General features: G+C 44.9%; 41 protein-coding genes. 11 read left to right on the top strand and 30 right to left on the bottom strand.

Annotated features, from left to right (window positions below; all coding sequences use genetic code 11):
* Positions 1–65: 65 nt before the first annotated feature.
* Entirely contained in the window at positions 66–692 is a 627-nt protein-coding gene (gene upp, locus R7P72_RS22305; RefSeq protein WP_005380401.1) for a uracil phosphoribosyltransferase, read from the bottom strand.
* 179 nt (positions 693–871) lie between these two features.
* Here upp and purM point away from each other — a divergent pair, with 179 nt between their 5' ends.
* Both purM and purN read left to right on the top strand, forming a co-directional pair.
* Positions 872–1,912, top strand: a complete 1,041-nt coding sequence (gene purM / locus R7P72_RS22300; protein ID WP_005380399.1) for a phosphoribosylformylglycinamidine cyclo-ligase — start codon at positions 872–874, stop codon at positions 1,910–1,912.
* A gap of 151 nt (positions 1,913–2,063) precedes the next feature.
* Positions 2,064–2,720 (top strand): phosphoribosylglycinamide formyltransferase, encoded by a 657-nt coding sequence (gene purN / locus R7P72_RS22295; RefSeq protein ID WP_005380397.1) that lies wholly within the window; start codon positions 2,064–2,066, stop codon positions 2,718–2,720.
* A gap of 389 nt (positions 2,721–3,109) precedes the next feature.
* Here purN and R7P72_RS22290 read toward each other — a convergent pair whose 3' ends face one another.
* The gene (locus R7P72_RS22290; RefSeq protein ID WP_005380394.1) at positions 3,110–3,955 is read right to left on the bottom strand and encodes a class II glutamine amidotransferase; all 846 of its coding nucleotides are present in this window, start codon (positions 3,953–3,955) and stop codon (positions 3,110–3,112) included.
* Positions 3,956–4,005: 50 nt separating this feature from the next.
* Positions 4,006–4,581, bottom strand: coding sequence for a D-sedoheptulose 7-phosphate isomerase (lpcA, locus tag R7P72_RS22285; RefSeq protein WP_005380392.1), 576 nt, complete (start codon positions 4,579–4,581; stop codon positions 4,006–4,008).
* A gap of 376 nt (positions 4,582–4,957) precedes the next feature.
* On the opposite strand from lpcA, the gene fadE reads away from it, so the two are divergent.
* Positions 4,958–7,402 (top strand): acyl-CoA dehydrogenase FadE, encoded by a 2,445-nt coding sequence (fadE, locus tag R7P72_RS22280; protein ID WP_005380391.1) that lies wholly within the window; start codon positions 4,958–4,960, stop codon positions 7,400–7,402.
* Between the two features lie 202 nt (positions 7,403–7,604).
* Positions 7,605–9,380, top strand: coding sequence for a SulP family inorganic anion transporter (locus R7P72_RS22275; protein WP_005380390.1), 1,776 nt, complete (start codon positions 7,605–7,607; stop codon positions 9,378–9,380).
* 73 nt (positions 9,381–9,453) lie between these two features.
* On the opposite strand, the gene R7P72_RS22270 is transcribed toward R7P72_RS22275, so the two are convergent.
* The 5 genes from R7P72_RS22270 to dnaQ all read right to left on the bottom strand — a co-directional run bounded on the left by R7P72_RS22270 (position 9,454) and on the right by dnaQ (position 13,265).
* Positions 9,454–9,864, bottom strand: coding sequence for a GNAT family N-acetyltransferase (locus R7P72_RS22270; protein ID WP_005380389.1), 411 nt, complete (start codon positions 9,862–9,864; stop codon positions 9,454–9,456).
* A 163-nt stretch (positions 9,865–10,027) separates the two neighbouring features.
* Positions 10,028–10,339 carry a hypothetical protein gene (locus tag R7P72_RS22265; protein ID WP_005380388.1) on the bottom strand — a complete coding sequence of 104 codons (312 nt, stop codon included), beginning with the start codon at positions 10,337–10,339 and terminating at the stop codon, positions 10,028–10,030.
* 191 nt (positions 10,340–10,530) lie between these two features.
* Positions 10,531–11,061 carry a hypothetical protein gene (locus tag R7P72_RS22260; protein ID WP_285437665.1) on the bottom strand — a complete coding sequence of 177 codons (531 nt, stop codon included), beginning with the start codon at positions 11,059–11,061 and terminating at the stop codon, positions 10,531–10,533.
* A 222-nt stretch (positions 11,062–11,283) separates the two neighbouring features.
* The gene (locus R7P72_RS22255) at positions 11,284–12,534 is read right to left on the bottom strand and encodes a TIGR03503 family protein (RefSeq protein WP_031779044.1); all 1,251 of its coding nucleotides are present in this window, start codon (positions 12,532–12,534) and stop codon (positions 11,284–11,286) included.
* Between the two features lie 8 nt (positions 12,535–12,542).
* A complete protein-coding gene (dnaQ, locus tag R7P72_RS22250; RefSeq protein WP_005380385.1) occupies positions 12,543–13,265 on the bottom strand; it encodes a DNA polymerase III subunit epsilon in 723 nt (240 codons plus the stop codon).
* A gap of 59 nt (positions 13,266–13,324) precedes the next feature.
* On the opposite strand from dnaQ, the gene rnhA reads away from it, so the two are divergent.
* A complete protein-coding gene (gene rnhA, locus R7P72_RS22245; RefSeq protein ID WP_005380384.1) occupies positions 13,325–13,789 on the top strand; it encodes a ribonuclease HI in 465 nt (154 codons plus the stop codon).
* Here the strand turns inward: rnhA and R7P72_RS22240 are convergent.
* Complete coding sequence (locus tag R7P72_RS22240) at positions 13,786–14,532, bottom strand: class I SAM-dependent methyltransferase (RefSeq protein ID WP_017636046.1); 747 nt, start codon at positions 14,530–14,532, stop codon at positions 13,786–13,788. The two genes, rnhA and R7P72_RS22240, sit on opposite strands and share 4 nt — an antisense overlap.
* 37 nt (positions 14,533–14,569) lie before the next feature.
* Between R7P72_RS22240 and gloB the strand changes: the two genes are divergently transcribed.
* From gloB to R7P72_RS22225, 3 genes are all read left to right on the top strand, one after another.
* Positions 14,570–15,328, top strand: a complete 759-nt coding sequence (gene gloB / locus R7P72_RS22235) for a hydroxyacylglutathione hydrolase (RefSeq protein WP_005380380.1) — start codon at positions 14,570–14,572, stop codon at positions 15,326–15,328.
* A 254-nt stretch (positions 15,329–15,582) separates the two neighbouring features.
* A complete protein-coding gene (locus R7P72_RS22230; RefSeq protein ID WP_054574850.1) occupies positions 15,583–17,166 on the top strand; it encodes a LysM peptidoglycan-binding domain-containing protein in 1,584 nt (527 codons plus the stop codon).
* Positions 17,163–17,849 (top strand): YIP1 family protein, encoded by a 687-nt coding sequence (locus R7P72_RS22225; RefSeq protein ID WP_005380375.1) that lies wholly within the window; start codon positions 17,163–17,165, stop codon positions 17,847–17,849. The genes R7P72_RS22230 and R7P72_RS22225 overlap by 4 nt, the downstream gene beginning before the upstream one ends.
* Before the next feature lies 1 nt (position 17,850).
* Here the strand turns inward: R7P72_RS22225 and R7P72_RS22220 are convergent, their stop codons facing one another.
* The 21 genes from R7P72_RS22220 to rpsB form a co-directional block, all read right to left on the bottom strand.
* On the bottom strand, positions 17,851–18,696 hold the full coding sequence (locus R7P72_RS22220) for an endonuclease/exonuclease/phosphatase family protein (RefSeq protein ID WP_025768251.1): 846 nt from the start codon (positions 18,694–18,696) through the stop codon (positions 17,851–17,853).
* Between the two features lie 140 nt (positions 18,697–18,836).
* Positions 18,837–19,175, bottom strand: a complete 339-nt coding sequence (glnB, locus tag R7P72_RS22215; protein WP_005380372.1) for a nitrogen regulatory protein P-II — start codon at positions 19,173–19,175, stop codon at positions 18,837–18,839.
* Between the two features lie 186 nt (positions 19,176–19,361).
* Positions 19,362–19,676 (bottom strand): c-type cytochrome, encoded by a 315-nt coding sequence (locus R7P72_RS22210; RefSeq protein ID WP_017636043.1) that lies wholly within the window; start codon positions 19,674–19,676, stop codon positions 19,362–19,364.
* 70 nt (positions 19,677–19,746) lie between these two features.
* A complete protein-coding gene (gene tilS / locus R7P72_RS22205) occupies positions 19,747–21,057 on the bottom strand; it encodes a tRNA lysidine(34) synthetase TilS (RefSeq protein WP_104975537.1) in 1,311 nt (436 codons plus the stop codon).
* Between the two features lie 107 nt (positions 21,058–21,164).
* Positions 21,165–22,124: an acetyl-CoA carboxylase carboxyl transferase subunit alpha gene (accA, locus tag R7P72_RS22200; RefSeq protein WP_104975538.1), complete on the bottom strand. Its 960-nt coding sequence runs from the start codon at positions 22,122–22,124 to the stop codon at positions 21,165–21,167.
* Positions 22,125–22,170: 46 nt separating this feature from the next.
* Entirely contained in the window at positions 22,171–25,650 is a 3,480-nt protein-coding gene (dnaE, locus tag R7P72_RS22195) for a DNA polymerase III subunit alpha (RefSeq protein WP_213907262.1), read from the bottom strand.
* Between the two features lie 81 nt (positions 25,651–25,731).
* Positions 25,732–26,367 (bottom strand): ribonuclease HII, encoded by a 636-nt coding sequence (gene rnhB, locus R7P72_RS22190; protein ID WP_005380361.1) that lies wholly within the window; start codon positions 26,365–26,367, stop codon positions 25,732–25,734.
* Between the two features lie 9 nt (positions 26,368–26,376).
* A complete protein-coding gene (gene lpxB, locus R7P72_RS22185) occupies positions 26,377–27,516 on the bottom strand; it encodes a lipid-A-disaccharide synthase (RefSeq protein WP_005380359.1) in 1,140 nt (379 codons plus the stop codon).
* Between the two features lie 119 nt (positions 27,517–27,635).
* On the bottom strand, positions 27,636–28,424 hold the full coding sequence (lpxA, locus tag R7P72_RS22180; protein ID WP_005380357.1) for an acyl-ACP--UDP-N-acetylglucosamine O-acyltransferase: 789 nt from the start codon (positions 28,422–28,424) through the stop codon (positions 27,636–27,638).
* A 1-nt stretch (position 28,425) separates the two neighbouring features.
* Entirely contained in the window at positions 28,426–28,878 is a 453-nt protein-coding gene (gene fabZ / locus R7P72_RS22175; RefSeq protein WP_005380349.1) for a 3-hydroxyacyl-ACP dehydratase FabZ, read from the bottom strand.
* A 232-nt stretch (positions 28,879–29,110) separates the two neighbouring features.
* Complete coding sequence (gene lpxD, locus R7P72_RS22170; protein ID WP_005380347.1) at positions 29,111–30,142, bottom strand: UDP-3-O-(3-hydroxymyristoyl)glucosamine N-acyltransferase; 1,032 nt, start codon at positions 30,140–30,142, stop codon at positions 29,111–29,113.
* Positions 30,143–30,148: 6 nt separating this feature from the next.
* Complete coding sequence (locus tag R7P72_RS22165; RefSeq protein ID WP_005391804.1) at positions 30,149–30,658, bottom strand: OmpH family outer membrane protein; 510 nt, start codon at positions 30,656–30,658, stop codon at positions 30,149–30,151.
* 13 nt (positions 30,659–30,671) lie between these two features.
* Complete coding sequence (bamA, locus tag R7P72_RS22160; protein WP_005380335.1) at positions 30,672–33,086, bottom strand: outer membrane protein assembly factor BamA; 2,415 nt, start codon at positions 33,084–33,086, stop codon at positions 30,672–30,674.
* A gap of 44 nt (positions 33,087–33,130) precedes the next feature.
* A complete protein-coding gene (gene rseP / locus R7P72_RS22155) occupies positions 33,131–34,489 on the bottom strand; it encodes a sigma E protease regulator RseP (RefSeq protein WP_005380334.1) in 1,359 nt (452 codons plus the stop codon).
* On the bottom strand, positions 34,489–35,694 hold the full coding sequence (gene ispC, locus R7P72_RS22150) for a 1-deoxy-D-xylulose-5-phosphate reductoisomerase (RefSeq protein WP_005380333.1): 1,206 nt from the start codon (positions 35,692–35,694) through the stop codon (positions 34,489–34,491). The genes rseP and ispC overlap by 1 nt, the downstream gene beginning before the upstream one ends.
* Before the next feature lie 50 nt (positions 35,695–35,744).
* Positions 35,745–36,587, bottom strand: coding sequence for a phosphatidate cytidylyltransferase (locus R7P72_RS22145; RefSeq protein ID WP_031779042.1), 843 nt, complete (start codon positions 36,585–36,587; stop codon positions 35,745–35,747).
* A gap of 12 nt (positions 36,588–36,599) precedes the next feature.
* Positions 36,600–37,355 (bottom strand): isoprenyl transferase, encoded by a 756-nt coding sequence (locus R7P72_RS22140; RefSeq protein ID WP_005380331.1) that lies wholly within the window; start codon positions 37,353–37,355, stop codon positions 36,600–36,602.
* Between the two features lie 96 nt (positions 37,356–37,451).
* Entirely contained in the window at positions 37,452–38,009 is a 558-nt protein-coding gene (gene frr, locus R7P72_RS22135; protein ID WP_005380330.1) for a ribosome recycling factor, read from the bottom strand.
* 100 nt (positions 38,010–38,109) lie between these two features.
* The gene (gene pyrH, locus R7P72_RS22130; RefSeq protein WP_005380329.1) at positions 38,110–38,835 is read right to left on the bottom strand and encodes a UMP kinase; all 726 of its coding nucleotides are present in this window, start codon (positions 38,833–38,835) and stop codon (positions 38,110–38,112) included.
* A 147-nt stretch (positions 38,836–38,982) separates the two neighbouring features.
* Positions 38,983–39,828 carry a translation elongation factor Ts gene (gene tsf, locus R7P72_RS22125; RefSeq protein ID WP_005380328.1) on the bottom strand — a complete coding sequence of 282 codons (846 nt, stop codon included), beginning with the start codon at positions 39,826–39,828 and terminating at the stop codon, positions 38,983–38,985.
* A 132-nt stretch (positions 39,829–39,960) separates the two neighbouring features.
* Positions 39,961–40,689, bottom strand: coding sequence for a 30S ribosomal protein S2 (gene rpsB / locus R7P72_RS22120; protein ID WP_005380327.1), 729 nt, complete (start codon positions 40,687–40,689; stop codon positions 39,961–39,963).
* 384 nt (positions 40,690–41,073) lie between these two features.
* Here rpsB and map point away from each other — a divergent pair, with 384 nt between their 5' ends.
* From map to R7P72_RS22105, 3 genes are all read left to right on the top strand, one after another.
* Positions 41,074–41,952, top strand: coding sequence for a type I methionyl aminopeptidase (gene map / locus R7P72_RS22115; RefSeq protein ID WP_005380326.1), 879 nt, complete (start codon positions 41,074–41,076; stop codon positions 41,950–41,952).
* A 108-nt stretch (positions 41,953–42,060) separates the two neighbouring features.
* A complete protein-coding gene (gene glnD / locus R7P72_RS22110; RefSeq protein WP_005380324.1) occupies positions 42,061–44,685 on the top strand; it encodes a bifunctional uridylyltransferase/uridylyl-removing protein GlnD in 2,625 nt (874 codons plus the stop codon).
* Between the two features lie 142 nt (positions 44,686–44,827).
* Positions 44,828–45,211, top strand: a complete 384-nt coding sequence (locus tag R7P72_RS22105; RefSeq protein WP_005380322.1) for a DUF3461 family protein — start codon at positions 44,828–44,830, stop codon at positions 45,209–45,211.
* Positions 45,212–45,268: the final 57 nt, after the last annotated feature.

The following is a 45,268-nucleotide window of genomic DNA, read 5'->3' as shown; positions in this document are numbered from 1 at the left end:
GATACAAAAAAGGCTTGGTTTTCACCAAGCCTTTTTCTGTTCAGTCATAGTAATACATCAAAGAATTACTTAGTACCGAAGATCTTATCACCTGCATCGCCTAGACCCGGAACGATGTAGCCTTTGTCATTAAGCTTCTCATCGATTGCCGCAGTGTATAGCTCAACATCTGGGTGTGCTTTTTCTAGCGCTTCAATACCTTCTGGTGCAGCAACAAGTACCAGCACTTTGATTTGGTTACAACCTTTCTCTTTTAGGAGATCGATAGTAGCAATCATAGAACCACCTGTTGCAAGCATTGGGTCAACAACAAGCGCAATACGCTCCTCGATGTTTGAAGCAAGCTTGTTGAAGTAAGGAACTGGCTCAAGCGTTTCTTCATCACGGTAAATACCCACAACACTGATACGTGCGCTTGGCATGTGCTCAAGAACTCCATCCATCATGCCTAGACCTGCACGTAGGATTGGCACTACGGTTACTTTTTTACCTTTAATCTGGTCTACTTCTACCGGACCGTTCCAACCATCAATGGTCACTTTTTCTGTTTCAAAGTCTGACGTTGCTTCGTAAGTAAGTAGGCTACCGACCTCAGTCGCTAACTCACGAAAACGTTTTGTGCTGATGTCACCTTCTCTCATTAGACCAATTTTATGTTTTACTAGAGGGTGCTTTACTTCAACAACTTTCATGTCCATCTCCGGCTATAGTTGGCAATATTTAAACAAACCTTCAGATTATACATGATTTTCACAGGGATATCAGGATAAATCACTAAAGAAAAAAACAGACGCAAACGTTTGCTATCTATGTTTAAGCACTGTTAGAATAGCGCCGTTTTCATATCCAACTTAATACCGAGGACTTCCCTGTGAGTGGTAACAACTCTTCTCTTAGCTATAAAGACGCTGGTGTAGATATTGATGCAGGCAACGCGCTTGTGGATCGTATTAAGGGTGCGGTAAAACGCACTCGTCGCCCTGAAGTTATGGGTGGTATCGGTGGTTTTGGCGCGCTATGCGAATTGCCAACTAAATACAAACAACCTGTACTGGTTTCTGGTACTGATGGCGTTGGCACAAAACTTCGCCTAGCACTGGATATGAACAAGCACGACACGATTGGCATCGACCTAGTGGCAATGTGTGTAAATGATCTTATCGTGCAAGGCGCAGAGCCACTGTTTTTCCTAGATTACTACGCAACAGGCAAACTAGACGTTGATACCGCAGCGGATGTTGTTTCAGGTATCGCAGAAGGGTGTGTTCAAGCAGGTTGTGCCCTAATTGGTGGCGAAACTGCGGAGATGCCGGGCATGTATGAAGGCGAAGACTACGACGTAGCTGGTTTCTGTGTTGGCGTAGTAGAAAAAGAAGACGTGATTGACGGCACGAAAGTCGCTGCTGGTGATGCACTTATCGCTGTTGGCTCAAGCGGCCCACACTCAAACGGTTACTCCCTTATCCGTAAGATCCTAGAAGTATCTGGTGCAGATAAGAGCGAAGAGCTAGCAGGCCGCACTATTGGTGAGCACCTACTAGAACCAACAAAAATTTACATCAAGTCAGCACTTAAGATGATTGAGAAACACGACATCCATGCGATTTCTCATATCACTGGTGGTGGTTTCTGGGAAAACATCCCACGCGTACTGCCTGAAGGCACGAAAGCAGTTATCGATGGTAACAGTTGGGAATGGCCAGTTATCTTCAAGTGGCTACAAGAGAAAGGCAACGTCGACACACACGAAATGTACCGCACATTCAACTGTGGTGTAGGTCTAATCGTCGCACTACCGAAAGACCAGGCAGATGCAGCAGTTGCTCTTCTTAAAGAAGAAGGCGAAAACGCGTGGGTAATTGGTCAAATCGAACAAGCAGACGCGAACGAAGAGCAAGTTGAAATCCAATAATTTGCAAATCGAGCTCAAAAGATAAGAAGAATGAGGACACTAGATGACTAGGTCCTCATTTTGCTATCTAGAACACTAAAAACCATTCTATTAGTAGGTAGTTTAGAAGCTACATAACTCCAACCTACAATACCAAGGCGCTCTCGACATCATGAAAAACCATACCCTAAAAAACATTGTGGTCCTCATCTCGGGTAACGGAAGTAACCTGCAAGCTATCTTGGAAGCTTGCGAAGACAACATGCCAAACGCACGAGTGGCAGCCGTGTTCTCTAACAAAGCAGATGCTTTTGGTTTAGAACGTGCAAAAAAGTTTGATGTAGACGGTCACTTTGTCGACCCTAAAGCATTCAGCTCGCGTGAAAGCTTTGATGCAGAGCTAATGAGTCAAATAGATGAATACCAACCAGACGTGATTATTCTTGCTGGTTACATGCGCATTCTGAGCAGCGCATTTGTTTCTCATTACATGGGTAAGATGATCAATATCCACCCTTCTCTTCTACCAAAATATCCTGGGCTACACACACACCAGAGAGCAATTGATGCTGGCGATAAAGAACATGGTACGAGTGTGCACTTTGTAACGGAAGAGCTTGATGGTGGCCCTGTCATACTGCAAGCAAAAGTTCCTGTGTTCGAAGACGATGATGCTAGTGTACTTGCGGCACGTGTTCAGGCGCAGGAGCACCGAATCTACCCTATGGTGGCTAAGTGGCTGGTAGACGAGCGGTTGATCATGAAGGATGGTAAAGCCTATTTAGATGGCGCAGAGCTTGGCGTACATGGGTACGCCTCAGATGAGTAGCCCTGAATAATAAACTCCAAGCACAAAAGAGCAGCCTGAGGGCTGCTCTTGGTTGTTTTAATACTTATAAACTTGATTCAAGAAAACCATGGTGAGACTAGAAACCTAAAACCCAACATTCTAAAAAATCCCATAACCACTTGAGTAACATAACACTCGGAAAGTAGATTCTGAATCTGGTTCGTTCTTCACCGTTCAGACTGACGAGGTGTTTTATGAGAAATTTCTATCAGTTACGTCTTTACAGCAAGCCTTAGCGAGACTAGGACTCTACTACCAGCACTCTAGAAAGTAAGAATGCTCATCCGTATCCGCCCTCGGTTTAAAACGCATAAAAATAAAGCTCGCGATTAAGCGAGCTTTATTTTTATATTCAGAGTAAGAGACCATCACTCTAACGGTTCGGTTGGCGCTTGATTGCCCGGCTTAGCCGCCGCAAACGGCACATTTACCAGTTCAGAGGCATTATTTTTGACTAGTTCACCTAGGTGAAACAAGCCGTATTCGCCAGGTTTCATACGCTGCCAAGCTTCGTTGCCCGTCAAAGGTTGAGTTGCGATCACAGAAACGATGTCATGTGGCGTGGTTTCTTCTTGGAAGTTAATTTCCACATCTTCATCAAGCAAAGCAGCTTTTCCAAACGGTGCGCGTCTTGTGATCCAATACAAATGATTGGTGCAATACGTCATTACATACTCACCATCACTCAGAAGCATGTTAAATACACCCTTCTCTCTTAGCTCATCACAACATTTAGCAACATATAAGAATACCGACTCCATATCCTTTGGTGGCTCAGGATATCGATCTTCCATTTGCTTCAATAACCAGCAAAATGCCAGTTCACTATCTGTTTCACCGACAGGTCGATGTCGACCTGTATGCAAGTCTTGATAGCCAGAGAGCTGACCGTTATGCGCAAACGTCCAATACCTACCCCACAGCTCACGTGTAAAGGGATGAGTATTTTCTAAATTAACACCACCACGATTCGCCTGTCGGATATGACTAACGACCGCACGACTTTTGATGGGATAATTTTGTACCAACTCTGCTATTTTAGACTCACAACTTGGCTTGGGATCTTTGAAGGTTCTAAAGCCCTTCCCTTCGTAGAAGGTGATCCCCCATCCGTCACGGTGTGGGCCGGTTCGACCTCCACGCTGCATGAGCCCAGTAAAACTGAAACAAATATCCGTTGGAACATTAGCGCTCATACCGAGCAATTCACACATGGTTTAAAAAACTCCCTAACAACACAGCTCGAAACGGTGGCCGTAAACGATTATTCCATCTCTTTTTCGATCAACTGAATGATGATATGAATAATCTTAATATGAATTTCCTGAATGCGGTCTGCATAACCAAAGTGTGGCACGCGGATTTCAATATCTGCAAGGCCTGCCATTTTGCCGCCATCTTTACCTGTTAGCGCAATCGTCTTCATGCCTTTCGCTTGTGCTGCTTCAATCGCTTTCAGGATGTTACCTGAGTTACCTGAAGTCGACAGACCAAACAGTACGTCACCTTTTCGACCAACCGCTTCTACATAACGTGAAAACACGAAGTCATAACCAAAGTCATTACTCACACAAGAAAGGTGGCTTGGATCTGAAATAGCAATACCAGCATAGCCAGGACGATTTTCTCGGTAACGGCCTGTTAGCTCTTCGGCAAAGTGCATTGAATCACAGTGAGAACCACCGTTACCACATGACAATACTTTACCATCTTGCTTGAATGAGTCAGCAATCATTTTCGCCGCTGCTTCGATTTGCGCAATGTTATGGTCATCGCTTAAAAATTTGTTGAGCACTTCAGCAGCTTCGTTTAATTCACTTCTAATCAGATCATGGTACATAAGACGTTCTCTTTATTATTTCGGCTTCAGTCAGCTCTTGACTCACTGAGCAAATTGTTCTGATACCAATTTGGTATCGGACATTTCATAAACCTGAACTCGGGTTTGATTACTCTGAGTTTACCCACAAACGAGAATTAGTGTCGATAGTGAACCAACAGATTTAGATTAGTGATGGTAATAAACTTGTCAACTTGCTCATGAAACCATCACTCAAATCTCAACTTTAGAATTTTAACTCTACTTAGATCACTTTTTATCCAATCTTATGTTTTACATTTCCTTAATATTTTGATTACACTTAAACCAACTGGTTAGACCTCTTACCTAACATACAGACGTACAAAACTTATAAAGTCTGAAAAGGAAAATACATATGGACATCTTGCTCTCAATCATCACGATGGCGATCGTGCTAGGCATTACGCTCTACCACCGCATGTCTCTCGTGAAATCTATTAGCTTACTCACCGCAGCCATGCTGGCTCTTACAGTAGCTGGTACTGTCGGCGTTATTGGTTGGGCTATTTACGTTCTCGCCGCAGCTGTGCTCGCGGTTCCTGGCGTACGTCAGTCTTTAATTAGCCGCAAAGCGTTAGTGCTTTTCAAGAAAGTGCTGCCAGCTATGTCTCAAACCGAAAAAGAAGCGTTAGACGCAGGTACCGTCTGGTGGGAAGCCGAACTATTTAAAGGCAAACCAGAGTGGCAAAAGCTACACGCAATTCAAGCACCTAAGTTAAGTGCGGAAGAACAAGCCTTTTTAGACGGCCCTGTGAATGAAGTGTGCGCCATGGTGAGTGATTTCCAAGTGACCCATGAACTCGCGGACTTACCGCCAGAAGTTTGGCAATACCTGAAAGATCATAAGTTCTTCGCCATGATCATTAAGAAAAAGTACGGTGGTCTGGAATTCTCAGCATACGCGCAATCTTTGGTGCTACAAAAATTAACGGGTGTTTCTGGCGTTCTATCGTCTACCGTTGGTGTTCCTAACTCTTTGGGCCCAGGTGAGCTACTGCAACACTACGGTACTGAAGATCAAAAAAATCATTACTTACCGCGTCTAGCTGAAGGTAAGGAAATCCCTTGTTTCGCCCTAACAAGTCCAGAAGCGGGTTCTGACGCTGGATCTATTCCAGATTACGGTGTGGTCTGTAAAGGCGAATGGGAAGGAAAAGAAGTACTGGGTATGCGCCTGACTTGGAACAAGCGCTACATCACCCTAGCGCCAGTCGCAACGGTACTAGGCTTAGCATTTAAACTTCGCGATCCTGAAGGTTTGCTAGGCGACAAAGAAGATCTTGGCATCACTTGTGCGCTTATCCCAACTGATGTCAAAGGTGTTGAGATTGGTAACCGACACTTCCCACTCAATGTACCATTCCAAAATGGTCCAACGCGCGGTAAAGACATCTTTGTTCCTATCGATTTCATTATCGGTGGCGAAAAAATGGCGGGCCAAGGTTGGCGTATGCTGGTTGAGTGTCTGTCGGTTGGACGTGGTATCACGCTACCTTCAAACTCAACAGGTGGCATCAAAACTGCGGCAATGGCAACCGGTGCTTACTCACGTATTCGTCGTCAGTTCAAACAGCCTATCGGCCATATGGAAGGGGTTGAAGAACCATTAGCACGCTTGGGTGGTAATGCTTACGTGATGGATGCAGCAAGCAACTTAACCGTTGCGGGTATCGACTTAGGTGAAAAGCCTTCAGTAATCTCAGCTATCGTGAAGTATCACTGTACGCACCGCGGCCAGCAAAGCATCATCGATGCAATGGACATCGTAGGCGGTAAAGGTATCTGTATGGGACCTTCTAACTTCCTAGCTCGTGGTTACCAAGGTGCGCCAATCGCAGTAACGGTTGAGGGTGCTAACATTCTAACACGCTCAATGATCATCTTTGGCCAAGGCGCAATCCGTTGCCATCCGTACGTTCTTGAAGAAATGAACGCGGCGTATTCTGAAGCAAGTAATGCTGTCGAGAAGTTTGATAAAGCGCTTGCTGGTCACGTGAGCTTTACAATGAGTAACCTAGTGCGCAGTATCTGGTTTGGTTTGAGCGACGGTCTGGGCTCTTCATCACCAACCAAAGATGCAACCAAGCGTTACTACCAACAATTGAACCGTTACAGTGCAAACCTTGCTCTGCTATCGGATATCTCAATGGCAGTGCTAGGTGGCTCTTTGAAGCGTAAAGAGCGTCTATCAGCGCGTCTTGGTGACATTCTAAGCCAGCTATATTTAAGCTCTGCGACGTTGAAACGTTTTGAGCAAGATGGCCGCCCAGTCGAAGATTTACCATTAGTACACTGGGGTTTACAAGACAGTTTGAAACAAGCGGAAGTGGCGGTAGACGAATTCTTAGCAAACTTCCCGAACAAAGTGATTGGTAGTGCACTGCGCGTGTTAATCATGCCATTCGGTCGTGTACGCAAAGCGCCAAGCGATAAACTAGACAGTAAAGTGGCGCGCATTCTACAAACGCCAAGTGCAACGCGCTCACGCATTGGTCGCGGTCAATACCTTGAACCAACCGAGCACAACGCAGCAGGTAAGATTGAGCTTGCGCTGTCAGTCATTCTTCAAGCTGAACCTGTGTTTGACAAAGTATGTAAAGCGCAAGGTAAGCGTCGCCCATTCTTACGTTTGGATATGATTGCTCAGGAAGGGCTAGAGCAAGGCTTTATCACGCAAGAAGAAGCCGATCTACTCAGAGAAGCGGAACAGCATCGTCTAGATACAATCAATGTTGACGACTTCGAGCCGGAACTGCTTGCCGCAAAGCCGCTATACCCTCAGATGGATAGTGTCGCGTAACTCTAGAATCTGAGACCACAAACGGGAGTATCAGCTCCCGTTTTTTATTGCTTCCAGAATCGGATTCATAACACCTCACACTACAAAGCCCCCCTGCGCAATAAAATCCTCGCACTCCAATCTTTCCCCCGATTTCCAGTGATAACTAACTCACAGACGTTCCAACTAAGCGGTGTATACTTTAAGTAACTCACTCACATATATGGTAAATCCGTTGGCTAAAATATTACTCGCACAGTGGTTCCCAGGGCTTGTTCAGCTTAAGCATTATCAAAAAGAATGGTTTGTTAACGACTTTAGAGCCGCCTTTTCTGTTGTCGCGGTTGCACTGCCAGTTGCCATAGCTTACGCACAATTAACTGGTGTATCCGCAATTGTCGGTCTGTATTCGTGTGTACTGCCAATGTTGGTTTACGCCATGATGGGCACATCTCGACAACTCATTGTCGGACCCGATGCAGCAACCTGTGCAGTGATTGCTGCTGTTGTGACACCACTTGCCGCAGGTGACCCCACAAAACATTGGCAGTTGGTTATGACCATGACAGCGATGACGGGGATTTGGTGTGTACTGGCAAGTCGTTTCAAGCTAGGGGTATTTGCAGATTTCCTTTCTCGTCCGATTCTTTTGGGTCTACTCAACGGTGTTGCTCTCACAATTATCGTTGGTCAGTTTGCGAAAGTAGTCGGTTTGAAATACGAGCAACGTTATTTACTGGAACGTTTATGGGAAGCTCCACAACGATTAACCGATCTTCATTGGCCTACTGTAACTCTGAGTATCGTGACAGTTGTCGTTTATTTGCTCACCAAACGCTACCGACCAACTTGGCCTGCTGCCATGCTGGCGATCCTCGTAACTACTGCGTCAGTTTGGTTTTTCCATTTACAAGAGATGGGCGTATCGGTTGTCGGACTCACTCAAGGTGGCTTCCCTCAGTTTCAAACACCGGAATTTGAGCTAGGTGAAGTTCGTGAACTAGTAGTCCCGGCGCTCAACCTTGCGATTGTCAGTTTTGTTAGCATGATGCTCACTGCCCGCAGTTTCGCTGCTAAAAACGGTTATGATATTGATGCTAATAAAGAGTTTCAGGCGTTGGGTTTTGCCAACATTGCCTCAGCGTTTTCGCAAGGTTTCGCGATAAGCGGCGCTGACTCACGCACAGCCGTCAATGATGCAAATGGCGGTAAATCTCAATTAGTTTCGATTGTCGCCGCAATCACCATTGCCATTATTGCGGTATTTATTTACGAGCCTTTGCAGTTCATCCCTATCGCTTCACTTGGTGTTGTATTGATCATTGCGTCCCTATCGCTGCTCGATCTTAAAGCAATTTGGAAATTAAAATCTCGTGACAAAGATGCATTTTATCTGGCCATCATTACTTTTATTTCTGTGTTGATCGTGGGTGTAATACCGGGGATCACTTTGGCGGTATTGCTAGGGCTGTTTCAATTTTTACGGATTGTCATGCGACCGAGTGATCAGCTACTTGGCTTGGATGAAAAAGGTACCATTCGGACCATCGACGACTCAGGTAAAGCTTCGCCTATTCCTGGAATGGTGATTTACCGCTTTAACTCACCGCTAACTTACTTCAATGCTCCTTACTTTAAACGTAGAGTGTTAGAGCAGGCAGAGCATCACAAAGACGCAAGTTGCGTTGTCATCGACGCCGTATCGAGCTTTACTCACTTGGATCTCAGTGTGATGGCAACACTGGCAGATATTCACAATACTTTGAAAAAGAGAGGTGTACGCTTAATCCTCGCAGGAAGGAAACGACGTCTTCGTCAATGGTGTGAGCTTACTGGTATCAGCACCAGTGAAGGAGGCATCTTACTGCGAGCTGATATGTACCTTGCCATTAAACTTAGTGGCTGTTACATCAGTGCTGTGGGTGAGGGACAAATTCCTACTGTTCAAAAAGAGCCTGATTTAGAGCAGCCACCCAAACCAATTCCAGAAGTGGCTTAAATACAAATTTAATATAGAAAACAGGAAATTAAACTCCTGTTTTCTAGTGCTTATCTTCACAGCTGAATACGTGTTACGCCTTTGGCTTAAACTTTTTTGTCATCCCTTGGCTTTTAGGAGCCACCAGCCTATAACCAAGCTTTTCGTAAAAGACCGGTTCATCAGCAATCATAGAAACGTAAGAGCCTTCAAGTGCAACAGAAGAAAGATAACCGTCGATGTATTCCATGACTTTTCTACCTAAACCGTTGCCTTGATAATCAGAATCAACGGCAACGTCGACAATTTCGAAGTTACACGCCCCGTCACCAACAACCCGACCCATTGCAATGAGCTTTCCTTCATCCCGAACAGATATGCCATATAACGAATTGGGTAGACCAATTTCAGCAGCTTTCAACGATTTGGGTGATAGCCCGGCTTTGATACGCATATCACAGTATTCTTTCGGGCTTGGCACATGCTCTTCATATCTTATTGTCATTATGTACTACTCCTTTGTATCACCTTGGAGCTTACATAACTAAACTGTATAAATAAACAGTTAAACGTTGGAAAGATGTTCCCATTAAGCACACAAAGTATCGGGTCTAGAAAAGAACCCGCCGACAACTCTGACGCCATAATAGATATAAGTTGCTCTGAAGCTAGACATTCCTTTTTCTAAACATGTTTCTCTCAACAACGTCCGCATGCTTTCGAGCACTTTGAGGCAACACCTCTTCCCTCATGAGTTGGTAAAGAGCATCATGTACTAAAGAAGCTTTCATAATGTTTTTTGTGTCTAACGCTGGCCCACTCGCTCCATCCCATGCATAGCCCTTTTTAATCGTTAACACGCCTTGTTTGGACAAACTAAGAAAAGGGCTGTCATACGCCTGACTCACTGAAATGTGAGTCTCAATCTTTTCTTCAGAATGGAGAGTGTATTTGTACTTCTGACGCTTTTTGTATTTCATCAGAGACCTCGCGTTTACTTATTCTTATTTATCACGCACAGCTGAATATTTATCCAGAAACCCTACAAGATCGGCTCTTGTTATTATGGCGTACTACCTATTACAAAGCCCAAATCAATATGAATAGAACTCCATGCAATCAATAAAGCCAGAACCCCTGACTTTATTGATCAAAATTCAACCAGAAACCCTTATTCTGAAGGAAGTCTACTCAATTTTTTATGGATATCTTCTACAAAATTGGCTTGTTCACTTGGAGAAACCTCTAGAACATAATGAAAAAACGGACTTGTATGCTCAGTAATTTTATACTCTTCACTTAACAGCTTAATTACTTGTTCATGATTAAATCGTGCGGAGACTAAGCCACTCTCGGCTTCTTGAGTTATAACTATATAGTGAGCGGTTGGAAAAACCGTAAACCTTCCTTCGACAGGAAACCAGGGAGCAAAAGAAATAATCTCGTCATCAATTATGTATGCTTGAGGTTTACTGACATAAGTGTAAGGGTACTTTTCATCTAAATAGGGTCTTGCTGTATCAAACAAGCCATCATAATAAGTTGGTATTTCTACTTTTTGGATTTTACTTAAGGGATCGAAAGTGAAGGTATCAAGTGATTTTAAATTATTACTTCCCGAATCTGGATTATTAACACCATTATCAATAGAAGAACAACCTACAATTATCACTGCACAAAAAAAAGCTAAAATTTTATTCATTATTTCTTTTATCTTTAATTGATTGTTTTGAAAGTTAGTCACATTAAAAATGCAACCAATTTAGAAAGTAAAAATGATATATTATTTATATAAAATCCCAAACATATATTTGAATACAGTAAACTTAAATATTCATAATTTATCCATTTTTCTTCTTCCAACTTGGTAACTTGATAAAAAAACGGAGCCGATTGGCTCCGTTTCTCGCTTTATGTGTTACTACTATTTCTTTGGTACTTCTAATTGCATCTCTGGCATGGCATCGCGCTTCGCTTTAATTTTGCGCCAGACTATCCATGCAATGATCACAATCAGCAGCATTATCAAATTACCCACCGCGATAATAATCATGCTGCGCTTACGCTCAGCCTCTCGCTCAGCGATAATTTGCTTTTCCATTTCAATACGGCGCTGTTCGGCTAATTCAGCTTCTTTTGCAATTCGAGCAGCTTCTAGATCAACTTCATCAACAACACTGAAGGTTTGCTCTGGGATAGGAAACACCAACGAGCGCTGGGTTGCAAAATCAGTGGCAAAGATCTCGCCGCGCCATGCGTACTTACCAAGCTCAGCATCGTTATTGAGGTTCAACGTAACTCTCATTCCATCTTTAGAGACCTGTCCTTGGCTGTAACTAATGAAACCATCGGGTGCGTCCTTTTTCACTGTGACTGCTATAGAGCCTGGTGCAATCATACCTTGCTCGCCACTCACCACTAATTGGTGTGGCTTATCGGAATTACGAGCCTGAATAAAAGTACGAGAGATTGGGTTCGGATAAACCAAGATGACTTGTTCTTGCGCTCGTAAGAATACGCCATTGCCAGACGTGATGCGCGCGCGGTACTTACCAGGCTCAACGTCTATCGGGAGCTGAACCGTAAACACACCATCCCCTGCTTTTTCATCCAAGCCGCGGCCGTCATCAGAAAACTCACCCACAACCATCGGCACTGGACGAGCTTCTTTGATCAGCTCATCTTCATTTTCGACAAACTTGGTAAATGTCACGCGCAGATTCACGCGATCAAGGAAGTCGCGCAATACAAGAGGTTTGCCGTCGGAGGTCAGGCGAGCTGTAAACTTAAGCGCTTCCCCATTATATAATCGGTTTGGGAACAGATCCGTACTGAGCTTTAGGTGAGAAATTAAGCGGATGTTATTTTTAGGCGTAACTTTCCCCACAGCCTGCCATGGACCTGGCATAGGGTTATCAACGGAAATAATATCGAGAGAGGCTTCTTGATACCAACGTACATTGTCGTAAGAGCCCCAAGCATAGTATTTTTTACCGTCAGGACGGACTAAAACAACTGGCTGAGAACTTTGCTCACGATAAACCAAAAACGTGATCTGCTCGATGGTTGGATCAACTCGAAAGCGATTGTCTAACAAAGACATTGTAGATTCACTCGCAGCACTCGAGAGACTACTCCATATCGCTAAAAACGCGACCAACAAAGCCCTCAACATAGCTTCTCCTATTGATGCCAAATACAGTCGTTCACCAACTCTAATCTTTTTTGGTGAGCTTCTAGTTCATCGGCACTTGCGCGCAAAACCTTTAGCGCTTTTCTTCCTTCAATACGACGAATGGTTTCTACTCCACCCTCTTGTTTATTCGCGTTAAATTCTAGACTCGTTTGACCACCCGTCATAAAGAGGTAAACGTCGGCTAGAATCTCCGCATCGAGCAAAGCTCCGTGGAGAGTACGGTGCGAGTTATCAATACCGTAACGTTCACATAAGATATCAAGGTTGTTTCGCTTACCAGGGAAGATTTTCTTCGCCATAGCAAGGGTGTCGGTCACCTTGCAGTAGTCGTCCGTTTTGCCGATGTTAGGATCGAGCATGCCAAACTCGTAATCCATAAAGCCGGTATCGAAGGGCGCGTTGTGGGCAACAAGTTCTGCGCCTTTAATAAACTCAAGAAACTCTTGGTGCACGCTCGCGTATTCCGGTTTATCAACCAAGAATTCATCCGTAATACCGTGAACTTCAACCGCTTCTGGTTGGATTTCACGATCGGGTTTTAAATAAACGTGGAAGTGACGACCAGTCAGCTTACGGTTGATGATCTCCACTGCACCGATTTCAATAATGCGGTGTCCCATGTAGTGAGGACCACCCTCGCGGTTCATACCTGTGGTTTCGGTATCGAGAACGACAATGCGGTTATATTCAGAATTGCTGCTGGTATTCATAAGGTTATGTATGTCAGACTATGCTTTATTAAATGTTTCGGCTAATAGTACCAAAAAATATGACCAAACACGTTGAGATTTTCACTGACGGTTCTTGTTTAGGTAACCCAGGACCAGGTGGTTACGGCATAGTATTGCGTTACAAAGACGTAGAAAAGACACTTTCCAAAGGCTATACGTTAACTACCAACAACCGCATGGAAATGTTGGCGGCTGTCGTCGCGCTGCAGACGTTAAAACAACCTTGCAAAGTCACTTTAACGACTGACAGCCAATATGTGCGCCAAGGTATTACTCAGTGGATCCATAACTGGAAGAAGCGTGGTTGGAAAACAGCGGATAAAAAACCCGTGAAGAATGCCGATTTATGGCAAGCTCTAGACAAAGAAACCGCACGCCATCAAGTTGAATGGCATTGGGTAAAAGGCCACGCAGGCCATCGTGAGAACGAAATGTGTGATGAGCTAGCCCGTACTGCTGCAGAAAACCCAACTGAGGAAGATACAGGTTACCAACCCTCTTAGCGAGATTCTTTCCTCATAGTGTTACCCTCTCGATTCATCACCCCAAGTGGTGTGAGCTTTTTCTTCAAGCGCCAATGCGGTTTGATAGGCTTGAGAGGGTATGTCCGTTTCCGCGCGACTATGTAATACAAACTCCCAGCGGGTGATGCCCAATCACCAAGACTATTTTCCAACCATGTCCACATCGTACGGTAACGTTTCATCGGAAACAGCGCATAACGATCACAATGAATCACTTGATAATTAAGTAACCCTAACCAATCTTTGATGCGGTTCGACGTAAACATTCGTCCACTCCAAGGCAAATTATGTTTACGCCATGGAAGCAAACTCGCTAATCCAGTCAAGCTTAATGGGTTGAATCCAGTAATAATTACATAGCCATCATCCATCATCACTCTATCGACTTCACGCAACAAACGGTGTGGATCGCTTGCATAGTCGAGCTGATGAGCGAGTATCACAACATCAAAGCTTTTTTCCAAAAAGGGTAATTCGTAACCATCTGCAATCACATTATGCAACGGGTTCTGGATATCTACGTTGACTTGGTGTTGAATGTTACAATTACAGCTGGTTAGCTCACAGCTCAACCCGCCCAGTTTGAGCATATGGTAGCCGAAGAGTTTCGGGCACCATTCATCAAGTCGGGTCTGGATTGACTCAAGCACCCACGGACCGTTGTTCATTGCTGACCAAGTCGACGGGTGTGGTATAGTTTTGTTGCTGAGTGCTGGTTTCATTAACCACCTGACTAAAATGGGTGACGGAGAACGAATCGTGTTAGAGATCAAAAGCATACCCGCATTTAATGATAATTACATCTGGCTGATACAAAATAGCGATAAGCGCTGCGCAGTCGTTGATCCGGGCGATGCGAAGCCAGTATTAGAATTTCTGCAGGCTAACGAATTAACTTTAGAAGCGATTTTAATTACGCACCACCACAACGATCACATTGGTGGCGTTCCAGACTTAGTGCGTGCATTTCCTAACGTCGCCGTTGTGGGCCCAAAATCAGAGCCAATTCCAACCCTAACGACACCAATGGAAGAAGGCGACAAGCTAGAGTTGTTTGGTGAGATTTTCTTAGTACTTGGGTTACCCGGTCATACTTTGGGCCATATCGGTTACGTTGGGGACGGAAAACTGTTTTGCGGTGATGTGCTCTTTTCTGCTGGCTGCGGTCGTATTTTTGAAGGTACGCCTGAGCAAATGTTTGAATCACTGAGCAAACTAACGTCTCTACCAGAAGAAACTCAAGTCTTCTGCGCACATGAATACACGGCGAGTAACGTGGCGTTTGCTCTAGCGGTTGAACCTGACAATGAGCAACTTCGCCAATATCGCGACGATGTAAACCGACTGCGAGCACTCAACATTCCGACACTTCCAACAACAATACGCAAAGAAAAGTGGATTAATCCGTTCTTGCGAACCTCTAACCCTGACGTGGTTCAATCTGTTGCTAGTCGCATTAAAAATAGCGATCCATGCTCGGTTTTTACTGCTTTACGCGAGTGGAAGAACGAATTTTAACCATTTTCTGCTTGTAAGTTTGCAAGACCCCAGTATTATCAGGGACTGATTTTTCGAGAAGCGCCACTGGCGCTTCTCTTACGTTTGGGGTTGATATAAATCTATTTGAATTTCTCCCCATTGCATAATTAGAAGCTCTTTGCCTCTATAAATTAGTTAGTGTTTAAAAGATGTCTATTATCTTGCGACTGCCACGCACATTACGTTGCGCGACAGGCAGGTGAAGATAAACAGGCCCTAAATAGGCTGAATCCATGCGTTTGAAGTATACTTGGGCGTTGGCGTTGTTATTATCTGGCTGTCAATTGACTCAGTCAGATTCAACGTCTTCTACACCAGAAACCAATAAATCTGAGCAGACTGCAAAGCAAAATGCAGTAAAAGCTCAACCGGGCAATAAATCGTCACTAGCAAAAAAATCCGCTAACGACGCGCCTAAAGTTCTCTCCCCCCAAGAACAAGAAGATGTGTGGCAACGTATCGCCATGCAGCTGGACATGGATATCCCAAACCACAAGAAAGTGGACTACTACCGTACGTGGTATTTAAAGCACCCAAATCACCTTTACACGGTATCTAAGCGTGCTACCCCTTTTCTATACATGATCACAAAACGTATCGAAGAGCGCGGACTCCCAATGGAGCTTGCATTACTTCCTGTAGTGGAAAGTTCATTCGATGCCTTTGCCTACTCACATGGTAGCGCGGCTGGGTTGTGGCAATTTGTCCCAGGCACCGGAAAAATGATGGGATTAGAGCAAAACTACTGGTATGACGGTCGCAGAGATGTGGCAGCAGCAACGGATGCAGCGCTGGACTACCTAGTACAACTAAACGAGCGTTTTGATGGTAACTGGGAACATGCAATCGCCGCTTATAACAGCGGTGGAGGCCGAGTTTCTAGCGCAATTCGTAAGAATAAAAAGCTCGGTAAACCTATCGATTTCTTCTCATTAGACTTACCAAAAGAGACCAGCAGTTACGTTCCTAAGCTATTGGCCTTGGCTGACGTTATCGCAAACCAAGACAAGTACGGACTTAATATTCCTGCAATTCCAAACAAGCCTGTTCTAACGCTTGTTGATCCAGAAGAGCAGTTAGATCTGGCTATTGCCGCAGATTATGCCGGCATTAGCGTAAAAGAGTTGCAGAGTTACAACCCAGCATACAACCAGTGGTCGACAGCGCCTGAGGGGCCGCACCAACTTTTGATTCCCGTAGAGAAAAAAGAGACTTTTCTCACCAAGGTGGAGAAAAATCGCGGTAAAGGGATGAAGGTCGCTCGCTACAAGGTGAAATCTGGCGACTCTTTAAGCGTGCTAGCTAATAAATACGGCACAACCACGAAAGTCATTCGGCGTGCCAACGGCCTATCGAATAACAACATTCGTATTGGTCAATACCTGTTGATTCCTACATCAACAAAAGACGATGCAAAATACGCATTAACGGCACAAAACCGATTAAGCAAGACTCAATCTCGTGCTCGTGGTCAACTCAAACTCACCCATGTCGTTCAGTCTGGAGAAAGTTTGTGGTCAATCGCACGTAACAATAAAGTGTCGTATAAATCGTTAGCAAAATGGAATGGTATGGGCCCTAAAGATCCATTGCGTGTGGGTCAAAAGCTAGTGATTTGGAAGGATTCAGACAAAGGTTCTGTGATCCGTACCGTTTTCTACAACGTTCGCTCTGGCGACACCATTAGCGGCATTGCAAGCAAGTTCAAAGTAAAAACGAACGACATCGTGAAATGGAACTCGCTACACAAGAAAAAATACTTACAACCTGGTCAAAAGCTTAAGTTGTACGTTGACGTAACGAAGGTAAGTGTATGAACCCATCAAGCAATCCACTTGTGATGCTGTTGGACATTTTTCGTTCTCCAACATCTTGTTTTCTTGCGCTTTATCAACGCGGTGGATGGGGATGGCAACCGTTCATCTTCCTGATGCTTAGTCCGTTTTTATTCTGGGGTGCTTACTTTTCGAATGTCGATTTCACGTGGCTCAGTGACCAACTTGCTGCGCAATTTCAGCAAATCGACCCGAAGCAGATTGAGCTATTAGAACCAAACACGCTAATGGCAAGCGCGATCATCAATGATGTATTCAACCGCTTTGCCACCTTACTATTGCTCGCGCTTTGGTTCTTTCTTGCAACAAAGGCAAGCAAACAACAATACGGTTACTGGAAATGGTTTGCCGCATCGTGTGCTATCTTATTCCCAGCAGTATTGGGCGATGTAGCAAGCTACGCGAGCTTGCTACTCAAGCATGGTCAGGTAATGACTTACGCTGCCGATTTAAATAGCCTCAATGGTCTATTAAAGCTGCCTCTTACTAACGAATGGTCTCATTTCGCTAGCTCGTTACCTTTGCTTCTGCCTTGGTACATTGTGCTCGGCTACGGCGTTGTACTGACGTGGACGGAGTTTGAACGTGGCCAAGCTTTGGTGATAGCAAGCCTGCCATGGGTATTCTTCTACGTTATTTGGGCACTTTATATTGTGGTAACCTAAGCTAGTTATTTAACGTAAATGACAATAACAATGGGTTATGATCGGAAGCGTCGCTCTGCGGCGCTTTTGCGTACTTAAGCGTCAGACCTCGGTAAAACACATGGTCCAGTGGTAACCCTGTTATAAATTGGACTCGATGATCCGGCAAGAACGTCACCTCTTGTAAGTCCGCAGCCTTTAAGGCCTGCCTCATCGCATTAACGCGAGATTCACTCCAGCTATTGAAGTCTCCAGCAAATAGAATTGGCCCCACATGATGCTTTAAAAGCATTTCAAGCGCCGTTAACTGAGATACATACTCTTTTGTACCCACGGTGAAGTTAATTGCATGTACATTCACCACTGCGAGTTTCTCGCCATTACTCAAGTGATACTGGCTATATAATGCAGACTTAGGTAAGCGAAGCCACGGCTCTTTAGAGGTGTAAGCGCAGGCTTTTTCTGGTTGCCCTTGAGCAATACTAATTACACCGGCACCGCTACCCAGCGCCTTAAAAGCACTCACTTGATTACTAACCCAGCGACCATCCACCAACCACTGTTTAAATGATGGTGTCATGCTGGCTTCTTGCAATAACAGTAACTGCTTATCAGCAGAAAACTCATCGAGTGCACGTTGCCAATTAGCCCGGTTCTGTTTGTAGATATTCCAGACAAGCACATTGATTTTGCCGTCATGATCGAGAGCTTTTGAATCGCTAAATTCGATGCACCTGATATCTTGTGTCAGCTCGGTACCTGTTTGAGTAATAATTTGCGGCTGATCTGGTACGGTGAAAATAACCTGGAAGCCAACCAATACCGCCATTACGAGAAAAGCTAACGCCAGAAAAAAACGCTTAAACATACGACAAACCTGAATGTAGGCACCCGAAATCTAGAACAACAAATCTCGGGTTAAATGATTTCACTAATAAGCAAACAACAAAAAAGGAGCCACTTGGCTCCCTTTTAGCATAATAAATACGAAACAAGTGACAAGAAACCTTAGATCGCGTCTTCGTCTTCTTCACCAGTACGAATACGAACCACACGCTCAATATCAGTGACGAATATTTTACCATCACCAATCTTACCAGTTTGCGCGGTTTCAATGATTGTCTCTACGCATTTATCAGCCACATCTTCCGTTACAACGATTTCGAGCTTCACTTTAGGTAGAAAGTCCACCATATACTCTGCACCACGGTAAAGCTCTGTGTGACCTTTTTGGCGACCAAAACCTTTCACTTCAGAGACGGTCATCCCTGTAATGCCAACTTCAGCTAGCGCTTCTCGAACATCATCCAGTTTAAATGGCTTGATAATCGCTTCAATTTTTTTCATGTTCATCCCTTAAGCTTCAATCGATTGCGCTTATTATCGTTTAGCGTTTCGCAACATTCAATGTTTGTCTCTGATCCACCAGCGAAAATCCAGGCTGAGCAAATTAACATAGCGAATATCGTGAGTTGATAAAACCCAATGAGGACTGCTCAATGCCCAATCGTCCAAGCTTTTTCAGACTCGCGTTTACTTCAAACTTGCGTAGTAAGCCGCTAGGTTAGCGATATCTTCATCAGACAACAATGAAGCTTGAGCTTGCATCACAGCAGCAAGCCCACCTGTTCGCTCTTTATTTTTATAAGCTTTAATTGAACTGATAATATATTGCTCATTTTGCCCTTTCAGATTTGGGTAACCCGGAATGACAGCAATACCATCAGCGCCATGACACGCCGCGCATACTCCCGACTTTGCTTGACCTGCTGCAGCATCTCCCGCAGCTAGAGCTTGCCCACTGAACATGGTTAGCGCCACCATTGCGCCCATGATTGTTTTCTTCATTGCTTCACCTAATCAATTATTATTTAAGGATTTTTATATTTTATAATCGACATTGTGGCATGAATTTTCATTACCTTCGCCAAATAAGTTCACAATCTTGACCATTAAACGCCTGATCAACGAACAGATCTGCCACAGCAACGACTCGGTCTTGATACATCAAAATCGGAATTTGACGACGCAGCCAGCTTGGCACATTGTATTCTTGGAACAACTTCTTCAGCTTTCGACTGTGATTACGCGTGGTTGGATGCGCTGATAAGCCTTCCGGATTAAAGGTCACGCGAAGCAATTCTGGCTGACTCGGAAGCGCAATCGTTGCGTTGCTAGAACTCGTCGTTAAGGTCAGCTCCCCTAGCCGCTCTGGAAGCGATAAAACGGTATCGACTTGAATCGTACTTTGCCACTCAGTGACGTCAGCGATTTCCGTTACCCAATAGAGACGATTTCGAAAACGGCGCACTTCACCTTGTTTAAGTTGTAGTTTGGGGTTGGCATCTTGCTGAGCTAATGCCACTTCATTCCAGATGAGATTGAGTTGTACCTGAGTCGGCATACTAGTATTAAGATTAGCTAGCCACATACGAATCAAGCGCGCACGAGCTAACTCACTGTGCTTAGCCAGCTCTTCAATACTCAAACTTAGATCCGTTTGTAAAGCGCGTTCAAACACCGCGCTCAATAGTTCATCCAATAGCGCTTCTTGTTGAGCACATAAACTTGCACTGCGCTGAACCGCTTGATGGATACTCGGCCAACGACCAGACAATTCAGGAATAACACAATGACGAAGAAAGTTACGATCATAACGGGTATCTTGATTGCTTTCGTCTTCCACCCACTCCAAGCCTAATTTAGTAGCGGCTTCTTCGATGGTCTTCCGCTTGATAGTAAGCAATGGTCGAACTAGAGATCCGCAAGAAAACGGCATACTCTCCGCCATCGAAGATAACCCTTTAGGCCCGCTGCCGCGCTTAAGCGCAAGGAGAAAAGTCTCTATTTGATCGTCGGCATGTTGACCAGTCAACAGTATATCGCCTTCTTGAATGTACTTAGTTAAGGCTTGGTAGCGAGCTTCACGAGCAAGAAGTTCAATACTTTCACCATTGCTGATGTCTAAGCTCACTCGCTCGATCGAGCACGATATCCCCACTTGTTGTGCCCAAAGTAAGCATTTATCGGCCCAATTATCGGCATTCGAGCTTAAACCATGGTGCACATACACAGCGTGACACTCTACAGAGTGCGCCTGTTGGTAGCGACTGAGTAATTCGAGTAAAAGACGTGAATCCACTCCTCCGCTAAACGCCAAGACAACCTTAGTGCCTAATTGATAGTAGCGGCCGAGAACTTGAGCAAAATGCGGGTAAAGCGATTCCATAAGCGATCCGATAGGTACAAAAAAAGGGCTGGACTCTCATCCAACCCTTTCTATTTTAACTGTTATCACTTGAGATATCAGCTAACGCTTAATAGCAATCACCGAAATTAACAGTAACCGTAGCTCATTAGACGCTGGTAACGACGCTCACGTAGCGTCTCTTCATCCAATTGTTCTAGATCTTTTAGCTGACGAAGTAGTGTCGCTTTCATATTCGCTGCCATTTGAACATGATCGCGATGAGCGCCGCCTAGTGGCTCTTCAATGATTTCGTCGATCAGTTCAAGCTCTTTAAGACGCGGAGCAGTTAGACCCATTGCCTCTGCCGCTTGTGGCGCTTTGTCTGAATCACGCCATAAGATTGAAGCACAACCCTCAGGAGAAATTACTGAGTACGTAGAGTACTGAAGCATGTTCACATAGTCGCCTACACCGATTGCTAGTGCACCACCAGAACCGCCTTCACCAACAACGTTACAGATTACTGGCACTTTAAGACCAGACATCACTTTTAGGTTTTTCGCGATAGCTTCAGATTGACCACGCTCTTCTGCGCCCACACCTGGATACGCGCCAGCCGTGTCGATAAATGTGATGATCGGCATGTTGAAACGCTCTGCCATTTCCATCAAACGTAGCGCTTTACGGTAACCTTCTGGTTTTGGCATACCAAAGTTACGTTTCACTTTCTCTTTGGTTTCACGACCTTTTTGGTGACCAATGATCATCACAGGGCGGCCTTCAAGGCGAGCCATGCCACCCACAATCGCTTTGTCGTCTGCAAATGCGCGGTCACCCGCTAATTCATCAAACTCCTCAAAAGCGTGTTGGATGTAATCCAGCGTGTAAGGACGTAATGGGTGACGAGCCAGTTGAGCTGTTTCCCATGCGCCTAGGTCGCTGAAGGTTTTTTTCTTCAGCTCTAAGCTTTTCTTCTCAAGCTGTTCGATTTCTTTATCCAGGTCAATCGCAGAATCACCACCGTGACGAGAGACATCACGTAATGCTTCAATTTTCGCTTCTAGTTCTGCAATTGGCTTTTCAAATTCAAGAAAGTTTAGGCTCATCTATGAATCCTTGTTTACTCAGCGTCTAACATATTGCGCTGAATTTTTAGTTAAATTCGAGTTCTACCTGGCTTTTGCCAAGTAACTGTTTTAAATCGTCGAGTAATGTATCACTTGGCGTTACTCGCCACTCGGTGCCCAATGTTAACCGCGCTCTGGCGTCGGCACGCTGGTAGTATACATTGACGGGTACGGTTCCGGCTTTGTGCGGTTCTAAAATACGGCTGAACTGCTCAAAAAACTGATCATTGATCTGATTTGCATCTATCGATACCGACAAACCACGAGCGTATTTCTCGCGCGCACTGCCAAGATCCATAACTTCACGCGCCGACATTTTAAGGCCACCGTTGAAGTCATCAAAGCTGACCTGTCCAGAAACGACCAAAATTCTGTCTTTTTCGAGAAGTTCAGCGTATCGATCCAGCGCATCTGAGAACAACATCACTTCCATACGACCACTTCGGTCATCCAGTGTCATAATACCAATTCGTGTACCACGCTTGGTCGTCATTACACGAGCGGCAAGAACCAGGCCGGCTACCGTGACAGATTGATCGCGGCGAGTGGGCGTTGCGTCTTTTAGTCGACAACTGGTGTATTTGTTTAGTTCCTTTACGTAGGCGTTAATTGGGTGCCCTGTCAAATATAGGCCTAGGGTATCACGCTCGCCCTCTAACCACACTTTTTCTGGCCAAGGCGGAACCTGCGTATACTTATGCTCTACTTCTTCAGGTGCATCCGTCAGCACACCAAACATATCCGTTTGACCAAACGCCTCAGCTTGGTGATGTTGACTTGCTGCTTTTACCGCATCATTGAGTGACGCCATCATCGCCGCGCGGTGTGGGCCTAGTCGATCCAACGCGCCCGCGTAAATCAGCTTCTCTATCACTCGTTTATTGACGCGTTTTAGATCAACTCGAGCACAGAAATCAAATAGGTCTTTAAAGTGACCACCTTTATTTCTCGCCTCAAGAATCGCATCGATAGGGCCCTCACCAACCCCTTTTATCGCACCAATACCGTAAACAATTGCGCCATTTTCATCAACATTAAAGCGATATAGGCCAGAGTTGATGTCTGGTGGCAGCACGGTAAGCTTCATACGGAAACACTCATCGACCAAGCCAACGACTTTTTCCGTGTTATCCATATCGGCTGTCATTACCGCAGCCATAAATTCGGCAGGATAATGTGTTTTCAGCCAAAGAGTTTGATAAGAAACCAATGCATAAGCAGCAGAGTGCGATTTGTTAAAACCATAACCGGCGAACTTTTCTACCAAGTCGAAGATTTTCATCGCCAACTCGCCATCGATACCGTTCTTTATCGCACCTTCTTCAAAGATAGCACGTTGTTTTGCCATCTCTTCTGGCTTTTTCTTACCCATTGCACGACGAAGCATGTCCGCACCACCTAGCGTATAACCCGCTAAGATCTGCGCAATCTGCATTACCTGCTCTTGGTACAGGATGATGCCATAGGTTGGATCAAGCGTCTCTTTTAGCGACTCGTGTTGCCACTTTTCATCTGGATAAGAGATCGCTTCTCGACCATGTTTACGGTCGATAAAGTTATCTACCATGCCCGATTGCAAAGGACCCGGACGGAAGAGTGCTACCAATGCGATAATGTCTTCGAAACAGTCTGGCTGAAGTCGTTTGATCAGCTCTTTCATGCCTCGAGATTCAAGCTGGAATACTGCTGTCGTTTCAGAGTTTTGCAACAAACGGAAAGAGGCAGGGTCTTCTAACGGTATGGATTCAATTTGAACCGGTTCTTTCCCTTCTCGCTCTAGGCGTGGGTTAATCAGTCCTAACGCCCAGTCAATAATGGTTAAGGTACGTAAACCCAAGAAGTCAAACTTAACTAGGCCAGCGGTCTCAACATCGTTTTTATCAAATTGAGTAACCGGAAAGTGACCTTCAGCGTCTGCATAAATTGGCGCAAAATCGGTAATTGTTGTAGGTGAAATTACAACACCACCAGCGTGTTTACCGGCGTTTCGCGTACAGCCTTCCAAAATATGACACATGTCGATGAGTTCTTTAACTTCCTCATCGGCCTCATACAATTCAGGTAGTGCAGGTTCAGCTTTAAACGCTTTATCTAGCGTCATGCCTGGATCGGGCGGGATCAGCTTTGAAATACGATCAACAAAACCAAATGGGTGGCCCAATACGCGGCCAACGTCACGGATTACCGCTTTTGCCGCCATGGTACCAAACGTGATGATCTGAGATACCGCGTCGCGACCGTACATTTCCGCAACGTGGTCAATAACCTGGTCACGTTTATCCATACAGAAATCGACGTCGAAATCGGGCATCGAAACACGTTCTGGGTTCAAGAAACGTTCGAACAGCAAGTCATATTCTAGTGGATCCAGATCGGTGATTTTTAGTGCGTAAGCCACCAAAGAACCAGCACCGGAACCACGTCCAGGACCGACAGGAATTCCATTATCTTTTGACCACTGGATGAACTCCATTACGATCAAGAAGTAACCAGGAAATCCCATTTGGTTGATAACATCTAGCTCTATCTGAAGACGTTCATCATATTCAGGTCGGCGACGTTTTCTCTCTTCCTCATCTGGAAATAGGAACTCTAAACGCTCTTCCAACCCCTCTCGGGATTTCATGACTAGGAACTCAGTCTCTTTCATCCCTTCGGTTGGGAAAGCTGGTAGGAAGTACTCACCTAAGCGCACAGTCACGTTACAACGCTTCGCTATCTCGACACTGTTTTCTAACGCTTCAGGAATATCAGCAAACAGCTCACACATTTCTTCTTCTGTACGAAGATATTGCTGCGGACTGTAGTTTTTTGGCCTGCGCGGATCTTCTAATGTGTAACCATCGTGAATCGCTACGCGTATTTCATGAGCATCAAATAGGTCAGGACTCAGGAATACAACTTCATTGGTCGCCACTACTGGCAAGTCTTGCTGCTCTGCCAATTCAACTGCAAAGTGAAGATAAGTTTCTTCATCTGGACGACCGGTACGAAGTAACTCAAGATAAAAGCGATCTGGAAAATGCTGTTTATAAAAATCAACACACCCCTGCACTAGTTGACGGTTGCCTTTCAAAAGGCCGCGACCAATTTCCCCGCTTTTACCGCCGGATAATACAATCAAGCCTTCAGACATTTCAGCCAACCAGGCTTTATCAATCACAGGGTGGTGTTGAACATGTCCACGTAAGTACGCTTTTGATATCAATAACGTCAGGTTCTTATAACCCACATTATCCGCCGCAAGCAAAGTCACTTGAGTCAGCTCTTCACCAAACTCGTCCGACTGCATTTTAAAGTCAGCACCAATGATCGGTTTAACACCACTGCCATGTGCTGTACCGTAAAACTTCACCAAACCACATAGGTTGGTAAAGTCGGTCAACGCCATTGCGGGCATACCGAGCTCAGCAACTTTCTTCACGATTGGCGGAACTTTGTTGAGGCCATCCACCATCGAGAAGTCACTATGAACACGCAGGTGGATGAATTTGGGATCTGACATTAACAGGTACCGTGTAACTCTATTTTGTTGGGGATTCTAACCTAAAGAGGTTGGGTTTATAACACCAATTAGATCGTTTGATTATTCTATGCCTAACGCTTTTTTTACTGGCTTGAAACTCTTGCGGTGTTCACTGATCACTCCGTGTTGCTCAATCGCTTCAAAGTGCGCTTTAGTTGGGTAACCTTTGTGCTTCGCGAAGCCAAATTGTGGATGAAGTTTATCCAACTCTTCCATCTCTTGGTCACGCACGACTTTGGCAATAATTGAAGCCGCACTGATTTCGGCAACACGTAGATCGCCTTTTACTACAGCTTGAGCATCCATTGGCAGCTCCGGACAACGGTTACCATCAATCAACACCAAATCAGGTTGAACCTGTAACCCCGCCACTGCACGCTGCATCGCAACCATAGTCGCCTGCAAAATATTCAGTTGATCGATTTCTTCAGGAGAACAACGCCCGACCGCCCACGCCAATGCTTTTTCTTTGATTTCAGGAAGCAACGCCATGCGTTTCTTTTCGGTCAATTTTTTCGAATCGTTCAACCCTTCAATAGGATTGTTAGGATCAAGGATAACCGCAGCGGTGACGACGTCTCCCACCAAAGGGCCACGTCCGACCTCGTCGACTCCGGCCACAAGCTGATAACCTTGCGGATATTCAAACGGAGGGAGTTCAACTTTGGTTTTGGTCGCTTTTGGTTTAACAGCCATGATAAATCTCTATTTTTCAATCAGTTTTAGAACTGCGTTTGCGGCTTGTTGGTCCGCATCTTTACGAATCCAATGATGCATTTCCGTAAACTTATCTAACATCGGTTTATTGTCGCTTTCCAATAAGCGAGAAACCTCAGTAAACAAATTGTCTGGTGTGCACTCATCTTGTAGATATTCTTTGACGAGCTCATCATCCGCCAAGATATTCGGCAATGACACATACTTCGTTTTCAATAGACGTTTAGCTAAGAAAGCAGTAAATGCATTCACACGATAACCCACCACCATTGGACGCTTGAGAAGCATACACTCCAACGCTACGGTACCGGAGGCCAACATCACGGCATCGGATGCGGTGATGACGTTGCGTGCGGTGTCATCAACTAACTTGAAGTCCAACTCTGGCGCTAGCTCTTTCCATGCTTGTTCAAACTGCTCACGGCGTTTTTGATTAACAAGCGCGACAACAAACCCCATTTCTGGAAATTTTTTATGGAGTAACTTGCAGGTTTCAATAAATGGCTCTGAGAGCATTTTTAACTCGCTACCACGACTGCCTGGCAGGACAGCAAGCCACTTTTTATCTTGTTCTAAACCAAGCAACTCACGTGCAGGCGCTTGTTCTGATTCTAGTGGGATGGCATCAGCCAAGGTATGACCAATGAACTCGCAAGGTACATTAAATTTGTCGTAGAACGCTTTCTCAAACGGAAGAAATGCTAGTACCAAGTTCGTTGCCGCTTCTATTTTAAAGATGCGCTTCTGACGCCAAGCCCAAACAGACGGACTCACGTAATGAACGGTTTTAATGCCCGCTTGCTTGAGGTCAAGCTCCAGGCGTAAGTTGAAGTCAGGAGCATCGATCCCGATGAAAACATCAGGCGGATTCTGAGTAAAATACTGAACGAGCTCAGCTTTCACTTTAAGAAGTCTCGGTAAGCGGCCTAAAACCTCGACTAATCCCATCACCGCAAGCTCTTCCATATCAAACAGAGACTCGCAACCTTGGGCTATCATTTTCGGACCACCAATGCCTACGAACTCTGCGTCTGGATATTGTTGCTTTACTGCTTTGATAAAGCCTTCACCTAGCGTATCGCCAGACAATTCTCCGGCAATGATGCCAATACGTAATGGTCTTTCCATATCTACTTCGCTATTTTTCCTGTGCGCTATGGATAACGGTTTGCCTTATCCATAAAACACAAAAAGATCGTAACCTCAAATTTGGTCACGATCTTTTTATTTATTGGTTCATTCGCCAATTAACGAATAATGCCACGTTCCGTCGTTTCCAGAATATCTGAGAAACGCTTCACAGCCGGCCACTCTTGAGCCATTTCAGCCAGAATAGGCTTCACTTCTTCTAGCGTCTTACCTGAACGGTAGATTTCTTTATACGCTTTTTGTAGCGCACGAATCTCTGGTTTCTCAAAGCCATTACGCTTCAAGCCAACAAGGTTCAAGCCGAATGGAGTAGCGTGGTTACCTTGCGCGAGTACATAAGCTGGGACATCTTGCACCACAGCTGAACAGCCGCCAATGTATGCGTAAGCGCCCACTGTACAAAACGGATGAATCGCAGACAGTGCCATCACACCGGCATAATCATCAACAGTAACGTGACCACCAAGAATCGAGTTATTACCGATATGAGTGTGGTTACCAATAACAACATCATGCGCAACGTGTGCATTCACACACAATAAGTTGTCATCACCAATGATCGTGGTTGCTTTGTCTTGCACTGTGCCGCGGTGAACTTGGACCGCTTCACGAATGACGTTACGGTCACCGATAACCACAGTTGTGTCTTCACCACCGTATTTTTTGTCTTGGTTTTCTTCACCAATGACAGCATGTGGGAAAATACGGTTATCTTTGCCAATAGTTGTGTGACCTTTGATCACAACGTGAGACATCACTTCTGTGCCTTCACCAATTTCAACCGTAGAGGTGATGTACGTAAAAGGACCTACTGTTACGTTAGCACCAATTTTGGCGCCCTCTTCTACCACCGCTGCCGGGTGGATTTTAGCGGTTTCATGAATCATATTAAAACTCTCGACGAGCACACTTCAGTTCTGCAGAACATACCACTTCGCCGTCAACTTTTGCTACACCGCTAAATGCAGCAATGCCGCGACGTTCTTTCAGAAATTCTACCTCAATAACCAATTGGTCGCCCGGAACCACTGGTTTACGGAATTTCGCGCCGTCTACGCTTGCAAAGTAGTACAGTTCATTTTCTGTTGGTGCACCAAATGATTTAAATGCAAGTAAGCCTGTTGCCTGAGCCATTGCTTCTAAAATCAAAACACCTGGGAATACTGGTAGTTGAGGAAAGTGACCTGTGAACTGAGGTTCGTTAACCGACACGTTTTTAATCGCGTGAAGGTACTTCTCTTCTTGGAAGTCTATCACTCGGTCGATCAATAAGAATGGGTAGCGATGAGGTAGTAGCTCTTGAATTTCAGAGATGTTCATCGTTTTCTTTTCAGTAGTCAAAGTCGTCTTCCTATATCAATTTTTTGCCGCCAAGATGGCAAACGTGGCAACAGGTCGTAAAGCCGAATCGCTTTGCAATATACTAGCAAAATACGCACCATCTTGGAGTTAAATCTACTTAGAGCGCGTCATTATAGAAGAAAAAGACCCGCATTTCGCGAGTCTTCGTACAGAATATGGAACTAGAGCCTGTTAGCTTTCACGTTAAATACAGAGCGAAAGATAACTTGTTCTAAATTTCTTCTTTCTGTTCCAGCTGTTTTTCAACCGCTTTCAGGCGCTTATTCATCTCATCAATACGGTGAACTCGAGTTGCAGTTTTACGCCACTCTCTGTTCGTTTGTAGTGGAATACCTGATGAGTAAAGGCCTTTTTCTTCGATACTGCGCATTACCATGCCCATACCTGTAATCGCCACACCATCTGCGATAGTGATATGGCCATTCAGAACAGACGCGCCGCCAATCTGGCAGTACTTACCAATTTTTGTACTGCCCGCGACAATAGTACCACCAGGCATCACGGTACCATATCCGATCTGCACGTTGTGCGCGATTTGAAGTTGGTTATCCAGAATGACATTGTCTTCAATGATAGTATCTTCGAGTGCACCGCGGTCAATCGTAGTACAAGCACCAATCTCAACGCGGTTACCGATACGCACTGAACCAAGCTGAGGAATTTTAATCCACTCGCCTTTGTCATTCGCGTAACCGAAGCCATCAGAGCCAATGACGGTACCCGATTGAACGAGACAGTCATCACCCAATGACACTTCATGGTAGATAGTGACATTAGCCCAAAGCTTGGTGTTATTCCCTAGCTTGGCGTTCTTACCGATAAAACAACCAGCACCAACACTTACGTTGTCGCCGAGTTCCACGCCCGTTTCAATCACAGCGTTAGCGCCGATTGTAACGTTCTCACCCATCTTAACGTCAGCGGCAATCACAGCACTTGGTGCAATATCGTCTGCCGGTTTTGGTGTGGTATCCATCGCTTGGACCACACGAGCAAATGCGACATAAGGGTCTGAAACCACTAGCGCATTTCCAACGCATTGATCTTTATGCTCAGCCTTTACCATAACAACGGTAGCTTGGCACTCAGAAAGGTGTTTTGCGTATTTTGGGTTAGACAAGAAGGTTACGTCACCTTCTTGTGCTTTATCCATTGGAGCAACACGGCTTACAACGAGAGACTCGTCACCAAACAGCTCACCCCCGGTAATTGTCGCCAATTCGGCTAATGTTAATGTCTTCATAACTTCTTATTTTAGAGCTTTAATTACGTCTTCAGAGATATTGTATTCTGGCTTGCCGTACTGCAAAGCAGAGATGTCAATCACAAGATCGTAACCATTTTTGTCTGCGACTTTCTTAACTGCATCTTGAATCGTTTTGAAAAGCTTCGCTTTTTCTTCAGCTTCACGACGCGCACTTGCTTTTTCAAGTGCTTGTGCTTTCACTTTGTACTCGCTGTCTAGCTTCGCGATATCGATACGTAGCTTTTCAACTTCGTCTTGACCCAAAAGCTCGCCGTCACGTTGTAGCTTCTCAATCTTTGTTTTAGCTTGTGCTTGGATTGACTTCAGTTCATCAGCTTTGCTTTTGAAGTCTTTCTGCATTTTTTGTAGTACAACTTCACGTTGAGGAAGAGCTTGAAAAACTTGAGCTGTATTTACGTAAGCAATTTTCTGTGCAGCTTCTGCCGCATTTGCAAACATTGAAGAGCTCAGTACAAGAAGGCCAATCCCAGCCGCTTTGATCATTTTATTCAAAATATTTTCCTCTTTAGAAAGTTCTACCGATAGTGAATGTGAAGAACTCTTCATCATCGCCATCAAATTTCTTAATTGGTTTCGCTAGTGAGAATACTAGTGGCCCCATTGGAGACATCCACTGCAACGCCGCACCGTAAGAAGAGCGGTAGTTGGTTGGATCTGAGTAATCGTAGTAGTAGTTAGCACCCGAAATGTTGCTATTTTCTCGATAATCAAACTCGGTATCCCAAACACTTGCCATATCAAAGAAGATACTGGTACGAATTTGGTTTTGTACTTCCTCTGATGCGAACGGCGTTGGAACGATCAACTCAATACTTGCTAATGCGACTGCGTTACCACCCACTGAATCATCTGTCGCAATATCTGTACCATTGTTAGAGCCGGATGTATCGCGGTAAACCGCTTTAGGGCCAACAGAGTTTGAGCCAAAGCCACGAAGCGATGTAAAGCCACCGGCGTAGTAGTTTTCGTAGAATGGGAACAAGTTATCGTTACCATCCGTTTGACCGTAACCATTACCGTAACCTAAGCGGCCACGGAACAAGAGGGTAAACTCGTGCTTTTTAGTCAATGGCACATACTGGCGAACATCGTACTGCATTTTGAAGTATTGAACGTCAGAGCCAGGTACGGTCATTTTATAGAATGCACGCTGATGGTTACCTGCCGTAGGGAAATAGCCACGGTTTAAGTTATTACGTGTCCAAGAGATATTGAAGTCGAAGTCGTTCGTATTCAATGCCCCACTTGAATCTATATTATCTTTTTGCGCTTCTAAGAACTGCTCTACCTGCAAGTAAGGCGATAAGTTACCGATCTTGTTGTGCGTATAACCGACACCGAATTCAAAACGGTTCAACTCATCGAATGGGAAGCCCCACGTTAAGCTCGCGCCATAGCTTTCGTTGGTATAGTCAACGATATTGGCTTCTTTAGCTTCAAATTCGTTATAGAAAACCTTACCACCTAAGCTTACACCGTCTAAGTTCCAGTACGGATCACGGTAATCAAGACTGATGTTTTTCTGGTAGTCATTCATCATCGCGTTGATACCAACACGGTTACCGCTACCAATAAAGTTATCTTGTTGCAGGCCAACCTGGAAGCTCACACCCGATTCTGTACCGTAGCCAACACCGAAGTTAACGCTACCAGAGTTCGCTTCTTTGACAGAGTAAACTAGGTCAACTTGATCATCACTACCAGGAACTCGAACCGTCTGTACTTCAACATTTTCAAAGTAGCCCAAACGATTTAGACGAGTTTTACCCGTTTCAATCGATTTCGAGTTCAACCAACTGCCTTCCATCTGACGCATTTCACGACGAAGGACTTCATCTTTGGTTGAGTTATTACCCGTGAAGCGAATATCACGAACATAAATTCGGTTACCCGGGTCTACGTTAACGACCAAAGAAACTTCTTGATTCTCGTCGTCAAACTCTGGAATGGTATTCACTTGAGGATAAGCATAACCGGACTCACCAAGCACACGCTTAATCCCTTCTTCCATTGAAGTCACCAACGAGCCGTTGTATGTCTCATTGTCTTCAAATGGCACAAGTCTTTCGAACGTCGCTTCCTCACCAATCAAATCACCACGGAACTTCACGTCCTTAACGGTGTAAACCTCGCCCTCTTCTAGACCAAGAGTAATGTATACCCCTTTCTTGTCAGGAGAGATTGCAACTTGTGTCGAATCAACGTTAAATTTTAAGTAACCACGATCCAGGTAGAATGATTTGAGTGCTTCAATATCACCTGCAAGAACTTGCTTTTGATACTTTTCATCAGAAAGGAAATTCCACCACGGCACATCAACATTTAAGTTAAAGCGCGAAAGCAGTTCTTCATCACTGAACACTTCATTACCGATAAAGTTGATTTGCTGAATTTTTGCCGACACACCTTCAGTAAAGACAAACTTAAGATCAGAACGATTACGTGGTAGTGGAGTCACCACCGCTTTTACTGTTGCGTTGTATTTACCTACGCTGTAGTAAAAGTCTTCTAAGCCTTTTTCAATGTTGCTTAGCGTGGTGCGGTCAAGCGCTTCACCTTCACGAACGCCAGACGCGTTCAGGTTTTCTTGTAGCTGCTCGTCCTTGATTGCTTTGTTACCTGAAAAAGAGATGCTTGCAATGGTAGGACGTTCTTTGACTTGAACCATCAGAACACCACCGTCACGCAACACTTTCACATCTTCAAAGTTACCAGATGCATACAGGGCGCGGATAATTTCTGCAACATCGCCTTGGCCAATGGTATCACCGACACGTACAGGCATTTTCAACAATGCAGCACCCAGTGCTACACGCTGCAATCCATCGATTTCAATATCTTGAACTACGAAGTTCTCTGCTCCATTTGCAGATACACTGGTCGCCAGTAAACTTGCAAATAGAATTCGCTTAATCGCCATACTTGTTCTAATTATTCCTTGCTACTGCTTTTGTCTCTGAACTATCACAGACGAGTAAAATCATTAAATAGCGCTAACGCCATGAGCGAGAAGATGATCGCACCACCAATTCTAAAACCCATTTCCTGCACTTTCTCAGGAACAGGACGTCGAATGACAGCTTCAATTGCAAAAAACAACAAATGACCGCCATCCAACATTGGTAAAGGAACGAGATTAATAATACCTAGGTTAACACTAATTAGAGCGAGAAAACCTAAAAAGTAGACCAAACCATAATCTGCTGTCGCGCCTGCGCCTTTGGCTATTGATATTGGTCCACTCAGATTATTCAGACCAACGTCTCCAACAATCAGCTTCTTAAGCATGCTGATTGTCAAACCAATGACTTGGCCAGTTTTGTCTACTGCTTTACCTATTGACTCGAATACACCAAACTGAAGATCGAAGCGATAACTTTCTGGCCATTCTGCGACTTTAGGTGCAATACCTGCAAAACCAACGACTTCTTTGTTAGCTAGCTCACGGCTACCGGGCGTCAGCGTCAATGTTTGCTCATAACCCTGACGCAACACCGTCAATTCAAGCGGTGTATCAGGATTAGAACGAACCGCTTCAACCACTTGCTTCCATTCGGTTACGCGTTGTTGACCAATTGCGACAACCTCATCACCTGGAAGCACACCGGCTTTTTCCGCCGCTCCACCTTGCGAGACCTGCTCGATAACTCGATACACCTCCGGTGTATACGGAGCAAAACCTAACGACTGCATCGCTGACTGAGTTTCTGGGTCGAACTTCCACTCACGTAAATCGAGCGTTTTCGTTACTTCTGAACCAACTTCATTCGCTGACGTTAGTGTTACCGTCATCAAATCATCGCCAATATGAGAAATCAATCCCATATTTACTGATTCCCAATCCGGAGTTTTGATACCAGATATCGATTTAAGTTCCATTCCAGATTCAATTCCAGCTTCCGCAACAATCGAATTGGGCGTAACTTCACCAATTACAGGCTTAACAGCTGGGATACCAATTAGAAATACCAGCCAATAGGCAAAAATTGCGAAAAGAAAATTAAAGATGGGGCCAGCCGCAACAATAGAGGTTCGCTTCCATAACGGCTTCTTATCAAACGCTAGGTGCTTCTCATGCTCTGGCACCTCATCGACACGGCTATCAACCATTTTCACATAGCCGCCGAGAGGGATCATTGAGATGCTGTACTCCGTTCCGTCTTTGCCTACTTTACTCCAAATAGACTTGCCGAAACCGATTGAAAACTTTTCAACTTTAACGCCGCAACGGCGAGCAACCCAAAAATGCCCAAATTCGTGCACGGCAACAAGAATGCCCAGTGCGACGATAAAAGAAATGAGATTCCACAATATACCAGTCATCAGCTACGCTCGCGTATGGTTTCTAGGGCAATAGTTCGTGCCATTCTATCTAGCTCGAGCAAGCTTTCCAAGCTATTCGCATTCTCAGCTTTGCAGCTTGCGTTGATTTTATTCAACACAGACTCATTGATGCGAGCAATATCGGTAAAACCTAGTCTGTTATTTAAAAATGCATCAACAGCGACTTCATTAGCTGCATTCAATGCTGTTGTTGCGTGTTGACCTTCATAACAGGCATCAATTGCGAGTTTTAAACATGGGTAACGAGCAAAATCAGGCTGCAAAAACGTCAGCTCACCAACTTTCGTGAAGTCTAGCGGCTTAACCCCAGCTTCCACTCTTGACGGGTATGACATGGTGAGCGCAATTGGCGTCGCCATATCCGCTTCTCCCATTTGTGCCAAGACCGAACCATCACGATACTGAACCATAGAATGAATTACCGATTGAGGATGAATAACCACCTTCAGTTGTTCGCGATCAGCATTAAATAGCCACTTAGCTTCGATATACTCAAGGCCTTTATTCATCATCGTGGCAGAGTCAACAGAAATTTTTGGCCCCATCGACCAGTTTGGATGAGCAATCGCCTGCGCGGGTGTCACCTGCTCCAGTTCTGCGATGTCAGTGTAACGGAAAGGACCACCAGATCCAGTCAACAAAATATGAGAAATGCCATGTTCTTGTAAATTGCAACGACCTAGACTGGTTTGTACTTGCTGTGGTAAACATTGGAAAATGGCGTTGTGTTCACTATCGACGGGAAGTAGCTCTGCGCCAAATTCTTCAACGGCATCAATAAATAGCTGGCCTGACATTACAAGTGCTTCTTTATTTGCCAACAAGACTCGCTTACCTGCTTTCACGGCAGCCATGGTAGGCAATAAGCCAGCGGCTCCTACAATAGCAGCCATTACACTGTCGACCTCGTCCAGCGAAGCAATATGGCATAGCGCATCAACACCACCTAGCACTTCGGTACCTGGCGAAACTGAGTGTAGCTCAGCTTGAAGTTGAGACGCCGCAGCTTTATCTGCCATGACCGCATACTTAGGTTGCCACTGACGACATAAACCGATCATCTTTTCAACGTTAGTGCTTGCCGCTAAGGCAACGACAGAAAACAGATCTGGGTTTTGTTCGACCACTTTAAGCGTGCTTGCACCAATTGATCCAGTAGCACCAAGAATCGTTAACTTTTGCATGTTGTAAGACCGTTAGAAAGCTCAGGAGCGACGACGCCGCTCCTGATAAATTAGAATACGTAGTAAAGAAGAGCAAAAACTGGGAATGCTGCGGTTAGGCTGTCGATACGATCTAGCACACCACCGTGCCCTGGGATAATGTTACTGCTGTCTTTAATGCCTGAGACACGTTTGAACATACTTTCAACCAGATCACCAAGCACTGAAACAACGACAGTAACCAGCGTAATCAGCACCATATGGACAGGGCTAGTGAACTGGATATCGAACCAATCAGCAAATGCCCACGCTACGATTAATGCCGTGATAATGCCACCAATTAACCCTTCAATGGTTTTATTGGGGCTTACATGAGGAGCCATCTTACGTTTGCCTAAGCTTTTGCCTGCAAAGTAGGCGCCGCTATCTGCAGCCCATACCAAGAAACAAACGTACAACACAAGCTTTGCGCCGTGGTATGGATCTACAGTGATGTCATACGCTCTGAGAATAATCACACTCCAAAGGAATGGGATTAATGTCAGAAAACCAAATACATGACGTAAAACAAAATTACTTTGCCAAGATTTCGTCGTTTTGGGGTAAGTAATCGCCATTAAGCTAGCAATAATCCACCAAACAAAACCAATACCCAAGACGACATAATGAGGTGTCGTTAAGTGATTGAGGCTATATGCATCAGGCGAGATGTATAGAAAACTAAGTCCGGTAATAATGATTGCCGGCACAAGGGCAGCAATGCGAGAGTTGCTTCCTGTAAACTGAGTCCACTCCCAAAAACCTAATAGCGTTATTGCAGTTAAAGCGGCAATAAAGCCCATTAGCGGTAATTTAAAAATGCCTAAAATAACCAGGGGAGCTAAAATTAGTGCTGTTATTATTCTCTGTTTCAAACTAACTAGTCCTTATTGAGCTGCCATCAATGCCTTTATTTGTTCACCTGTACAGCCAAAACGACGTTCTCGGTTGATAAACCAAGTCACAGCTTCTACCAAACTGTCTTCATCGAATTCTGGCCAGTACTCTGGTGTAAAGTACATTTCTGCATAAGCCATTTGCCACAACATAAAGTTGCTGATGCGGCACTCTCCACTGGTGCGAATTAAAAGATCCACTTCCGGTAGGTCTGCCATGGTCAAATGCTCAGTGATTAGCTGCTCATTGATATCCTCTACACGAATTTCACCGTTACGTGCTTTTAGCGCTAACGTTTTAGCAGCTTCTGTGATGTCCCATTTACCGCCATAGTTGGCTGCAATGTTGATCACCATACCCGTGTTATCTGCCGTTAGGTTTTCTGCTTCTACAATTTTCTTTTGTAGACGCTCACTAAATCGACTGGTATCACCGATCACGCGCAACCGTAAGTTATTTTTGTGTAGTTTTTTTACTTCACTAGACAGGACCGTGATAAACAGTTCCATCAAAAGACCCACTTCTTCCTCCGGACGACGCCAGTTTTCACTACTAAAAGCAAACAGCGTCATGGCTCTAATGCCTAGTTTTGAAGCAGCAGCCACGGTCTTACGAACGGCACTAACGCCTTTTTTATGACCAAATACGCGAGGTTTTCCTTTGGACTTAGCCCAACGGCCATTACCGTCCATAATGATGGCAATATGCTTAGGAAGGGAATCAGAGAAGGCTTGAGAATTTTGCATAGGGAGTTAATTGAGTTCCATCAGTTGGATAGACTAACATAAAAAAACGCTGAGCTGTGAGCACAGCGTTTTCCAACAGTGATGTGTGTGGGAGTATTAAACTTCCATCAACTCTTTTTCTTTTGCAGCAAGAACTTCATCGATCTTCTTAACTGCAACGTCAGTTAGCTTTTGAATTTCGTCTTGTGCTTTACGGTCTTCATCTTCAGAGATTTCTTTATCTTTTAGAAGCGCTTTAAGATCGTTGTTTGCGTCACGACGGATGTTACGAACAGCAACACGACCACCTTCAGCTTCACCACGGACGATCTTAACTAGGTCTTTACGACGTTCTTCCGTTAGCGGTGGAAGTGGAACGCGGATGATAGTGCCAGCTGACATAGGGTTTAGACCAAGGTCAGACGTCATGATCGCTTTTTCTACTTTCGGCGTCAGCTCTTTATCAAAAACCGTGATTGCAAGTGTACGTGCATCTTCAGCAATAACGTTTGCTACTTGGTTTAGAGGTGTTGCTGCACCGTAGTATTCTACAGAAATACCAGATAGTAGGCTTGGGTGTGCACGACCTGTACGAATTTTAGAAAGGTTGTTCTTAAGCGCTTCAACGCTTTTATCCATGCGCTCTTGCGCGTCTTTTTTGATTTCGTTAATCACAGTTTCACCTTAAAAATGTCATCTTTCCTGAAGAAAGCCTAAAACGGTTGAGCAAAGCAAGCACCACCCTAACGCTTTGGAGTGGCACCTTAAGCCAAGCTTATTCGTTGATGAGCGTGCCTTCTGCTTCGCCCATAACCACGCGACGTAGTGCGCCTGGCTTGTTCATATTAAATACGCGGATTGGCATTTTGTGGTCACGAGCTAGCGTAAACGCCGCCAAGTCCATAACTTTCAGCTCTTTATCCAGAACTTCCGCATAAGATAGCTTATCATACAGCTCTGCGTCTGGGTTTGCTACAGGGTCAGCAGTAAATACACCATCAACTTTCGTCGCTTTTAGTACGACATCCGCTTCAATTTCGATACCACGTAAACAAGCAGCAGAATCCGTTGTAAAGAACGGGTTACCAGTACCAGCAGAGAAGATGACAACTCGGCCTTGGCGAAGCTCACGGATCGCATCAGCCCAATTATAGTCGTCACATACGCCTTTTAGAGGGATTGCAGACATAACGCGCGCATTTACGTATGCACGGTGAAGAGCATCACGCATCGCTAGGCCATTCATTACTGTAGCAAGCATACCCATGTGGTCACCAACTACGCGGTTCATACCAGCTTCAGCTAGGCCTGCACCACGGAACAAGTTACCGCCACCGATAACTACACCAACCTGAACACCCAGTTCAACCAGTTCTTTAACTTCTTGTGCCATACGATCAAGGACCGCAGGATCAATACCAAAACCGTCTTCACCTTGAAGAGCTTCACCACTCAGTTTTAATAGAATACGTTGATACGCTGGTTTAGGGTTCGTAGTCATGGAGTTTACCTTCCAAAGAGAGTTGTTGATTAACAGTCATGAATAGACACAACTTCAGTTATGGCTATTCATCACGGCTAATCGTTCACTGCTCATAAAAAGACCGCAGCCTTGGCTACGGTCTAATCTTTATACAGTCTCTAAGGATTAACCTTTTTGAGCTGCTGCAACTTCTTCAGCGAAGCTCATTTCTTCTTTCTTCTCGATACCTTCACCTACTTCTAGGCGAACGAACGTAGAAACTGAAGCGCCTTTTTCTTTCAGCATTTCGCCTACAGTTTTCTTAGGCTCCATGATGAAAGCTTGACCTGTTAGAGAGATCTCGCCAGTGAATTTCTTCATGCGGCCAACAACCATCTTCTCAGCGATTTCAGCAGGCTTGCCTTCGTTCATTGCGATTTCAACTTGAACCGCTTTCTCTTTTTCTACTACGTCAGCTGGTACGTCTTCTGGGTTAACGAACTCAGGCTTAGAAGCAGCAACGTGCATTGCAACGTGCTTAAGAGTTTCTGCGTCGCCTTCACCAGCAACAACAACACCGATTTTCTCACCGTGACGGTAAGAAGCGATTGCAGTGCCTTGAACGTATTCTACGCGACGGATAGTGATGTTTTCACCGATTTTAGCTACTAGAGCTACACGTGCGTCTTCGAATTGTGCTTGTAGTTCTTCAACAGAAGCTTTTGAAGCTAGAGCTGCAGCTGCAACTTCTTCTGCGAATGCAGTGAAGTTACCGTCTTTAGCAACGAAGTCAGTTTGGCAGTTAACTTCAAGAAGAACAGCAACGCCGTTTTCTTCTTTGATGATGATTGCGCCTTCAGCTGCAACGTTACCAGCTTTCTTAGCTGCTTTCGCTGCGCCAGATTTACGCATGTTTTCAATTGCTAGTTCGATGTCAGCGTTTGCTTCTACAAGCGCTTTCTTACATTCCATCATGCCAGCGCCAGTACGCTCGCGAAGTTCTTTAACTAGAGCAGCAGTTACAGTTGCCATTCTGTCTTCCTCGTTTGATTCGAAATAAGGTAAAAAACAGGGGCCTAACATTGTCGGCCCCCATTGCTAACTATAACTTAGTTTATGCTACACAAAGGTTTCACATAGACCAAGTGTGACACAGAGCCGCTATTATTCAGCTTCTACGAAACCGTCTTTTTCAGCAACTGCAGCTACGTCTTTGTTACGACCTTCAGATACTGCTGAAGCAGCAGCGTTCAGGTATAGCTGTACAGCGCGGATCGCGTCGTCGTTACCTGGGATTACGTAGTCAACGCCGTCTGGGTTAGAGTTAGTATCTACCACAGCGTATACTGGAATACCTAGGTTGTTAGCTTCTTTAATTGCAATGTGTTCGTGATCAGCGTCGATTACGAATAGAGCGTCTGGTAGGCCGCCCATGTCTTTGATACCACCAAGAGATTTCTCTAGCTTCTCCATTTCGCGAGTACGCATTAGAGCTTCTTTCTTAGTTAGTTTGTCAAAAGTACCGTCTTGAGATTGAGTCTCTAGTTCTTTTAGACGCTTGATAGACTGACGAACTGTTTTGTAGTTTGTAAGCATACCGCCTAACCAGCGGTTGTTTACGTAAAACTGGTTGCTTGCGATTGCAGCTTCTTTAACAGCTTCAGATGCAGCGCGCTTAGTACCTACGAATAGAACCTTACCTTTCTTCTCGCCAACTTTAGCTAGTTCAGCTAGAGCGTCGTTGAACATTGGTACAGTTTTTTCTAGGTTGATGATATGAACTTTGTTACGAGCACCAAAGATGAATGGCTTCATTTTTGGGTTCCAGTAACGAGTCTGGTGACCGAAGTGAACACCAGCTTTTAGCATATCGCGCATTGATACAGTTGCCATTTTAAAATCCTCTATGGGGTTAGGCCTCCACATTCCCCATAACTCCGACCAAGCTTCTGCTCAGCACCCCGGAATATGTGACGGAATGTGTGTGATTTAAAGATAAAAGGTTATTCGGATGAAGCTTGCTTCGCCGCTTAACTTTGCTAAACGAAGAGAACAGTCCTCTATTCCGGCGCGCTTTATACCATATTTTAGCTCACTGTGGCTAGTAAAAATTATTTCTTCACCGAGCCACTTTCTCCTATTTATAAGCAAAACTTTAAACATATGATCGAATTAAGAATGATGCATATTCCTATCTAACTTGGGTTAACGCCCCGATGTCTGATAGAATGCGGCCATTCGCACGTTTACGTGCATAGGAATAAGTAGAGAAAGCCAATGTCAATCAAGATTAAAACTGCTGAAGAAATAGAACGCATGCGCATTGCGGGCAAGCTAGCCGCAGAGATTCTAGAAATGATCGAACCACACATCAAAGTTGGTGTGACGACAGAAGAGTTAAACAAAATCTGTCATGAGTACGCTCTAGAAAAAGGCGCATACTCTGCTCCGCTTGATTATCATGGTTTCCCTAAGTCGATCTGTACTTCAATCAACCATATCGTATGCCATGGTATTCCAGCGGAAAAAGACGAAATCGGTAGCAACGGCCAAATGAAGCCGGCGGTACTAAAAGATGGTGACATCTTAAACGTTGATATTACCGTAATCGTTCCAAATGATGAGAATGCCGATCTGAGCGTGCGTCCTCAGGGGTACCATGGTGACACTTCTAAGATGTTCCTAGTCGGTGATGTTTCGCCTGCAAACAAACGTCTGTGCATGGTAGCTCAAGAAGCACTGTATGTTGGTATGCGTACCGTTAAGCCAGGTTCAACGGTTGGTGACATCGGTACAGCTATCGAGAAGTACATCAAAGAGAACAACAAGAACAATCCTCGCAACAAGTTTTCTATTGTGAAAGACTTCTGTGGTCACGGTATCGGCGATGAGTTCCATGAAGAACCACAAGTGGTTCATTACAAGAACAAAGACCGCCGCGTATTAAAAGAAGGCATGTGCTTTACTATTGAGCCGATGATTAACGCTGGTAAATTTGGTTGCTCTGTTGATGCACAAGATGACTGGACTGTTTACACGGGCGACGGCAAGAACTCTGCGCAATGGGAACATACCATTGTAGTAACAAAAGAAGGTTGTGAAGTACTAACGCTTCGTAGCGACGATACGATTCCTCGCCTAATGAAAAACGCGTAAAGCTGACGACCACTCGTTGTTTACTATATCCCTGCTTCGGCGGGGATATTTTTTATCTGCCGCAAATTTGTTAGATTGTTATTAGATTAGCTTGCACGGATGGCAAATATGACACTTCAGTCCCCTCTTTCCTTTTCCGATGAACAAATCAATATCGGTGAACTCAAACGAGAATTAGAGAAGTTTAGCTCTAATCAAAACCAAGAGTTTCTCAATCATCATCCGGTAACAAGCTTGGTTTTAGCCAGAGCTGAATATATGGATCTGCTTCTCAATCGTTTGTGGCAACATTTTGGTTTCAAGGATATTTACAACATTTCCCTGGTTGCCGTTGGTGGCTACGGACGCGGTGAGCTGCATCCACTCTCCGATATCGATATTTTGATTCTGTCGAACAATAAACTGCCAACCGCGTTAGAAGCAAAAATCAGCGAATTCATTACGCTGTTGTGGGATTTAAAACTCGAGGTCGGACACGCTGTTCGCACCGTTACTGAATGTGCTGAAATTGGTAAAGCCGATCTAACGGTCGCGACAAACCTGCAAGAAGCGCGACTGCTGTGTGGAAGCGAGGACACCTTTCAGGCACTGAAGAAAGTCGTGTTATCAGACTCCTTCTGGCCAAGTGAGACGTTTTACCGCGCTAAAATTCAAGAGCAGCGCGAACGCCATGCACGTTACCACGACACGACCTACAACTTAGAACCGGACATTAAATCAACCCCTGGCGGGCTACGCGATATTCATACATTAAGCTGGGTCGCTCGACGTCACTTTGGTGCGACTTCATTGTTGGAAATGAGCCGATACGGATTTTTAACTGACGCAGAATACCGAGAATTGGTTGAATGTCAGGACTTCCTTTGGCGAGTACGTTTCGCTCTGCACATGGAGCTTCGCCGCTATGACAACCGCTTGACCTTTGCTCATCAAGCACAAGTTGCGGAAAATCTAGGCTACGTCGGAGAAGGCAATCGAGGCGTAGAAATGATGATGAAAGAGTTCTACCGCACGCTTCGTCGTGTGGCAGAGCTCAATAAAATGCTACTCAAACTCTTTGACCAAGCGATCATTAATGGTGGGGCAACAGAAAGTGCCGAGATTCTCGATACGGACTTTCAACGTCGCGGTTCTTTAATTGAAGCGCGGAAACCCGCATTGTTCCAAGCTCGCCCAGAAACTATTCTGGATATGTTCTTACATATTGCTAACGACTCGACTATTGAAGGGGTGAGCCCACCAACGCTGCGTCAACTGCGCACCGCTCGCCGTCGGCTCAACAAGTTTTTGCACACCATTCCTGCTGCGCGTGAAAAGTTCATGGCGTTATGTCGTCACCCTAATGCTCTGCACAAAGCATTCAGTCTCATGCACCGATTAGGGGTTATGGCGGCCTATTTACCGCAATGGAGTCAGATTGTTGGTCAAATGCAGTTTGACTTATTCCATGCCTACACAGTTGATGAACACAGTATTCGCTTACTTAAACACATCAACACTTTTAGTGACCCAGAAAATCATGCGAAGCACCCAATTTGCTGTGACGTCTACCCTCGAATGCAAAAGAAAGAGCTGCTGATTATTGCCGCTATTTTCCACGATATCGGGAAAGGTCGTGGCGGCGATCACTCAATTATCGGTGAAGGAGAAGCATACGACTTCTGCATTGAGCATGGCTTATCGAAGCCCGAAGCCAAACTTGTCGCTTGGTTGGTAAGACATCATCTATTAATGTCTGTCACCGCACAGCGCCGAGACATTTATGATCCTGATGTCATTACCGAATTTGCCAAAAAAGTCAGAGACGAAGAATCTCTCGATTATCTTGTATGCCTGACAGTTGCAGATATTTGTGCAACGAACCCAGAACTTTGGAATGCTTGGAAACGAACTTTACTTGCGGAGCTGTATTACTCCACACAACGTGCTTTACGTAGAGGCCTAGAGAACCCTGTCGATGTGCGTGAGCGAATTCGCCACAATCAACAAATGGCCTCCGCAATGCTGCGCAAAGAGGGGTTTGCCGCGCGCGAAATTGAAGTATTGTGGCAACGCTTCAAAGCTGACTACTTCCTTCGTCATACCCATACGCAAATCGCGTGGCACTGCGAACACTTACTTCGCATGGAAGATCCGACTAAGCCTTTGGTATTGATCAGTAAAAAAGCCACTCGTGGCGGCACTGAGGTGTTTGTATATACGAAAGACCAGCCTGCTTTATTTGCGACGGTCGTGGCGGAGTTAGATAGGCGTAATTTTAATGTACACGACGCGCAAATCATGACCAGCAAAGATGGGCACGTGATTGATACCTTTATGGTACTCGATCAACATGGCGAAGCGATCGATGAGTCTCGTCACGCGGCGGTGATTAAACACCTCACCCATGTACTGGAGGCGGGCCGACCAACCAAGATTAAAACGCGCCGTACTCCGAACAAACTTCAGCACTTTAATGTGAAAACCAAAGTCGACTTCTTACCAACCAAAGGTAAAAAACACACTTTAATGGAGTTTGTCGCGCTAGACACACCAGGGCTGTTGGCCAAAGTAGGCCGTACGTTTGCTGATTTAAATATCAACCTTCACGGTGCCAAAATCACCACCATTGGTGAGCGAGCAGAAGACTTGTTTATTTTAACCAGTGATGCAGGAGGAAGATTAAGTGAAGAACAGCAAGATGAGCTAAGAGAGAGATTGATCGAAAAGTTATCTGATGAGGTCGCAGCTTAGATAAAACCTGCCAATCTTTTCGGTTCAGGGCGAGAGCGATCTTGCCCACAAGTTAAGCATTTTGGCTAAATATCAGCTATCTAGCTCATACATAGGCTGCTACAGTTATATCAATATCAATTCGATGTAATAGAGGTAGCCTATGTATCCCCACCTCACTGGTTTGGGTATTCACGACCCTAAGCAGATTGAACGTTATTCCCTACGCCAAGAAGCACACAAAGACGTACTCAAGATATATTTCCACAAGCAAAAAGGCGAACTATTCGCTAAAAGCGTTAAATTCAAATACCCACGCCAAATCAAAAATGTTCTTGTTGATAGTGGCAGTCACAAATATAAAGAAGTAACGGAAATCAACCGTAACCTCACATTAGTCATTGATGAACTGAATAAAATCACTAAGCCAACGAAACAACCTGAGGTTGATGTCAAAGAGAAAATTCTCTCAGACCTTCGTCATTTAGAAAAAGTCGTTTCGAGCAAGATCGCAGAGATCGAGGCGGATCTCGAAAAACTAAAGTAAAACGTTAAGTCTTAAATATTAAAAAGGGTTAGCATTGATGCTAACCCTTTTTATTTG

It is taken from the genome of Vibrio sp. Vb0888, from assembly GCF_033338835.1.
GTDB lineage: Bacteria > Pseudomonadota > Gammaproteobacteria > Enterobacterales > Vibrionaceae > Vibrio > Vibrio alginolyticus.
This window is presented reverse-complemented; position numbering and strand designations above follow the sequence as displayed.

What these genes read in the sequence shown, in the direction of transcription:
- upp (WP_005380401.1), bottom strand. Translation starts at nt 692, where the DNA reads ATGAAAGTTGTTGAAGTAAAGCACCCTCTAGTAAAACATAAAATTGGT.
- purN (WP_005380397.1), top strand. Translation starts at nt 2,064, where the DNA reads ATGAAAAACCATACCCTAAAAAACATTGTGGTCCTCATCTCGGGTAAC.
- R7P72_RS22290 (WP_005380394.1), bottom strand. Translation starts at nt 3,955, where the DNA reads ATGTGTGAATTGCTCGGTATGAGCGCTAATGTTCCAACGGATATTTGT.
- lpcA (WP_005380392.1), bottom strand. Translation starts at nt 4,581, where the DNA reads ATGTACCATGATCTGATTAGAAGTGAATTAAACGAAGCTGCTGAAGTG.
- fadE (WP_005380391.1), top strand. Translation starts at nt 4,958, where the DNA reads ATGGACATCTTGCTCTCAATCATCACGATGGCGATCGTGCTAGGCATT.
- R7P72_RS22275 (WP_005380390.1), top strand. Translation starts at nt 7,605, where the DNA reads ATGGTAAATCCGTTGGCTAAAATATTACTCGCACAGTGGTTCCCAGGG.
- R7P72_RS22270 (WP_005380389.1), bottom strand. Translation starts at nt 9,864, where the DNA reads ATGACAATAAGATATGAAGAGCATGTGCCAAGCCCGAAAGAATACTGT.
- R7P72_RS22265 (WP_005380388.1), bottom strand. Translation starts at nt 10,339, where the DNA reads ATGAAATACAAAAAGCGTCAGAAGTACAAATACACTCTCCATTCTGAA.
- R7P72_RS22260 (WP_285437665.1), bottom strand. Translation starts at nt 11,061, where the DNA reads ATGAATAAAATTTTAGCTTTTTTTTGTGCAGTGATAATTGTAGGTTGT.
- R7P72_RS22255 (WP_031779044.1), bottom strand. Translation starts at nt 12,534, where the DNA reads ATGTTGAGGGCTTTGTTGGTCGCGTTTTTAGCGATATGGAGTAGTCTC.
- dnaQ (WP_005380385.1), bottom strand. Translation starts at nt 13,265, where the DNA reads ATGAATACCAGCAGCAATTCTGAATATAACCGCATTGTCGTTCTCGAT.
- rnhA (WP_005380384.1), top strand. Translation starts at nt 13,325, where the DNA reads ATGACCAAACACGTTGAGATTTTCACTGACGGTTCTTGTTTAGGTAAC.
- R7P72_RS22240 (WP_017636046.1), bottom strand. Translation starts at nt 14,532, where the DNA reads ATGAAACCAGCACTCAGCAACAAAACTATACCACACCCGTCGACTTGG.
- R7P72_RS22230 (WP_054574850.1), top strand. Translation starts at nt 15,583, where the DNA reads ATGCGTTTGAAGTATACTTGGGCGTTGGCGTTGTTATTATCTGGCTGT.
- R7P72_RS22225 (WP_005380375.1), top strand. Translation starts at nt 17,163, where the DNA reads ATGAACCCATCAAGCAATCCACTTGTGATGCTGTTGGACATTTTTCGT.
- R7P72_RS22220 (WP_025768251.1), bottom strand. Translation starts at nt 18,696, where the DNA reads ATGTTTAAGCGTTTTTTTCTGGCGTTAGCTTTTCTCGTAATGGCGGTA.
- glnB (WP_005380372.1), bottom strand. Translation starts at nt 19,175, where the DNA reads ATGAAAAAAATTGAAGCGATTATCAAGCCATTTAAACTGGATGATGTT.
- R7P72_RS22210 (WP_017636043.1), bottom strand. Translation starts at nt 19,676, where the DNA reads ATGAAGAAAACAATCATGGGCGCAATGGTGGCGCTAACCATGTTCAGT.
- tilS (WP_104975537.1), bottom strand. Translation starts at nt 21,057, where the DNA reads ATGGAATCGCTTTACCCGCATTTTGCTCAAGTTCTCGGCCGCTACTAT.
- accA (WP_104975538.1), bottom strand. Translation starts at nt 22,124, where the DNA reads ATGAGCCTAAACTTTCTTGAATTTGAAAAGCCAATTGCAGAACTAGAA.
- dnaE (WP_213907262.1), bottom strand. Translation starts at nt 25,650, where the DNA reads ATGTCAGATCCCAAATTCATCCACCTGCGTGTTCATAGTGACTTCTCG.
- rnhB (WP_005380361.1), bottom strand. Translation starts at nt 26,367, where the DNA reads ATGGCTGTTAAACCAAAAGCGACCAAAACCAAAGTTGAACTCCCTCCG.
- lpxB (WP_005380359.1), bottom strand. Translation starts at nt 27,516, where the DNA reads ATGGAAAGACCATTACGTATTGGCATCATTGCCGGAGAATTGTCTGGC.
- lpxA (WP_005380357.1), bottom strand. Translation starts at nt 28,424, where the DNA reads ATGATTCATGAAACCGCTAAAATCCACCCGGCAGCGGTGGTAGAAGAG.
- lpxD (WP_005380347.1), bottom strand. Translation starts at nt 30,142, where the DNA reads ATGAAGACATTAACATTAGCCGAATTGGCGACAATTACCGGGGGTGAG.
- bamA (WP_005380335.1), bottom strand. Translation starts at nt 33,086, where the DNA reads ATGGCGATTAAGCGAATTCTATTTGCAAGTTTACTGGCGACCAGTGTA.
- rseP (WP_005380334.1), bottom strand. Translation starts at nt 34,489, where the DNA reads ATGACTGGTATATTGTGGAATCTCATTTCTTTTATCGTCGCACTGGGC.
- ispC (WP_005380333.1), bottom strand. Translation starts at nt 35,694, where the DNA reads ATGCAAAAGTTAACGATTCTTGGTGCTACTGGATCAATTGGTGCAAGC.
- R7P72_RS22140 (WP_005380331.1), bottom strand. Translation starts at nt 37,355, where the DNA reads ATGCAAAATTCTCAAGCCTTCTCTGATTCCCTTCCTAAGCATATTGCC.
- pyrH (WP_005380329.1), bottom strand. Translation starts at nt 38,835, where the DNA reads ATGACTACGAACCCTAAACCAGCGTATCAACGTATTCTATTAAAACTG.
- tsf (WP_005380328.1), bottom strand. Translation starts at nt 39,828, where the DNA reads ATGGCAACTGTAACTGCTGCTCTAGTTAAAGAACTTCGCGAGCGTACT.
- rpsB (WP_005380327.1), bottom strand. Translation starts at nt 40,689, where the DNA reads ATGGCAACTGTATCAATGCGCGATATGCTAAAAGCTGGTGTTCACTTC.
- map (WP_005380326.1), top strand. Translation starts at nt 41,074, where the DNA reads ATGTCAATCAAGATTAAAACTGCTGAAGAAATAGAACGCATGCGCATT.
- glnD (WP_005380324.1), top strand. Translation starts at nt 42,061, where the DNA reads ATGACACTTCAGTCCCCTCTTTCCTTTTCCGATGAACAAATCAATATC.
- R7P72_RS22105 (WP_005380322.1), top strand. Translation starts at nt 44,828, where the DNA reads ATGTATCCCCACCTCACTGGTTTGGGTATTCACGACCCTAAGCAGATT.